The sequence below is a fragment of the Phyllobacterium sp. 22552 genome (assembly GCF_052044585.1).
Lineage (GTDB): Bacteria > Pseudomonadota > Alphaproteobacteria > Rhizobiales > Rhizobiaceae > Phyllobacterium > Phyllobacterium ifriqiyense.
This window is the reverse complement of sequence record NZ_JBQENG010000003.1, coordinates 573,439-618,763: the sequence shown is the minus strand read 5'-3', so window position 1 is coordinate 618,763 and position 45,325 is coordinate 573,439. Positions and strand designations below refer to the sequence as shown.

Here is a 45,325-nt window from a genome sequence, read left to right as displayed (position 1 = left end):
AGGCCAAAGCCTCCGCCAGCGTCTTGTTCATCTTGAAACTCGTGCCAATCCAGAAATCGCTCATTTCACTTTTCCCGAGTTTGCTCCATTGAACCCCGTGTCAATATAGGGCTCCCAGAACTGCACGGACTCGCGGATCATATCCACCACCATATGGTCGGTTGGTTCGCGCTCGCGAAACGATAGTTCAAGGCAGATTTCATTGTCCTTTCCACCACCGCGTCGAACTGTCTCCAGAAACTTCTCCGGTGTGATCCGGCCATCTTTATTATGGGCAGCGATAAACGGCCAATGACCACCCTTGTTCATTGAAGATTGCTTGATGTGGATGATCGGGGATTCCTTGGGGAAAGCTTCCGCCCAGGCATAGGGATCAATATCGGCAGGATTGCTCGATGTGACATCGCCATGATCGATATCAACCATGATCAGAAGGGGAATTGGCAAGTCTGATGCTTGCAAGCGATCATGAAGCTCACGGCAAGCCGCGATCGTGTGGCCAAATTCGCGCCCGACCGACATGGGCTCCCAAAAGAGATAGGTAAGGCCGGCAGCCTTTGCATGCACTGCCACATCCCGCCAGCAATCAATGGCGATTTTCATCAATTCTTCGCGGCGTACCGGGTCGTCATAATCCTTATGGGTAAAGATCGCGAACTGCGTGCCGAGCGACGCCGCGCCAAGATCAGCAGAGATATTCGCAAATGTCTTGAACCAGTCGACATAATATTGCCGGACATCCGCATCTGGATGACCAAAATGATTGAGACGCCCATAGGGCCCTGTCATACCCGACGTGACCTTCACACCCGTGCGCGAGAGCGCTTTCTGGAACTGCTTTACATGTTTGGAGATTGTCGGTTGCGGCCAAGATGGATTGATGAATTCGTGCGTCAGCTGCACATAACCGATGCGAATTTTTTCTGCGATTGTATCAATCAGATCATCGGCTTCAGCGAAGCGGTTCACCAAAGGATTGGTGTTGAGCGAGAGGGTGAAAGCCATTAGTCTCCTACCAGATAAAGCGGTCAATCGTGTAATCAGGCGATGCGCCATGTTCAGCAAAAAGGCTCTGCAACTGTTGCGTGTTTGAACCAGCCAATATGCCGGTCTTGACCAGCACGGATTTCAGTCCAGCCCCGGCGGCCCCGGCAATGTCATGCTCTATACTGTCACCGATGCAACAGACCCGCTCCGGGTTCGGATAACCGAGAAAGTCTATGGCAGCGGCATAAATATCGGCGAAAGGTTTGCCTATCCAGCGCACTGTGCCACCCAGTTCCTGATAAAGCTCCGCAATGCGGCCAGCGCCAAAGGCAGTGCCTTCAGCTGTCAGCATGATCTTATCCGGGTTGGTGCATAGACATGAAACGCCACGTCTTGCTGCCGGTTCCAGCAAGTTCCGGTAATAATCCAGATCATGGATATCCCCTTCACTGGCAGCGATCAGAACAATATCCGCGTTCTCGCCAGTTGCCGTGCGTTCCAGATCAAGGCCTCCCAGCGGCGACGTATCGCCATCACGGCTGATAAGCAGGCAGCGGCGGGCGGGCCCACCCTGTGCTTTTGTTGCTTCAGCGGCCAGCATCTGCCACGCCACCTCACCAGATGTGAGGAACCAGTCCCAACTTGCAGGGTCAAAGCCTATTTTTGCCAGACGCCGGTCATTTTCAGCGGAGCGCTTTCCCGAATTGGAAAGGATGATGATCCGAACGCCGGTCTGCTTCAGGGCGGCAAGCGTTGAATCCGCATTGGGATAGGGTCCGCGGCCATCGCGAAGCACACCAAACTGGTCGATGAGGAAAGCGTCAAAACGCCCTTGCAGATCACGTAGACCAGATAATTGTGTTGGCTGTGTCATAGAACACCCGCCGATTTTGCGCCCTGAATCGCAAGCCGTGCCGCACCCGCTGCCGCTTCTTCCGACAGGACGGGCGGCATGCGAACGCCAAGCTTGCGGGCTCGAATGGCGGACCAGACAACATTCTTCGCACCACCACCGACACTACGAACCGAGCGAAGCTCGGGTGCGCCAAGTCCCGCCAGGCGTCCATAAGCCATGTGCTCAATATTTGCGATGCCTTCAAAGATTGCTTTAAGGAACTGCGCATCACTGTCAGGACGCGGTTCCATACGCGGTTTCATCGCCGGATCATTGATGGGGAAACGCTCGCCATCACGCAGCAGCGGATAATAATCAAGGCCAGCGTCCGTTGCCGGGTCGATGGTGGCGGAGAGCCTTTCTATCTGCGCATTATCGAAATAATGCGCCAGCACATTGCCGCCCGTATTGGACGCGCCGCCAGCCAGCCACATATCGCCAATGCGGTGGCTATAGAGCCCGAACTCGGGCGCAAATAGAGGACGATCCGAGAGCACCTTGACCGTCAATGTTGTGCCAAGCGCGGTAACGCCATCGCCCGGCTGATTGGCTCCTGTCGCCAGAAAGGACGCACAACCATCCGTCGTTCCCGCGACGATGATCACCGAGGGAGGCAAGTCAAATGCGGCAGCAGCTTGCGCAGAGATGGTCGAAATCGGCAAACCCGCCGGCAGAACATGCGGCAGCATTTCCATATGGGTACGGGTACTACCTATCCAGAGCGGCCACCGCCGTTCGATAGGATCATAGCCCGTTTTCAACGCGTTGTTTTCATCGGAGACATTGTAAAGGCCGGTGAAATGCCCTGAAAGCCAGTCAGCCTGATGGATAATATGCGAAACACTGCGGATGGTTTGAAAATGCATAAGCTTGGCAAGGCCGGAAGTGGCTCCATGCGCTGCGCTGGATTCAGGCGCATTGGCAGCAATCGCGTCGAGAATAGCTCGGTCTGACACCGGATCATTATACATTAATGGCTCAGCCAGAGGCTCGCCGCTGGCATCGACCGGCAATACTGTGCCGGAAGTACCGTCTATACTAATAGCGCGGATCTGTTTGCGTTCAACCGACGCGAGCACCTGTGACAGCGCCGATTGGACAGCAGACCACCAAGCCGCAGGATCGCGGTGATTTGGCGAGAAGGCGTCCAGACGGGCTGAAGCGCTGGCAACAACGTCAAACGAGGCAGTCATCACCACAGCGCGCGCGCCGGACGTGCCTATATCAATGCCGATGAACAGTGCTTCACCTGTCATTGCAATGCCTGACCTGTACGATTGAGTGTTTGCCGGTATTTCTCCGCATCCCAGCCAAGGAGTTCGGCATTTTCCTCATCTGTCAGGTAATTCAGACGCGCGCCTTGCGGAATCCGGGAGGTAACGTCCGCAAGGCAGCGCGCCATGGCAAGAGCCCCTGATGTTGCTTCTTTCAACACCAGGACGCCCCTGCCGGGGAACAGGATCGCGGGCGGCAGCGCCATGCCCTCTTGCTGTTTCTCTTCGATGGTCAAAGCGGTATCCGTTGGCGAGGCGATCACCGAACCTTTCCCCAAAAAGATGACATGGTCCGGATAGAGACTGCCACCGGCCGCAATAAGGCAGCTGGTCAGATCAGTAGCCACGCGGTGAATCGATGCATCCTCGGGAAGTCTGTACTGACTATTGACTGCAAGGCGTTGCAGTGCGGCAATATCCGCGTCCGGTGCCTGACGCGGCGTGACAGACAAAAGGCGGGAGACCCGATAAAGCAGGACCTCCGCTTCATCGACTGTTTCGGCCGCAACCGCAAGACCATGATTGCCCAAAATGAGAACACATGTGTCTTCTTCCAGACGTTCGGCTATGGCACGGGCCAGCGGCAATCCCGGGCGGGCATAGGGCACGAAGGCATAAGGAATATCGTCCAGACGCGAGGCAACCAAGGCAGGGCCATCGGCCTGAACAGCCAAGGCAATAGTCTCGACGCAATGAACATGCACCACCACCTTTTGCGGCATAAGCGCATGGACGGTGGTTTCAATCGATGGGCGCAGGCCGGAGGGATTGCGTTCGGCAATCACATAATCCTGCGCTTTCTCGGCAGAAGGATCATAGCGGCCCAGCGCATCCAGCAAAGGGTCCAGCGCGACAGGCACCATAATATCGGTATTTCGCGCATTCATCAGCCAGAGGCCGGACGCCTTGATCCAGAGCGTGCCACCTTCTTTGATGGATGTGTTGCCGCCTGCCGCTTGTACCAGCGCCGGATCGGCACCAATACGGGCCGATAGGTCGAGCAGGGCTTCAAACTCCGCGCTTCTCATGCCGCCACCTGCTGGCTTGTCCACCAATTCGTGAAAACCACGCGCTCTTCCTCAGTCATGTGCAAGCCGTGTTTGGTGCGCCGCTCCAGAACATCCTCTGGCCAAAGCGCCCATTCCGTCGTGCGCAAGAACTGCGCTTCCCGCTCATACAAAAGCTTGCTGAACCGTGTGCCCAGATCTGAAACAGATCGCGCCGAGCCAAGCAGGTCATGCATGCGCGTGCCGTAAAGCCGGGCGTAGTGCTTGGCGAGATCAAAGGGCAGCCAGGGATATTTGGCTCGCATATCACCCAGAAACTGTTCGAAATCCGCATTCGCCATGTCGCCTCCCGGAAGCTGCGCCTTGGCAGTCCAGCCCGGGCGCATATTGGGGAAAAATGGCTTCAGGCGGTCAAGCGCATGTTCGGAAAGCTTGCGGAATGTTGTGATCTTGCCGCCGAACACCGAAAGAAGCGGTGCCTTGTTGTTGCCTGCATCGACTTCAAAAATATAGTCTCGGGTAACGGCGCTGGGGTTTTCCGCACTGTCATCATAGAGCGGACGCACACCGGAAAAGCTATGGACAATGTCGGCTGGCACCAATTGCTGCTTGAAATAGCGGTTTACGGATTTCAGTAGATAGTCGATTTCAGTGCTGTCGGCCGCCACGTCTTCCGGATGCCCTTCATAAGGAATATCGGTGGTGCCGATCAACGCCAGATCATTTTCATAGGGATTGATGAAGATAACCCGTTTGTCCGGGTTCTGGACCAGATAGGCCTGCCGTCCTTCCCAGAATTTCGGTACAACAATGTGGCTGCCCTTGACCAACCGGACACTGCGGCTGGAGTTCAAGCCTGCCACGCGCCGGATAATGTCATTGACCCATGGACCGGCGGTATTCACCACGCAGCGCGCCTTCACGGTTCTTTTGGTGCCCGAAGCCGTGTCGGTCATTTCAACGATCCAGATACCCTCTTCGCGGCGGATCGAGCTGCATGCGGTTCGCGTATGGATTTCAGCGCCGCGGCTAACGGCATCGAGCGCATTCAAAAGCACCAGCCGCGCATCATCTACCCAGCAATCGGAATATTCGAATGCCTTGCCATACTCGTCTTTCAACGGCGCACCTTCCGGGGCAGTCTTCAAATTAAGCGTGCGCGTTCCCGGCAAGCGTTTGCGCCCGCCAAGATGATCGTAAAGGAACAGGCCGAGACGCACGAGCCAGGCCGGACGATCCGCCGGATTATGTGGCAAGACAAAGCGCATTGGCCAGATAATATGCGGAGCGGATTCGAGCAGGACCTCGCGCTCGATCAGCGCCTCGCGCACCAGCCGGAATTCGTAATATTCGAGGTAACGCAGCCCACCATGGACAAGCTTGCCGGAGCGCGAACTTGTGCCTTGGGCGAGATCATCTTTTTCACAAAGGATGACTGACAGACCACGGCCTGCTGCGTCGCGCGCAATGCCCGCACCGTTGACACCGCCGCCGATAATGAACAGGTCGTAGATATCCGTGCCTTTGTTCAATGCTCTGCCCCCTGCGGTGAAGGCTTGTCCTGAAGTCCATAGCTCGCAAAGCCGCGACGGACACCTTCGATCTCTTCTGGAGGCAGAATGACGGCTCCGCCCAAAAGCAGCGCGTGGTAATATTGCTTGGCGATTGTTTCCAGCTCGACAGCCGCCCACATAGCCTTTTCAAGGCTGCTACCCGTTGCAATCATACCGTGATTGGCCATCAGGCAGGCAGTGCGATCTTTCAATGCCTTCAGCACATTATCGGACAGCTCTTTTGTGCCATAGCGGGCATAGTCACACAGCCTGATATCGTCGCCGCCAAATGCCGCAACCATATAGTGGCATGCCGGAATTGATTTATGGGCGATGGCAAGGATCGTTGAAAACGTCGCGTGGGTATGAACGACCGCATTGATTTCAGGCCGTGTGCGCAAAATATCAAGGTGAAAGCGCCATTCGGTGGAAGGTTTCTTTGGGCCTTGCCAAGAGCCATACTCGCCATCAAGCGGCATGGAGGCGATCATGTCCGGCGTCATCTCATCATAAGGAACGGCAGATGGCGTAATGAGCATGCGATTTTCAAAGCGCACACTGATATTGCCGGACGTGCCTTGATTTATGCCGACTGCATTCATCTGGCGGCAATGGTCGATAATCGATTGTCTGAGTTTTAATTCTTGCATCATGACGGCCTCAGCAGGGATTGACCGGAGGCAGGCCAGCTATATAGCGCCGTACCTCCTCTGCGGCCATTTCAGCCGCATAGGTGACCGTGCGCACGGAGGCGCCTGCAATATGCGGCGTGAGCGTTACATTGGGGAGTTGCAGCAGTGGCCAATCGGCAGGAACGGGCTCCACGGCAAATGTTTCGAGCATTGCACTGCCAAGATGGCCACTGGTGAGCGCTTCATACAGCGCATCATAATCAACCAGCGGGCCGCGCGCAGTATTCACAAAAATCGCCCCCTGCTTCATCTTGGCAAAGGTCTCGGCATTCATGATGCCTTTGGTTTCTTCCGTCACACGCGGGTGGAGGGTTACAACATCAGAACGGGAGAGCAGATCATCCAATGCAACATGTTCTACACCCGCATTGCGGTCATCAGCCGATAGCTGGACATAGGGATCGTGCACCAGAACTTTCGTGCCGAAAGCGCGCAACAGGCGAACGACCTTTGTGCCTATATTGCCATAACCGATAACGCCGACTGTCATTTCGGAAAGCTCGCGACCAGTCTTGTCAGCGCGGTACAACTCGCCGCGCCACTCACCCTTGCGCAGGGATTCATGGCCGCTGCGGATAAGCCGTGTTTCGGCTAATATTGCGCCAAGAGTAAATTCGGCAACGGCGCTGGCATTGCGACCTGGCGTATTGACGACAAGGACACCCGCATCGCGGGCCGCCTTCATATCGATATTGACCGGACCACCGCGGGAAACCGCGACAAACTTCAAATCCGGAAGACGCTCCAGCATACCCGCAGACATGGGAGCGAGCTGGGTGATGAAAAGCTCGGCATCGCCGATGAACTCGACAACCTCATCAGGATCACCCAGATATTCCTTCAGCCCGTCCATGCCCTTGACCGCGTAGCCATGTTCCATTGGAACATCCGGCCAGGGCTGTTGCAGCGTGCGAATATCGTGCTCGTCACCACATAGCTCCACGATCTTTTCCCGGAACACTTCCGGGAGCATGAACCTGTCGCCGATAATGGCTATTTTCTTGGTCATTGCGGTCTTCCTATTCGTCAATTGCTGCTGGCTAGCATGTGCCATGTCGGTTGCAGCGCCAGCCTTGACTGGCGATAGGCCGGGAAAGCCTTTTCATAAATCAGGGACAGTTCTTCATCGGCAGCTTCCGGCTGGCGCTGGAAAGGCGTTACCCAATCTTTGACGCAATCTGCCATTGAGCCATAAATACCAAGTGATACGGCTGCGATCATGGCCGCGCCTGCGGCTCCTGCCTCCTCACGCTCGCTGGTCTGTACCGAAGCACCGAGAGCCCCGCCCAAAATTTTGCGCAGCGAAGCACTGCGCGCCGCGCCGCCCGTTATTCGAACCCGCTTTGGCAAAGGTCCCATCGCCGTATAGCAATCACGAGCGGCCAGCGCCAAACCATCAAACACAGAGCGCACAAGATCGCCGAACCGATGGCTCGAAGAAAGACCTATGAAGGAAGCACGGGCTGTCGCGTCAACAAAGGGACCCCGCTCACCCGCATCGGAAATATAGGGGTGATAAATGACCGAAGCGGCTTTCGCATCGGCGAGCCAGGTCTCCACATAAGCGAGCAATTCCGTTTTCGACTTCTCAATCCCGACACTTTTGAAAAGGTCGCCGGCGACAGACAATACCCAATCGATATTGAGGGTTGCCGCCATATTGGACTGCATCTGCGCATATATTCCAGGGATCGGCATACACATTGTATACCCTGTCAGATCGCGGTTCAGCTGCACATCGTCGGGGCTGGTCGCAAGGCGCATATGCATGCCGGTCGACCCGATGATCGAGCATCCCGTATCTGTTCCCGGTTCATAAAGCCCAGCACCAAGCGCGGTGCACGCCACGTCCACATAGCCCAGAACGACAGGCGTGCCTTCCAGCAAGCCCGTGCTTCGTGCAGCCTCGCCCTCAAGCTTGTGATGGGTTGTAGAGCCATCGACGATTTCCGGCAGAAGATATTTGAGTTTCTCCAGCCCAAGAAAGTCAATCACGCTGTCCGAATAGCTGCGGGTACGAAAATCGCCAAAGGTGAACACGGCCTCCGACGGATCGGTGGCGCGCTTGCCGGTTAATTTGAAATAGAGCCAGTCCTTGCAATGGAACGCCGTGGTCGCACCGGCATAAAGCTCCGGAGCCTCATTCATCATCCAGCGCAATTGCGAACCCTGCTGGCAGGCGGCAAGCCCGCTGCCAGTATGGGTGAAGCGGCCAAGATCGCCGCGTTCCTTGCGCAGATTGTCAACTACATTACCGGCACGCGCATCAAGCCACAACCAGCCCTTGCCAACAGCCTCGCCATTCTTGTCGATCATCCATGTCCCATCGCCCTGTCCCGTTACCGAGACAGCCACAGTGCGACTGGCCAGATTTTCAACCTTCCCGGCAAGTTCAAGCAGCGTCTTGGCTGCATCGGCCCAAGTGCGTGCCAGATCCTGCACAACCCCTGCCCTGCCGATAGTCTCATAGCTATTGGGGGTAGAGGCAAATGCGATCTGACGACCGGCAAGATCGAAGGCCACGGATTTGATGACGGAGGTTCCCGCATCAATCCCTATGAGGATATCGCGTGTCATCACGCAAGCTCCTGACCGTGACTAATAGCGACGCCGGTTTCGCCGTTGAATACATGCAGGCTGGCCGGATCGAGACGAACCGCAATCGTATCGCCGATTGCCACATCCGTCCGATCATGCTCGACCAGTACCAACGATCCACCGGCAAAGTCTGCCGCAATATGGGTCTGGTCGCCCAGCCATTGATTGACCGAAACACGTGCATGAACGCCGCCTTCGCTACGGCGAACCGCATAGGGCCGAATGCCAACAACGACTTTTTGGTGTTTTTTCAACTCTTCGCGCACGGCTGGCGAAAAGTCAGAAGCGGCATATTCCAGCTTCACACCTTGATTAAGACCGAAAGTAATCCTGGTGTCACTGTTCGAGACCGTCGCCTCGAAGACATTCATGGGCGGCTCACCGACAAAGGTGCCGGTGAACAGATTGGCCGGTCGCTCCTTGATCATTTGCGGTGTATCGAACTGCTGCAACTCACCGCCTTCCATGACGGCAATACGATCTGCAAGCGCATTGGCTTCGGTCTGGTCGTGGGTCACGAGGATGGCGGTTAGTCCGCGCTCCTTGATATAGTGCTTGATGCGGCCACGCAGCACCGCCCGCAATTGCGGCTCCAGCTGTCCCATTGGTTCATCAAGCAAATGCAGATCGGCATCACGGATCAAGGCACGACCAAGGGAGGCGCGCTGCTGCTGACCACCGGAGATTGAACTTGGATAACGCCCAAGAATATCCTCGATCTCCAGAAGCTTGGCGATATAGGCGACCTTCTCTTCGACAACAGACTGCGAGAGCTTGGAAGACTTCAACGCGAAGGCGATATTCTCCTTCACTGTCAAAGGCGGATAGAGCGAATAGCCTTCAAAGGCCATGGCAACATTGCGCCGGACCGGGGCGAAGGTTTGAACCTCGCGGCCTTTCAGCGAAATGGTGCCGCGCGATACGGCTTCAAAACCGGCAACCATGCGCAATGTCGATGTCTTGCCGCAACCGGATGAGCCAAGGAGAGCGATAATCTCACCCTTTTTCACATCCATGCTGATGTTGCGGACCGCATGAACACCGTGGTCAATGGGGCCATAGAATTTGTCGACGTTTTTGATCAACAGAGCAGTATCACTCATGCTGCCACTCCCTGCTCTGTCGTGCCTGCCTTGCGGATCAATGCGCCGCTGGCCTTGTCGAAAAGAAATGTGGTTTTGCCGTCGATAAGGATAAAAGCGGGCCCCGATACGGGGCCTGGTGTTCCCGCAGGACGGGAAACCAAAAGCTCGCGCTTGCCGACTGTTACGACCAGCGTGACAGTCTTTTCATTCAGCGGGGTTTCAGCCTCGACCTCAATGGGAACGGCACCCTTCACCGTGTCCTTGGCAAAGGTAATTGATTCCGGCCGGATGCCAATGACGCAAGCTTGTCCCACAACATTATCCGGCATACCCGGCAGAGGGACGCGCACCTTGGAAATCTCAACATAAATGCCACCAGCATCCTTTTGCGGCACGACATCAAGGAGGTTGATCGTCGGGTCGCCGAACAGGCTGGCAATCCCGATATCGGCAGGCGCATTATAGATCTCCTCCGGCGTTCCGATCTGGCGAATTTTGCCATTGGCCATGACTGCAATGCGGTCACCAAGTGCCATGGCTTCTTTATAGTCCTGCGTCACATAGACAACTGTCGCGCCTTGCGAAGCGAGAAGACGCGGCAGTTCCAGCCGCATCTCAAAGCGGAGCTTCGCATCGACATTGCGCAAAGGGTCATCCAGCAATAGCAGCGGCGGCGAACCAGCTAAGGCTCGGGCCAGTGCAGTACGTTGCTTCTGCCCGTTGGAAAGCGCCTTGGGATGATGCGACAGCACATGGTCGATCTTGAGCAGTTTCGCCACTTTGCCGACGCCAGCCTTGATCGCTTCGGCGGAAGAGCGGGTTGCCGTCAGAGGACTGGCGATATTGTCGTGAGCGCTCATATGGGGGAATAGCGCGAAATTTTGAAACGCCATGCCAATGCCGCGATGCTCCGCATCGACATCGGTCATGTCTTCGCCGCCAATCAGGATTTTTCCCTCATCTGGATCGATCACACCGGCGACGAGACGCAGGAGGACGGTCTTTCCGGCCCCGGACGGGCCGAACAGGACCAGCGTCTCGCCATCTGCTACGTCAAGCGACAGGTCATCGAGAACCGTATTGGTCTTGTAGCGCTTGACGATATTCTTGAGTTGTAAAGTGGTCATAGGATTATCCCTTCACCGCGCCAAGCGAGAGCCCCTCGACGAGGTAGCGCTGTGCATAAAGAGCGAGCGCGAGCGTCGGAGTGACTGAAAGCACAATTGCCGCGGCGATCTGGCCGTACTGGATGCCGGAGGAGGTAACAAAGGCGAGAGCGCCAACTGTGACCGGCTGTTTATCGGCAGATGCCAGGACCAGCGCGAAGACGAAATTATTCCAGGCGAAAATAAAGGCGAGCAGGCCTGCTGCCGCAATGCCGGGACCAGCCAGAGGCAAGGCGATCTTGCGGAACGTGGCAAACCAGGAGTGTCCCGCTATGCGATAGGCATATTCAACATCAGCCGAGATATCTTCAAAATAACCGCGCACAATCCACAGGATCAATGGCAGGCAGATCAACTGATAAACCCAGATGAGACCGAAATAAGTATCCGACAGACCAAGCCATTGGAAATACTGCGTTAGCGGCAGCAATACCAGAAGCGGCGGCGCGAAGCGGAAAGACAGCAGCGTGAAAGCAATATCTTCCGAGCCACGGAACTTGTGGCGGGCAAAGGCATAGGCCGCAGGGACGCCAAGCACCAGAGACAGTGCAACCGAGGTGACCGAGAGAAAGACCGAATTGCCGAGATTGCGCATGAAGGCAATATCAAGTGTACCAGCGGAGGTCGTCAGCTTGCCTGTAATGAGCGCTGCATAATTGGACAGTGTTGGCGTGAACACAATGGATGGCGGTATCTGCAAAATGGTCTCGTTCGTCTGGAACGACATAAGGAATATCCAGAGGATCGGGAACATGAAGAAGATAACGACCAGCGACAGCGCAAGGAAGCGCAGGGATTTTTCGAGTGTGGATGTGGTTTCCATAATGTACTCCTCACGCCTCGCCGCGAGCGCGTTCGCGCAGCCGCAGCCAGTTCTTGATGAAGATATTGGAGAGCAGGTAGGTGATCGCCCAAAGGATGACCATCAGAGCCGCTGACCGTCCAACATTCGTCGACTGGAAGAAGTTCAGATAGGCTTCGACCTGGAACACCGTCAGCGCGTTGCCGGGGCCGCCCTGCGTCATCGCATAGATGATGTCGAACTGCTGAATAGAGTCGAGCAGGCGGAACAACGTTGCTGTCAGGATATAGGGCGTCAACATCGGCAATGTGATGCGAAAGAACACAAAGGTGCGCGGCACACCATCAAGCGCGGCAGCTTCGAAGGGTTGGGTCGGCAGCGAGCGCAGACCGGCCAAAAGCAGGATCATGATAAAGGGCGTATAGACCCAAATATCGACCAGAACGACAGTGAGAAGAGCCGTATCGGGCGATGAGGCCCAACGGAAATTATGCAGCCCGACCCAACTTGCCAGATAGCTGAGAATGCCGAAACCCGGATTGGTCATCAGCTTCCACATCAGCGCCGCAAGCGCCGGCGCAATCATCAGTGGCAGGAGAAGCATGATCGAAATGAAATTATTGACGCGGGAGCGCTTTTGCAAAAGCAAGGCAATACCAAGTCCGAGCAGAAGCTCCAACGTTACAGTGATACCGGCATAGAGCAGCGATATTTTCAGCGTGTTCCAGAAGCCCGGATCATTGAACAGAAAGTTATAATAGTTCTCGCCCCAGTTGAACTGGCGGCTCCATGGCTGGCTCAACCGGTAGCGCTGAAATGAATAAATGACGGCGGTGACGAACGGAATCAGAATGCCGATGCAGACGAGCAATGCAGGTAGGCTCAGGACATAGGGCAGCATCTTCCTGCTGATCCTGAACCTTGAAGCCGGCTTTCTGGGAATGGATGGTGAAGCCAATTTAAAGCTCCTTATTATTTAGGGCAATTACGCTTGTCGCGCACCGGAATACCCGGCACTTTTGGTGCCGGGTATTGGCGGGATGAAGATCAGCCGAGGCCTGCTTCCTTGAGCTGACGATCAATGCTCTGGGCAAGCTGGTCCAGACCCTCATCAATCGGCACTTCCTTGGCGACCATCTTCTGGAGCGTCGAGGCCCATTCGGTGGTAACGTCGAAGAAGAGCGGTTGCGGCGTGAACTTGATGCTTGCGCCAGCGGCCGATGCGTCGAACATTTCGACATAGCCCGGATATTTGCTGTTCAGCTTCTCGCGGAACATTTCATCCTTCCAGATCGATTGGCGAACCGGATCAACAAAGTCCATCTTGGTTGCGCCGAACAATGCATGCTCTGGACCTGAAGCCCATTGCAGGAAGTACCAGGTTGCGTCCTTGTCCTTGGAGAAATTGGACATGGCAAGCGACCAGATCCAGATATTCGGTGTCGATGCCTTGGCTTCCGGATTAGCCGTGAACGCCGCATAAGAAAGCTTCCCGGCCATCTTGTTATCGCCGCCATTCATGAAGTATCCGAGGCAATCAGCATCGAAAATCATGGCAGAAGCCCCGGCTCCAAGATCCGTACCTACCTGATACCAGGTATAGGTGGACCAATCCTTCGGACCGCTTTCCTGAATCATCTGCACCCACTTGGTGTGGTACGCTTTTGACTCGGCCGTGTTCATGGCTGCTGAAAGCTTGCCATCAGCAGAAACGTTCAGGTCCTTCTGGTTGAAGTTGGCATAGCCGGACAGGAAGCCCGGATGAATCGTTGCCCATGAGCGTGAACCGCGCACACCAATGCCGTAAATGCCGCCAATATCCTTTTGAAGCTTGGCAGAAGTTGCGATCATCTCATCAATATTGCCCGGAACCTCGACTCCGGCTTTCTTAAACATATCGCGGTTATAGGTGATGTTGTTCTGTTCGAACGCCCATGGAATACACCATTGTTTGGCGTCTTCCGAACCAAGTGCGCCGCCTGGAATCCCGTTCCATGCGCAGGAGTTTTTCACGCCGGGCAGGAAGTCGTTCCATGCATAGTTCGGATTGGTTTTCTCCGGATCGTTGATCCATTCCTTCAGATCGGTGATCCAGCCCGCAGGACCATAGGTCCACGTCATATAGGCACCGGTCATGAACGCATCATATTCGGTCGAACCCGATGACAGAGCTGCCGTTACCTTGTCGAAATAGACGTCTTCCGGAAATACATCATATTTGACGTCGATACCCGTCAGATCCTTGAAATTCTGAAGATTTGCGATCATCGCATCCGCATAGGGATGCTTGTTCAAAAGCAGCTTCAGAGACTTGCCGGAATGCTTCTTCCAGTCAAAATCGGCTGCCTGCGCATTGGTCGACATCATATTCATCAATGTGCCGGCGCTAGCCGCAGTAATGCCCATTGTGCCCAGCCCCTTTAACAGGCCGCGACGGTCAACCGATCCGCGCAGGAAAGCGCTGATAAGGTCTTTTTCCTTGTCATGCATTGGTCTTCTCCTCCTTTTTATCGGGTATTATGGACCGGATACCCCACCGGTATTTCCTCCTGGATGCGATTTCCCGCACCCTTTCCGACATACGTCAGATAACGTTGGCGACAAGCTGTTGTGCCGTTTTCTCGTCTGTTATCAGTCCGTTAAGGCACCGGCTTTCGAGCACTGCCCGAATGGCCCGCACCTTCATCCTGCCACCTGCAACGGCAATCAATCGCTGCTTTTTCAGGTCCTCCCGGCTCAATGTGAATGTGCGATCAGACAAGGTTGTCTGTATCGCCTGACCGGCATCATCGAAGAAATGGCCGAGAAGCTCTCCCGCTCCTCCCGCATTCTTAATGTCCTCAATCTCGCTTTTCTCGATCATGCCCGTTGAAACCAGCGAGGCTTCGCGCTCAGCAGTGCCGATACCGACCATTGAGAGATTGGCGCTTTTTGCCATGTCGAATATTTCGCGCACGCCGCGTTGACTGAACAAGACATCCATGTCTTCGACCGTATTGGCAAAGAACGGAACAGGCATGACATAGGCCTCTGCACCAATACGCTCTGCCAGCCTATGGATAACATCGTGCGGATTGGCGGAAAACTTTCGGGTCAAGCCGCCAAGCAGCGAGACGAAACGCACATTGTTGCTGGCTATGCGCGGCAGATAATCAACGCAGGCCGCAAGCGTCCGCCCATGCCCCATGCCAATAAGAAGTTCGCCATCACGCTCGATTTCACGCTTAAGAAATTGAGCTCCGGCAATGCCAAGAGCCTTTAGCGGCAGTTCCTCAGGATCAAAATCTGGAACTACTTCGCAGTAATCGAGCCCGTAACGGGTGGACAGCTTTTGCTCCAGCTCGACGCATTCTGAAACTTCGCCATCAATATAGACTTTTACCAACCCTTCCTGATTGGCCTTCATGATCAGACGATGGGCTTTGAGCGATGTTAGGCCGAGACGCTTTGCAACCTCGGACTGGGTCAAACCACCGGCGTAATGGAGCCAGGCAGCGCGCGCTGCCATGCTGGACTCTTCTTCGCGAAGAGAACTGCCACTCACCATTGCCATGTCTCCACCCTGAGCAATTTTGATATTTTTATCTCTTAGTGAAAATAATTTCACTTGCTGCAAAATTTGTCAAGCGAGAGAAATTGAGTTTGGACCTTCCGATAGTCGGGATCGGACTGGGCAACCTTCATGCAAGAGCGTTTTAGAAAGGAATAGCGAAGCGTTTCAGGGGCTTCCCGCAATGCACGCAACAATCGGGGCGCCTTTCACCCGGAACATAAATTTTTGGAAAGAGCGTTGGTGGATGCGCGGTGGCGCGGAAAACAGCCTGGCATATTGATGCGATGACCTTTACAAATCACCACTCTCCAAAAGCATAGCCTCTTTATTAATCTCAAATGCTTAAATTTAAGTCTCATTTATTCGACAAGAATATTTTCAAGTAAATCAATAGCAAATCTTCACTATACGAACTTCGTTGACCTTGAGTTGCCCCATAAACTAGGGAGTTAAAAGTATTATTATACATCGCTATTGGGGGAACTTATGCGAAATATTATATTTATCAGCTGCATCGCACTGATGTTGGCTGGGTGTCAGACTGCGCAGGAATCCGCTGTGGAAGCAAAGCAAACATGTGATTCCGCCGGATTGAAATCGGGTTCGAAAGCGCATCGGCGTTGCGTATCCGCAAGTTATGAGCAAAACCGCCGGCAATCCAACGAGGCCGGAAATGCCGCGGCTCTTGGGGCCGCAGTGGGCGTTCTCGGGGGCGTAGCGCTCGGAGTTGCAGCCGAGCGGAATCATTACCCAGGCTATTATCGGCGTTGTGGTCCCTGGGGTTGCTATTACTAAGAATACATCGAAAGCCGGTGCATCTTGCGCAAGCCAATTGGTTTGAATGACAAGTTGCACGGCTGACGAAATGAGATACTCAGCCTGCGTGCGATTGATAAGCAATCATGCGCAGGCGACCAGACCAGTTTTAAGGCTACAATTTTCAAGAAAACAATTTCCGCGACAAGCCGCCGCTGAATTGCGGCCTGCCATTTTTTTACATGGATGCCTCCGCAAGCGCGTACTTCAAAAGCATACAAACATCCACAGTAGTGAACTTGCACTAATGGCTTAACGCCAAGCCCCTTCCCTATACTTTGAATCAGTGAGCCGGGATGCGGTATAAGAGTTGTTTGCTCTGAATGCCGTTGCCCGGCTGACACATGTAGATTCGACAGACTTCGAGGGGCAGCATCTTGAGCACTACCAGACCGAAAACATTGAAACGCAATCTCCTGAGCACAACAACTTTGGCGCACATGCGCACAGGCATCGTTTCGGGACTGACCCTCTCGACACTTATATTGGGGGCAAGTTTCACTCCAGCGCAGGCGCAGACACAATGCGTGACGACAGGCACGGGCAGCAACGCGATTACCAACTGCACTTTGGCCTCGGGTGCTGATAATTGGACATCTGCAAACGGAACGAATGGCGCTATCAACGGCGATTTGCGCGTGGGCACTGTCAACGGCGTTCAAGCGGACTTGCTGATTTCGGGCGTCAAAGCTTACAGCAGAAATGGCTATATCGGCCAAGGCGGCAGCCGGGACAATCCATACTCCGGCGTTGTGACCGTTTCGGGACCCGGTGCAGAATGGAACCTTACGGGTGACCTCCTCTATATTGGCGGCTTGGGAAATACCTACGGCAAGGGCAAGTTGATTATTGAGAATGGCGGCAAGGTTGATGTCAATTCTTTACAATTGAGCAGCGCTATTTTCGATGGTTCGCAAGGCGTTCTGGTCGTTACGGGCGAAGGTTCAATTCTCAACGCCAACGAATTTACTGGCCTTGATGGATCTGACGCGATTACTGATCCGATCTCAGTTCTGGACAAGGGGAAGATCATCACCAATACTGTTTCTTTAAACAGGCAAGGTGGCGCCGCACTCGTCAGTGGTGCTGGCTCCCAATGGCTGAACAGCGGTCACATGGCAAACCGCAGCGGACTAAGGGTTGAAAACGGCGGCGAGGTCAAGACCAAGTCGTTGCTCCTTGAGTCAGTGAGCAAGGTGACAGGACAAGGGTCTCTCCTCCACGTCGATGAGACATTTGTTCAAGACGCAGATTTCGGTGAAGGTGGAACAATCATTTCCGATGGCGGGCGTCTTGAAGCTGCAAACATCTTGGTTGATGTGGGATCAATCGGCCTCGAAAGCGGTGGCCTTGTAACCACCAAGTCGATGAGGGTGACCGATCTGGGCTCTCTGTCTGTCGCCGGTGACGGCTCGTTGCTCGATATTGACGGCAAACTGACAGCCGAGGGATTTGTCACTGTTTCGGATGGAGGGCTCGTAAAAACCACAAGCGGGATGAGCCTCAATAGCATTCTCTTTATCGGCGGCGGCGTCAAAAAAGATCAAAACGGAAATACCGTGCTAGCCGATGCAAAAGCCGCTGGCCGGATAGATTCAGAAACGGCCATCAAATTCGTGAATGACCCGCTTTCCAATAACAAGCTGGTCTTCAACCATACAAACAGCGGATACATGTTCTCCAACACGCTGACCGGTGGCGGTCAGATTGACGCCTATTCGGGCGAAACAATTGTGACAGGTGATCTTTCGCAGTTTTATACCGGAAATGGCGGTGATGGCACCATCAATGTGGATGGCAAGAACGCGAAACTTGTCATCAAGAGCAATATGGACACTACCAATCTTGACCAGGATGTGGGAGAGCAAAGCCAATCAAAATTCGCTGTTAAAAGTGGCACGTTGATTGTCGATGGCATTGCGGGGCGCACCTATAAAACGACCTCTGGCGCGGACGAATTCACGCGTTACAGCAATGACATTCAGGTTTGGGGTGCCCAGTCCAACAATGAAAATGCCGATCGTGATCCTACCCTTTTCGGACGACTTGGGGGTTCGGGTACGGTTGGTTCCGTCACACTGGAAACGAACGCACGAATTGCTCCAGGCAACAACTCGGCTGGAACACTGACTGTCATGGGTGCGCTGGAGTTTCAGGACGGCTCGGTCTATGAGGCCGATGTCGCAGGCAACGGCTCAAGCGATAAGATCGTCGTCAAGGATATTGGTCCAAATGCGGTTATCGGGCTTTTCCGGCCCAGCGGCGTAGCTCAAATCGGAAATAATGTGAATGTCGAGGTCAATGCCCTCGATTCTGCAACGAGTTACCAGAACGGCCAGACCTATACGATACTGACGGCAGAGAAAGGCATTGATGGGCAATTTGCTCAAGCCGTGTCGAAATCAGCATTTCTGGACGTGTCACTGGATCAAAAGGCAAACCAGGTTGATCTGAAGATCGCAGTCAAGAGCACCGGCCCGGGACCAGGCAATCCGGGTGAACCGGGCAATCCAGGTGGCCCAGGCGACCCGGGAGGCCCCACCGAACCCAAGCCGGGTGAACCTGGACCGGGAAAACCAACACAGCCAGGTCCGATCAACCATATATTCCAGACAGTCGCGCAGACAGACAATCAGTACAACACGGCAGGAGCCTTGGGCAGCCTTGCCCAAAGCGGTCCATCACTAGCGCTATTCAATCGGATAGCGTCTTTGAGTGCCGACAACGCCCGTGTTGCTTACAATCAATTGTCTGGCGAGGTGCATGCCTCAACCAAGACGGCGTTGATCAATGACAGCCACCAACTGCGCAATGCCATCAATGACCGTATCCGCGCAGCCTTTGGCGATGTGGCTGCAGTGGATGTGCCCGTCATGGGTTATGGCCCGGACGCCAAGGCGCTTGCACCGGCAGATGTGCCGGTAATGGCTGCGTGGGGGCAGGCATTTGGTGCATGGAGCGAAACAAAGTCAAATGGCAATGCGTCAAAGCTCGACCAGTCGACCGGCGGTTTTGTTACCGGCTTTGATGCTGCTCTTGCTGAAAGCTGGCGTCTGGGTGTGATGGCAGGATACAGCCGTTCAAGCTTCGATATGGACGGCCGAGGCTCGTCCGGCGACAGCGATAATTATCATGTCGGTGTCTATGGCGGTGGTCATTGGGGTGCCGTGTCCTTGCGGTCCGGCCTTGGCTATAGCTGGCACTCGATCGAAACGTCTCGCACGGCAGCTTTCTCCGGCTTCGAAGAACATCTGAGCGCTGATTATGATGCGGCTACATTCCAGGCCTTTGGTGAACTGGGCTACCGGATCGACACAAAAAGGGTCGCGTTTGAGCCCTTTGCCAATCTGGCACATGTCCGCGTGAAGACCGATGGCTTCAGCGAAACAGGCGGCATTGCCGGACTGAGGGCGCACAGCGAGACAACCGACACGACCTTCACTACATTGGGTCTACGGGCGTCGGCTCCCTTTTCGCTGGGAGCAACGGATGTCGAGATACGCGGCACGCTCGGCTGGCAGCACGCCTTCGGCGATATCACACCATCCTCGACACTTGCCTTTGCTACCGGCAATGCCTTCTCGACAGCAGGCGTACCGATTGCCGAGGATACGGCTCTTGTCGAGGCAGGCGTTGACTTCAAGCTCAGCCACCGGGCCACGCTGGGCGTGAGCTATACCGGCCAGTTCGGCTCCGGCCTCACCCAGAATGCCGTCGATGCGAAACTCGGCGTAAAATTCTGATGCGTCTGCAGCATCTGACTTTCGGAGTGGCGGCGAGTATACTCGCTGCCACTCCGCTTCATGCCCAGACAGACGCAACCAAGCCAGCAGCCGCCCCTTCCTCTCTTGCGGAAACCTATGAAGACTGGAGCGTGAATTGCGAGGTTCGGGAGGCCAAACGCCATTGCATCCTGTTTCAACAACAAATGCACAAGAACGGCCAACGGGTTCTGACACTCGAATTCACGCCCGAAGGCGAAACCGGGCTGAAGGGCAATCTCGCCCTGCCCTTCGGCCTTTATCTTGAGAAAGGTGTCTCGTTCCGTATTGATGATAGCCCAGCGGGAAAGCCATCGCGGTTCCGCACCTGTATGCCGGGAGGCTGCATTGTCCCGCTGACATTCACCGGCGCCACCGCCAATGTGTTGCGTAAAGGAAAGGTTTTGAACCTCGGCGTTTTTGCCAGCGATACAGAAAAGGACCTCACCTTCGCGGTATCGCTCAAAGGCTTCGAAACCGCCCTCAAACGAACAGTCGAGCTTCAGCGGCAATAGCAGGTTTGTCCAAGGTTTATCCGGACTTGCGGCTATGCTCGACTGTCGAAACCTCCAATAACTGCCTTGGCGGCTGCTGCCGATCTAGAGCTTACATTCAAAACCCGCAAAAGCGCCGATACATGAATGCTTACGGTGTAGGGAGAAATGTCCAGTTTCCGGCCAATTTCTTTGTTGGTTTTTCCCTCTGCAATCAACCGCAAGACTTCGCGTTGCCGTGCTGTGAGAAAAGAAAAGTCAGATCGATGGCTGCTGGGAGATGATGTTACCGACGATGATCGTTTGATAACAAACTCTCCGTCTTCGATGCTGCGTATCGCGGCGCTTACTTCGTCAGGCATCACGGCTTTGCTGATAAAGCCATTCGCGCCCATGTCGGCAATTCGGTCGATTATTGCTGCATCATCCAGCATTGACAGAAGGATTATGGAAGAATCCCTGAATTCCTGCCGTAAATCCGCGATTGATCTGGCAGGATCGAGACCAGGAAAAACCCACTCAAGAATAAATGTGCTTGGCGCTGGTCCGGTGCGGGCCAAGGCCAACATTTCACCCAGGCTGCCCGCTTCCTGCACTTCAGCAAATGGATAAAGGCGTTGGACAATGCGGCGCAACCCTTCGCGAAACAGTGGATGATCATCCGCTATAATCGTTCGACTTTTTTCTGGTCGTTCCGTCACATTTATTCCACAGGCGTTATGGGCTTCGATCAAGAATTGAAATGCCCCCGATAATAACGGCGCGGGGAAGCACCATACACAAACGGCTACCGCAAAACCCAACGGGGAAGAATCGCCTTTCTACCAACGACGCCGCTACCGGACGAAGCGCTTGGCTTTTCTATGAACGGCTGCTTTTGATCGACGAGCGGTTCTCGACACGAGGGACGCATTGGAAGATAAAGAGCATATGGGGCAAGTGAGCGAAGCAAAATTGGCGGATGGTGGGTTCTATGGTGCCAAGGTGCGCAGTGCCACGGTTTGGCTCGGCATTTTTTACTGGTCAACCGAGTTTATCATCAGCAGCATATTGTGGGGAATTCTCGGCGTCGACCCCCTCGAATCTGCTATAGGAAAACTCATTTTGATGCTGTTCAGCATCGCAATGACATTCGCGATTTCCTTCATCATTTACCGGCTGCACAATGTGCATCTGGCGGTCAAAATCATGACCTGTTTCACGTTGTCCCTCCTTGCCGCCGTGATCAACGCCTACATCGATTTTGCGATATATTATGTCTACATGTTGCCTCAAACGGTTACATTCAACTGGACGAATTTCGGTTACACCCTGGTTTATGGCATGTCTGTTTTCCTGGGCTGGTCCTGCCTCTTCGTCGCCTTGCTCTACAGCTTCGAGATAAGGGAAAACGAGCGGCGTCTGGCTGCATCGCGTGAGGAAGCCCTGTCAGCTCAGATGCGGGCCTTGCGATACCAGGTAAACCCGCATTTCCTTTTCAACACGCTCAATTCGATTGCGGGTCTGGTTGAAGAAGGAAATACGGTGGGAGCAGGCCGCATGGTTTTATCCCTCTCATCGTTCTTGCGCACCACCCTGGAGCTTGATCCCCTCAACGATGTAAGACTGGCGGACGAGCTGACATTGCAAACCGGCTATTTAAATATTGAAGGGGAGCGCTTTTCGGATCGCATGAAGGTGCGTGTCGATGTGGCACGGGAATTGGAGAATGCGCTCGTCCCGAGCCTCATCCTGCAGCCGCTCATCGAAAATGCCGTCAAGCATGGCGTCAGCGACAAGCCTGGAATGGTCGAGATTTTGATCAGCGCCGGTCGCGTTGGCGAGGTTCTGAACCTTTCCGTCGAGAATGATGTTTCTGATGCACCAAATCCGCGCCGTACGCACGGTATGGGAATAGGGTTGAAAAACGTTGCCCATCGCATGGAAACCCGCTTTCCGGGTGCAGGCTCGTGCGTGGCGGGATATATCACCCCGAGCCGCTTCAAGGCCTCCCTGACCATGCCTTTGAGGCTCGCATGAAGGACCTTTCGGTACTCATCGTTGACGACGAACCATTGGCGCGCCGGAGGTTGGTTCGCATGCTCGATGCCCTGCCGGGATTTCGGACAATAGGAGAAGCAGGCGACGTCCGTCAGGCCTATGACCATGCCCGTGAGTTAATGCCCGACATCATGCTACTCGATATTCAGATGCCGGGTGGCAGCGGGTTCGATGTGCTTGAACAACTGGGAACAGATGTGCCCGTTATTATCTTCGTGACGGCATTTGATCATCACGCTCTTCGCGCTTTCGACGCAAGCGCGGTCGACTATGTGACCAAGCCCATAGAACCATCCCGGTTGCATTCTGCCATGGTTCGCGCTCGCCTTGCCGTCGAGGCACGCAATAGTGTCGAACGTGTCGAAGAACTTCAGGAAACAATTCTTGCCCTGCGCCTGGCCTTGCGCAAAGACGAGGCGCGGCAGACCGATCTTTGGCTCAAGCATCAAGGCGATGCCATTCGGCTGCCGCTGGAAAAGATAAATTGGATCGAAGCCGACCGGGACTATGTACGGATACACACCACGGATCGATATTTTCTACACCATGAAAGCCTTGCATCAATGGAACGGCGGCTTGACGCTTCCGAGTTCATGCGCATTCATCGCGGCGCAATCGTGCGTCGGAACTGCATTGCCAAACTGAAGCAAGCGCCCTTCTCGGCATTGATTGCGGTTTTGGTCGACGGTAGCGAAATTCGGGTCGGTCGGACATACTCAAGAACCGTCCGCATGTTCGCAGGCCTTGAGACGAGACTTGCCTAATAGGATGCCGAGAAGGTCTGATCCCCCAGCCGATCTTGTGAAGATCGGCAAGACAAAGGCCGCTCAATTGTTTAACACGTCCCGAGCCGGCGGTCGGACCCTCTGGATATCTCGAGATCATCGAAATGACGCGCGTCGGCTTTCCTGACATCCAGTGGACTCTAGAGGAAACGATCGCCGAAGGCGACAATGTTGCGGCTCGCTTCACCTATGCTGGGACAACATCGCTGTTAACACGCTGCTCGATCCCGCTCTACTCTTCAGTACGCGCCTTCACTCCCATTCGATTGTGCCTGGGGGCTTCGATGTCACGTCATAAACGACGCGGTTAATGCCTTTAACCTCATTGATAATCCGAGTCGCCGCCTGGCCGAGGAAGTTCATATCGTAGTGATAGAAATCCGCCGTCATGCCATCGACCGATGTCACCGCGCGCAGGGCGCAGACAAATTCGTAGGTGCGTCCATCACCCATGACACCAACAGTCTGCACGGGCAGGAGAACAGCGAAAGCCTGCCAGATCACATCATAGAGTCCGGCCTTGCGGATTTCGTCGAGATAGACGGCATCTGCTTCACGCAGGATTTCAAGCTTCTCGCGGGTAATGCCGCCCGGGCAACGGATTGCCAGACCTGGACCCGGGAAAGGATGACGGCCAATGAAATGATCCGGCAGGCCAAGCTCCTTACCGAGCACACGCACTTCATCCTTGAAAAGTTCGCGCAGAGGCTCGACGAGCTTCATATTCATGCGTTCAGGCAAGCCGCCAACATTGTGATGCGACTTGATCGTCACCGAAGGACCGCCGGTGAAGGAAACGCTTTCAATCACATCTGGATAGAGCGTGCCTTGCGCAAGGAAATCGGCGCCGCCAAGTTTCTTGGCTTCTTCCTCGAAGACTTCAATGAAGAGCCGGCCGATCGTCTTGCGTTTCTTTTCCGGATCACTTTCGCCCTCGAGCGCGTCAATGAAACGATCCTGTGCATTCACAAGAATAAGCGGCAGATTATAGTGCTCGCGGAACATGCTGACGACATCTGCCGCCTCGCCCTTACGCATCAGACCATGGTCAACAAGGATGCATGTAAGCTGATCGCCAACCGCTTCGTGGATGAGCAAAGCCGCTACGGACGAATCAACCCCGCCTGATAGGGCGCAGATGACTTTCTTGTCACCAACCTGTTTGCGAATGAGATCGACCGCCTTTTCGCGGTAGGCCGACATGGACCAATCACCCTCAATTCCTGCAATACGATGGACAAAGTTCTGGAGGAGCTTTGCGCCATCAGGCGTATGCACGACTTCAGGATGAAACTGCACGGCGTAATATTTTCTGGCTTCGTCTGCGATGGCGGCGAAAGGCGCGCCAGTCGAGGTGCCGACAACCTTGAAGCCTTCAGGAATCGAGACGACACGATCGCCATGGCTCATCCAAACCTGATGACGCGTGCCCTTGGCCCATATACCGTCGAATAGCGCGCATTCTTCTTGGATATCAAGAAAAGCGCGGCCGAATTCGCGATGATGCCCGCTTTCAACCTTGCCGCCAAGCTGTGCGCACATGGTCTGTTCGCCGTAGCAGATGCCAAGAACCGGGACATTGGAATCGAATACATCCTGCGGCGCGCGCGGGCTGCCAATATCGACAGTTGAATGCGGGCTGCCGGAAAGAATGACCGCTTTTGGCTTGATGCGGTGGAACGCTTCCTGAGCTGATTGGAAGGGAACGATCTCGGAATAGACACCGGCTTCGCGAACGCGACGCGCAATCAGCTGTGTTACCTGGCTGCCGAAATCGACGATGAGGACTGTATCGGGATGAGTGGGAGTGTTCATGGCGGGCCTTTAAAGCAAATGTCGGTTAGGCGCAATGGGTTGTCAAAGCTTACTGACAAACTGATTCCGATTGTTAACAGGGTGGATTAATAGCACTGGTGTTTCTTTTGCATCCATTACGAGAGGCAACTGGAAGCCAGTTTCTCCGACGAAGATATTTTAGATTTCCCAACGAAAGAACTTCTCAATGCAATGAAGCAATGGGTTTCAGAAAGGAAGCCTGTTGAAATGTTGCATTATAAATTGATTGATCCATCCTCAATTGCATCAGCCATGGTCTCAACAGCCACTGCCAGTTTCTCATCGATTACGTGCAGATACTCAGTCCAATCCCCGAGATGCTGAAGCTCCTCTGCGCCATCGGAAATTCCACGCAGACCGATCAAAGGGAGATTGAAGCGATGGCAGGCACGAAGGATGGAGAACGTCTCCATTTCCACCATATCCGCGTCAACTAGATCATAGGCTTTGCCCGAGACGATGTTGGCACCACTGGACAGTGTCGCTTCCTTTATACCCGGAATGCGATAATCGAGTGGGAGCTTCACCGGCAGGTCAAGAAATGGCGTGGCACCCTTGATAAACCCTAGCGGCGAGGCATCCATGTCCCGATAGGACACACTGGTCGCCTGATAGATTTCGGTCTGTTCAAGAATGCGGGATCCGGCAGAACCCAACGATACGACCAAATCCGGCAAGGACGATGTGGCCCCCAAATGTGCGAGAACGGACGAAACGCTGACGGCCGATTCCACGGGGCCGACGCCAGTGATCAGCGGCGTAAAAAGTTTTTGCAAGTGATGGCCATATTCGGCAGTTGCTGCCATGGCAAACAAAACACGTTTGCCAGCAATCGGGGTGACATAATCAAACATTTCAGCCTGCCGGGTTCAGCCAATAAAGGGAAGCGTTAAGCAGGGTCGCGAAGGCCACCCATGCCAGATAAGGGAGAAACAAAATTGCCGATGTGCGCTCTGTTCTCCAGCTCACTTTGATGAAGCCTATAATTGAAATCAGCAGAAGCACGATGACGACCAGTGCAAGACCCATTTGCTGGAGCCCGAAAAAACTCGGCGACCAAAGAAAATTGAATAGAAGTTGTGCCCACCAGAATTGCTGGGGGGATGCCAGACCACGATCCCATACACGCCAGCCAGCAAGAGCGATAATGACGTAAAGAACTGTCCAGACGGGGGCAAAAAGCCAGTTCGGCGGATTGAATGATGGCTTGACCAGACTGGCATACCATTCACCCGGAAGGGTTATGTAACCAATTGCAAGCCCACCACCAACGACTAAAACCAAAAACAGCAAAAGCACCATGGAACGAGACATAGGAATATTCCTGTGAATGACTTGCGCCGGTTGTAGCCTTATTTTTCCCGCCTGAGAACCGAAATGAAGAAGCCATCGGTTGATGTTGAAAACGGAGAGAGGATCGTGGTTCCATCTTTAAACAATGGTTTGAGGTCCTTGTCTTCAGACACAGCCTGGCTCCAGATCGGCTGGCTGTCGATGACGCCGTATTCGGGGTTTGTCGCTAGAAATGCCGAAACCTGATTGCCGTTTTCGGGAGCGAAAAGCGAACAGGTAATGTAGACCAAACGTCCACCCGGCTTCACATAAGCCTTGGCGGCATCCAACACCTGGCGCTGCTCAACTTCGCGCCGCTCCAGCTGTTGCTCGCTCAATCGCCATTTTGCATCCGGCCTGCGCCGCCATGTTCCTGAACCGGTGCATGGCGCGTCAACGAGAACCAGATCCATCTGGCCTTCCAGCGGAACGAGATCGCTTATATTGGCATGGGCCTGTGCGTTGCGTACCCCTGCCCGCTTGAGGCGGTCAAATATAGGTGCCAAACGCGCGCGTTCCGCATCATAGGCGTGGATCTGTCCCTTATTATTCATCTCGGCAGCCAGGGCAAGCGTCTTGCCGCCTGCACCGGCGCAGTAGTCCAGCACCTGTTCGCCCGGCTTAGCATTGCTGAGCTTGGCTGCAATCTGCGAGCCCAAGTCCTGCACCTCGAACAATCCGCGCTGGAAGGCTGGCTCAGCCTGTACGTTTGGATGACGACCCATGGCGCGTAAAGGCGGCACACGAATAGCCGTTTCCAGCAGCGGCGCGGGATTAGCTCCAGCGCGTGCCAGTTCTTTCAGCACCTTTTCGCGGTCAGCCTTCAACGTATTGACGCGAAGATCAACAGGAGGCCGGTCGCTCAATGCTGCGGCTTCTTCCACCCATTTATCGCCGAAGATCGCCTGAAAATGCCCCACGCACCATTCCGGCACATCGGCGCGAATATGGTCTGGCGCAGATTTCAGATCACGCGACTCCCACATGGTCAATTGATCTGCATCGAGAGGTTCTGGAGCAAACTTGTCGCCTTCAAGCGCGGCATTGATATCTTCAATATTCAGTTCGGCATCAGACAGCAGAACACCAAAAGCAATATGGCGTGCCGCATCGCTATCCATGCGCCAACCGAGCGACAATTTCCGGCGCAGCGCATCATAGACAATATTACCAATGACAGCACGGTCACCAGCCCCGGCGAAACGATGCGACAACCCCCAATCCTTCAAAGCATCCGAGGCGGGACGCTTGCGATTTTCAATATCTTCGAGAACTTCGATTGCCGCCTGCAGGCGTCCGCCAAGTCGCATATGAATTCCTTGTAAGCCTTTAGAGCTTTTCCAACTCTTTCACTGTCGCATACATGGCTGCGACAATAAAAGAAAGCCGGGGCTTGCGCCCCGGCTTTCTATTGTTCGTTGTTCGCGTCGGCCTATTCGGCAGCGACGTCTTTTTCCTCGTTGGAGATAGCATTGGCCTCATAGCCATGTGCCTCTTTCAAAGCGGCACGCACACCGGCTTCATAATCCGGGTGAACACGGGCGAAATGCACCAACTGGCGCTCGATGATCTCGCTTGGAACGCCGCCCATTGCCGCAGCAATGTTAGAGAAGAGTCGCGAGCGCTGACCAGCATCGAAGAGGTTGAACAATGCGGTTACCTGACCGTAATCATCATTGCCGATGCGGTGGTTGAAGCGGTCCGCATCGCCCGAAAGCTTGAGCGGCGGCTCTTTGGCCGAAGGCTGTTCTACTGCGCCGGAAAAGCTGTTGGGCTCATAATAAGCATCCACATTGCCGGTTTTCTGGCCGAAGAAATTCATCTGGCCATCCTTGTGATAGTGATGGACAGGGCATTTCGGCTGGTTAACCGGAAGCGCTTCATAATGCGTGCCAAGACGATAGCGATGGGCGTCAGCATAGGAGAAAACACGTGCCTGCAACATCTTGTCAGGTGAGTGGCCGATGCCCGGAACAACGTTTGATGGCGAGAAAGCAGCCTGTTCGATTTCGGCGAAATAATTGTCCGCATTGCGGTTGAGTTCCATCACACCAATTTCAATCGGCGGAAATTCACCATGCGGCCAGACCTTGGTCAGATCAAATGGATTATAGCTCGTACGTTCGGCTTCAGCTTCGGTCATGACCTGAACCTGAACAGTCCATTTGGGAAATTCACCGCGCTCAATACCGCCGAAGAGTTCTTCCTGATAGGTTTCACGAGATTTGCCGATAAGGGTTTCAGCTTCCGCATTGGTGTAAAACTTGTGGCCTTGCTGGGTCTTGAAGTGGAATTTGACCCAGAAACGTTCACCGGCATCGTTCCAGAAAGAATAGGTATGGGAGCCGTAGCCATTCATATACATCGGCGCGACTGGCAGGCCGCGATCCGACATGAGAATTGTTACCTGATGCAGACTTTCGGGTGAAAGCGACCAGAAGTCCCACATGGCAGTGGCAGAACGCAGGTTGGTGCGTGGATGACGCTTCTGCGTGTGAATGAAATCCGGGAACTTCAGTGGATCGCGAACGAAGAATACCGGCGTATTATTGCCGACGAGATCCCAATTGCCTTCGCTTGTATAGAACTTCAACGCAAAACCGCGCACATCACGCTCAGCATCGGCAGCGCCAAGCTCACCGGCAACAGTCGAGAAACGCAGAAGCAATGGAGTTTCTGCACCGGGCTGCAGAGCCTTGGCTTTGGTGTAACGCGAAATATCGCCGGTGATCTTCAATGTACCAAATGCGCCCCAACCTTTGGCATGAACCACGCGCTCAGGAATGCGCTCGCGATTCTGATGCGCGAGCTTTTCAAGCAGCTGATAATCATCAAGCAGTATCGGACCACGCTCACCTGCAGTTCTGGAATTCTGATTGTCCGATACCGGTGCACCGGCGGTTGTCGTCAATGTTGGACGGTCAGCCATGGGGCTTCTCCCTTGATTGTCTCGAGCTTTGAAATGATCGGCGCAGCTTTAGCTGACCTCTGATTCCAGAATAGAACTATTCCAATCATAGTTTCCAATTGTATTTAGAATTATTATTGATAGGATTTACCTATCATGTTCTCTGTACGGCAAATGCGCTATTTTGATATCCTCGCCACCACGCTGCACTTTCGCAAGGCAGCAGAGGCGGCGCGTATATCGCAGCCTGCTCTCTCAGCCCAAATAGCGGAAATGGAGACGCGACTTGGTACGACATTGTTTGAGCGGACGCGTCGCTCGGTTGTTTTGACAGATATGGGTCGCAAATTGCTGCCTAAAATCCAGAGCATTCTTGATGAAATCCGCTCATTGGAAGATCTGGCATTGGAAAAGCGCGGCACTTTGCTGGGTCGCCTGCGTCTCGGAATCATTCCAACCATAGCGCCCTACCTGCTGCCGATACTCATTCCGCACCTGCACGACAACTATCCGGATCTTTCCATTGAACTGCGCGAAGCTTTAACCTCGAAGCTGGTGGAGGATTTGCGGCTTGGTGATCTCGATGTCCTGATCGCCGCGCTGCCTATCGATGGCGAGGGCACAGTCTCGATGCCGCTTTTCCGTGATCGTTTTCTGATCGCCACATCGAGCAACGACACGGATATTCTTTCATCGCCCATGACGCAGGAGAATGTTGCTGTTGAGCGTCTGCTGCTGCTGGAAGAAGGCCACTGCCTGCGCGATCAGGCCTTGGCTGTATGTACCAGCGTCAAGCAAAGACAACTCGTCAATTATGGCGCGACCAGTCTGGCGACATTATTGCAGATGGTCAGCCACGGCATGGGTCTCACATTGATTCCGGAAATAGCCGTTCGGACCGAGGCTGGCCGCAATAATGTAAGGATTTCATCTTTTGCCGCTCCTGAACCCGCCCGTGAAATAGGGTTAATCTGGCGAAAGCAGAGCAAACGACGCGAAGATTTTGAGGCGCTTGCGGCTGTCATCATGGATTGCGGCCGCAAATTGACCGTTTCAGAAAAAGAATTGGCTGATTTGGTGGCTTAAACTTAAACCACTGGTGGCAGCAGAAGGTGCATGGCCAGCATGATCCAAAGAACGCCATTGAGAATAAAGCCCAATACGAAAATCGGCTGCCGATAACGAAGCCGGTTCGTCGTGACGTGAATAAACGTATGAGCCAACCGCGCGCCGACAAAGAGCCAGGCGATGACCACAGCGAGATATGATACGCCGTTGACCACATAGAGTGACAGGCAAACGACATAGAACAACAGTGGCACTTCGTAGAGATTGCCCAGGTTGCGGATCGTCGTTGCGCTGATTTCCGGCTCGCTCGTTGGAATGATGAACTCTTGAATCTTGGCCTGACCGCTCATGACCGCCCGCCGGCGCCGAAGAAAAAGCAGTAAATAAACGCAATAGATCAGAAAGGTCAAAGTGATCATGGGCCAGAAAATTTGTGTCTGTGACATGGCGTTCTCCTGCTATCCGGAATGTTTCCAATAAAGGAGACTGCGGAAATTCTCCATCGTCCCTATGCATAATTTACTGACGGTGCTTATGTGCGGGAATTGACCATATGCAAGCCCGGTATCGATCTCATTTCCGCCAAAAGATATTCGACGAACAGCTTGATCTTGCGTGGCAGGAAACGCCCGCTGGCATATACGGCATGGATGTCCATCGGCGCATATCCATAATCCGGCAATATGCGAACCAACTTTCCACCATTGATCAAGGGTTGAACAAGCGGCAGCTGTGCGGCACCAATACCAAGGCCTGCGCAGAGAGCGTCATTGAGCACAAATGCGTTATTGGCGAGGAAAACAGACCTGATTGCCGCATCGACCGAACCATCTGGCCCTATCAAAGGCACCATTTCTCCCGGCGGGGACCAAATGAAACGGACAAACCCGTGCTTGACGAGATCATCCGGCGTGACCGGGCTGCCATGTGTGGTGATGTAGTCTGGAGAGGCGACCAGAACCCTGTCAAATGAGCCGAGTTTACGTGCAATCAAGTCAGATGATTTCATTGCGCCGAACCGGATAGCCACGTCGACATTATCGGTGATCAGATCGGCAATGCGGTCGTCGAGGACCAGTTCAGACCGCAAATCCGGATGCTGCTGCTGGAAATTGATTACAAAGCGAGCGAGGTACATTTGGCCAAAGCCGACGGGCGCGTGGATGCGCAAACTACCTCGTAACGCAGTGGAATAGGCGGTGGCGCCCTCTTCCGCTTCATCCACCGCATGCAATATTTCAAGGGCGCGCCGATAGTAGGTTTCGCCTCCCTCAGTCACGACAAGCTGACGCGTCGAACGATGAAAAAGGCTGATACCCAGATGACGTTCAAGAGCAGCGATCTGCTGGCTGACGGCGGGCTGTGTCAGGCCAAGCTCACGTGCAGCGGCAGACAGAGTTCCAAGCTCTGCGACGCGCACGAAAGTTTTCATCGCCGATAACCGATCCATCACTCACCTCAAAGTTTCTCTTATGAATCATATCATTATTGACGCTCTACACAAACAATTATGCATGGATGATATTCCCTCCAGTAAAATGGAGCGGTTCAAATGACGGAAAAAACGAAGAAGGCAGTTGTTGTCGGTGCCAATGGCATTATCGGCAGCAATCTTATTGCGTATCTAGTCGAGCTTGGCGATTGGGATATTGTTGGTCTGTCACGGCGAGGCGGTGAGACGGTAGGGAAAGTCAGTCATATCGCCGTCGATCTTCTTAATGCGGCAGAAGCAAAAGCCAAGCTTTCCCATCTGACCAATATCACTCACATATTTTATGCGGCCTACCAGGATCGTCCAAGCTGGGCCGAGCTGGTCGCGCCCAATCTGGCAATGCTGGTCAATGTGGTGAATGCAATCGAGCCGATTGCGCCTAGCCTTGAGCATATCAGTCTCATGCAAGGCTATAAGGTCTATGGTGCACATCTGGGCCCGTTCAAAACGCCGGCACGCGAAACCGACGCCAATCACATGCCGCCGGAATTCAACATCGACCAGCAGGATTTCCTTGAAGCCTTGCAAAAGGGCAAAAGCTGGAACTGGTCGGCATTGCGCCCTTCTGTGGTTATCGGCTTTGCTCTGGGTAATCCCATGAATCTGGCGTCGGTCATTGCTGTCTATGCGTCCATGTCGAAGGAGCTTGGTATTCCATTGCGTTTTCCAGGAAAGCCCGGCGCATATCACAGCCTCCTGGAAATGACCGATGCAGGGCTTCTGGCACGCGCGACTGTATTCATTGCGACTAATCCGCAATGCGGCAATCAGGCCTTCAACATCAATAATGGCGATTTATTCCGTTGGAGCGAATTATGGCCCAGAATTGCGCAATATTTCGGCTTGGATGTTGCCCCACCTTTGCCCATGTCACTTAATGTCATCATGGCTGACAAAGCGAAACTGTGGGAGCAGATGGTGGAAAAGCACGGTCTTGCGCCAACGCCCTATTCCGACGTCTCCGCGTGGGGCTTTGGCGATTTCGTTTTCGGCTGGGATTATGATTTCTTTGCCGACGGGACAAAACTGCGGCGCGCCGGCTTTCATGAGTATATCCACACGGAGGAAATGTTTCTGCGTGTCTTCGATGATCTGAAGGCACGCAAAATTATCCCATAAGATCAGGCGGCGTCTTCAGCTGCCTTTAATACGGCTGCGCGCTTGCGGCGCGCAGTATGGTTCTGTGCCACGACCGGTGCGGTTTCTTCGCCTTTCTGCACGTGGACAGTTGGGACAGGCAGTTCAATGTTGTTTTCCTTGAAAGCCTTGCGCACGGCGATGAAGAATTTGCGCTTCATTGCGAAGGCTCCGCCAGGTTTTGTCGTCATCTTCATACGCAGCACTATGCCGTACTCGCCAAATTCCTGAATACCCTGCATTTTGATTGGTTCAATGACCCAAGGGGCAAATTCTGGATCAGTTGCAAGCTCAGCTCCCACACGTTTGATCAACTTTCGCGCAGCTTCAATATCTGTGTCAAAGCCTACGGTGATATTGAACTTGTCCATCGTCCAATCGCGGCTCTGGTTCTGCACTGCTCCCAACTCGCCGAAGGGTATGGTGAAAACCGGACCACGATGGTGGCGAAGCTTGATCGAGCGGAGGCTGAAACTTTCAACCGTGCCCATATATTTCCCGCTGCTGATGTATTCCCCAATGCGAAAAGCATCATCCAGAAGGTAGAAAACACCTGAAATAACATCCTTCACGACCGTCTGGGCACCAAAGCCGATAGCAACACCGACGACGCCTGCACCGGCAATCAACGGTCCGATCTGAATACCAATCGAAGAGAGGATCATCAGGATTGCCATGATCAGAAGAGAAGCGAACAGAATATTGGAAATGATCGGCAACAGAGTACGCAACCGTGCCTGCTGCGGATCGATCTCGGCATGTTCTTCCTGTGCGTGATGATGGACACCAAGCTTGCGCTCGATCAATGCCTTTATGATGCTCCAGCCGAAGTCTGCAGCAAGAGCGATGACCAGCGTATTGACAATACCGCGAACAATCAGCGTCGTTGTCGGGTTTTGGAGGTTCTGCATGCTGGACATGCCGACGCCCCACATGCGGGCCGTAATGAATATGGCAAGCAAGATCAACGCGACGCGAATGCCGCGATCAACGACCGCAAGCGTAACGGCGGGAACAGTTGCGCCCCCTGCTTCGGCTGTTGCAGGCCGCAATATGAAATGGACCGCCTTGTGCGCTATGATGACGAGCAGCGGGATCACGAATGCAAGCGCGACAACCGAGAAAAGCACCCAGGCTCCCGTCAGCTGGAGCAACCAAAGTCCGATAAAATAGACCGTCATCAGCCATGTCGCGGCAACATGACTGACCAACTGCTTTTTGCCCTCCGCAACCGAAGCGCGCGGACGGCGCCATATAGCAACCAGCCCAAGACACAACAGGACAAAACTTGCCGGTATGGCCAGTGCGACAATCCCGTCTGAGGTCAGACCCAAAAGCGGCAGCAGCGAGAAGGTTGCATCCACAAACAGGAACCAGCCGGCAATGATGACAAGCCAATGGCTCCAGTGATCGGCCGTTTCGTCTGATATTGGCAATGCCCGCACTTCCTCCGAATGTGCGACCTGCATGCTGGATGTGATCAATCCTGCCTTGCAGAACACATTGACAGCCCATGTGCCGGTTGCAGCGGTCAAGTAAGCAAGCACGATCTCACGCAATAATGGCGGCCACTCGAAAATCATGAATGCGCCTGTGCTGCCGACGCTGAAGGCAAGGATCATGAGGCCGGAGTATAGAAAACGGGCGCTGATTTTCTTCGCCCTGCCCTGCGGCGTATCTTTCGATAAGCTGATGAGCCATCGACGATATCGCACTGTCAGGCGGTAAACCAGTCTCTGCAATGCGATACCGGCAGCAATAAAAATACCTACCAGCAGGAATACACCCAAGAGACCGCGGTCGCTCAGCTCGGACATAATTGTGGAACGCGCCTGCATGAACTGTCTCGGCAGGTCCGGGATTGTTCTGGCGGTGCGTTCAATATGCTGTTTCACCGTGTCGAGAGAAGACGAGACCATGGATTTTGTCATGGTCGCGGATTCTGGTGTCACTGTACCGGTAGCCACAGGAGGTGCCGGTTTTGCCAGCTCCTTTTCCAGCCATGTCTTCACTTCGGGGTCGGACAGCAGCTGGATAAACTGGTCAACTTTCGTCGGTGTGGTCGGCTCGGCAGCTGGTGCACTCTGAGCAAAAACTGGTGACGTCAATAAGAACAGCACCGCAAAAACACTAATCAGTACTTTCAGCAATGAAGAAGGTAAAACGGTCATGGGCTGCCATCAACGCAAAGAGTGACACGCCTGCATGGATTGGTTATGGCCAACCCCAGCAGTATTATGAATTATCTAGCACAATCCGGCAGGTCTTGTCTGTCAACAAAGAAGGTTGCGGCATTTCAAGTATAGGGCTCGCCTGTTCTTCGTGGCTCGTCGTAATTGAGAAAGAATTCATCAAGCTGCGGCGGCGGAACGTTTGTCCCGGCCAGCATGGCATGGGCCTGCCCGCGGTGGTGAATCTGGTGCACGAACAGATGCGACAGGACGAGAGAAATCGGTTCGCGAGATGTGTCTCCGGTTCTCCATGTGATGGATATAACCCGGGCAAGGTCAGCAGCGCTCAACCCGTCACAAAAATCGATAAGCGACTTATCAAATTCCTCCTGTGCCTTCTTCAAGTCGCTGGCAGCAGGAAATGGTACGTCGCCTTCCAAACCAATATTCGCCCGACCAACGCCGATCATATCAGCCATATATATGTGATCGACGATCAGGTTATGATTAAGGGTCAGCTGTATCGAGGGAAAGAAACTGGTGCGCTCTTGAGCAAATTCGGCAGGTGATAACTGCTCACAGGCAGTCAGCAATCGATGATTTGACCAGGCGCTGTTGCGCGCCATGGCCGAAAAATGGGCTTGGAGGGAGATGTCAGACATCGCCCTCACCTTTCAGATGATCAGTTGCCGCCAGGATAGTTCGGGCTTTCACGGGTGATGGTGACATCATGGGTGTGGCTCTCGCGCAGACCAGCATTGGTAATACGGACGAATGTAGCCTTTTCGCGGAATTCTTCCAGATTTTTTGCACCCACATAACCCATGGAAGCGCGCAGGCCGCCAGCAAGCTGATGCAGAACGCCAGAAACCGGGCCCTTATAGGCGACCTGACCCTCAATGCCTTCTGGAACAAGCTTTAGCTCATCGCGCACTTCCGCCTGGAAATAGCGATCTGCCGAGCCGCGTGCCATTGCGCCGACGGAGCCCATGCCGCGATAGGCTTTGAATGAACGGCCCTGATACAAATAGACTTCACCGGGGCTTTCTTCGGTGCCAGCAAGCGCAGAGCCGGCCATGGCAGCAGATGCGCCGGCAGCCAGCGCCTTGGCGAAATCGCCCGAATACTTGATACCGCCATCGGCAATAACTGGAATATCGGCTTTCTGTGCAGCCTCCACCGCCGACATGATGGCGGAAAGCTGCGGCACACCAACACCGGCCACGATACGCGTGGTGCAGATTGAGCCGGGTCCAATACCAACCTTGACCGCATCGGCGCCCGCATCGATCAGAGCCTGTGTTCCGGCAGCGGTGGCGACGTTACCGGCAATGATCCGCACGGCATTTGACATTTTCTTGGCGCGGGTAACCGCATCAAGCACACGCTGGGAATGACCGTGCGCTGTGTCGATGACAAGAATATCGACACCTGCGGCGATGAGGCGTTCGGCGCGTTCAAAACCATCTTCGCCAACACTGGAAGCAGCGGCAACGCGCAAACGGCCCTGCGCATCCTTTGCTGCATTCGGGTTAAGCTGCGACTTTTCCATATCCTTGACGGTAATCAGGCCGACACAGTGGCCTTTATTGTCTACGACCAGCAGCTTCTCAATGCGGTGTTGATGAAGCAATCGCTTGGCTTCTTCGTGCTGAACATTGTTCTCGCGAACAGTAATCAGGTTCTCGCGCGTCATAAGCTCATAGATTTTCTGCGCCGGATCCGATGCGAAACGCACATCGCGATTGGTCAGGATACCGACGAGGCGGCCAGGCTTGCGGCTACCCTCACCCGCATTCTCGACAACCGGAATGCCGGAAATGCCATGGGCACGCATCAACGCCTGCGCATCGGCGAGCGTTGCATCCGGGCCGATGGTGACCGGATTTACGACCATACCGGATTCGAACTTCTTGACCTGCCGGACTTCTTCGGCCTGCAATTCCGGTGTCAGATTGCGATGGATGACACCCATGCCCCCAGCCTGCGCCATAGCGATTGCAAGGCGCGACTCGGTGACAGTATCCATGGCGGCAGACAAGAGAGGCAGGTTCAGCTCAATGTCAGCTGCGATACGGGTGCGGATATCCGTCTGGCCAGGCATAACTTCGGAATGACCGGGTTGCAGCAGGACATCATCAAATGTCAGTGCAAGTGCGCCTGTTGCGGATTCAACGATTTTTGCCATTACCAATTCCTAACATACGGCTAATACGACTAAAGGACGCGCCACGTGAAGTGGAGCGTCGATCAAGGTCTATTCAAGTGAATTGGCACGGGCTGGTAACATGCTTATATCAGTTTGAAAAGCCGTAAACGCAACTGCTGGCCCTTTACGCCCTGTTCAGACACATAATCTTGCAATTGCCAAAGCAGAAATGCCCGTCACCCAACGTCGAATTGATAGGTCGCAGGCACGAAGCGATAGCCCGTTTCCAGCTTTTCCGCATAACCAACACTCGGGAAAGGCATGTGGTAGCCGATGAATGGTACTTTATCAGCGGCAATCTTATCGAAAACCTTCTTACGGGTCTCTGCGGCCATTGCCTTGTCGCCGTCAAAGCTCACTTCCCATTCAGGACGTTGCAGCGACGCCACATAGTGATTGGCGGTATCGGCTGTCAAAACCAGGCGCTTGCCTGCCGACTCTACATGAAAAATCATGTGACCCGGCGTGTGGCCATAGGCTGCTTCACTGGTAATACCCGGCACAACCTCATCGCCAGCCTTGATAAAGGTAAATTTGTCGGCAAGCGGCTTGACCTTGGCATTGACCGCTTTCGCGTTATTTTCAGCGGGCGTTCCTGTGCGTGCGGCATCTGTCCAGAAATCATATTCGATCTGGCCGCCTACATAACGCGCATTGGCAAAAGCCGGTTTATCGCCATTCATCAGCCCACCAATATGATCTCCGTGCATATGGGTGATGAGAACGACGGTGACCGCATCCGGCGTATATCCGGCTGCTTTCATGTTGTTTTCCAACTGGCCCAGACCATTTTCACGCCCGCCAACGCCAAAACCGGTATCAACCAACACGACGTCAGAACCGGTATTGATCAAGACAGGGGTGAAGCCATTGACGAACTTGGTCTCCGGCAGAAAATTATTGCGCATAAGCTCTGCAACTGTTTCCTGGGTTTGATTGGCTCCGAAAGTCGGATGAGGCCCGTCTCCCGGGCGCAAACCGTCAAGCAAGGTGGTTATTTCAAAGTCACCAAGTTTGAAACGCTTGAAGCCGGGGGATTGTATATCCGAATGCGGCACGGCAGCTTCAGCGGTGCCCATAATACTGGCTGATGCCAGTCCTCCAGCCATCGCAGTGGAAGCCAGAAACAGATCGCGGCGCGAAATCTCAAATGTCGACATGGATCAATCTCCTTGAGGTGCGAATGCTTTTCAGGTTGTAGCGCGGAAAGACCAAAAACAAAGACATGCGTAGATCACTTCTGTTTGATCGCGGCTTGAGCACCAGCAATGCCGGTGCTATCGCATCGCTCATGAGCTGTTGTCCGGCGCCGGACCCGCTTTCTCAATGCTTTGAGAACTGGATTAGATTTTGAACCGTGTCATTCCACTCGTCCTCGCCGTCGCCCTCTTCATGGAGCAGATGGACTCGACTGTTATTTCGACATCCCTGCCAGCCATCGCGGCGGACATTGGGACGAGCCCCATTGCACTGAAGCTGGCATTGACCGCCTATCTCGTCTCGCTTGCGGTTTTCATCCCCGTAAGCGGGTGGATGGCAGACAGGTTCGGTGCAAAAAACGTGTTTCGTGCCGCGATCGTGGTGTTTGTTCTCGGTTCCATCGCCTGCGCGGTATCAAATTCGCTGCTGGCCTTTGTCGTATCGCGTTTTCTTCAAGGCGTCGGCGGCGCAATGATGACACCGGTGGGGCGTCTCGTTCTTGTGCGATCAACGCCGCGCAATGAGCTTGTGGGGGCAATGGCGTGGCTGACCATGCCTGCGCTGATCGGACCGCTATTGGGCCCGCCCGTCGGAGGTTTTCTCACGACCTATTTCAGCTGGCACTGGATCTTCCTGATCAACGTGCCGATTGGAATAATCGGGATCTGGTTTGCCACACGCTACCTGCCTTCCGTGGAAACACTGGTACGGCGGCCGCTTGATGTTATCGGTTTCTTTTTGAGCGGAATCGCCGCTTCCGGTGTCGTATTTGGGTTGTCGGTTGTCAGCCTGCCTGCGCTGCCCTCATGGGTAGGGCTGACAACACTTGCCGTTGGACTTGTATCTACCGTTCTTTATCTTTTTCACGCGCGCAACAAGCCAGAGCCTTTGCTGGCGCTCGATCTTTTCAAAAACCAGGTGTTCCGGGCATCCATCGTTGGTGGCAGCCTGTTTCGTATTGGCGTCGGCGCTGTCCCTTTCCTGCTGCCGCTCATGTTTCAGATCGGCTTCGGCATGACGCCCTTCCAGTCAGGCATGATTACATTCGTGTCAGCTTTGGGAGCGATGAGCATGAAGCTTGTGACAAAATGGTTCTACGCCAAGACCGGTTTTCGCAACTCGCTCATGTATGGGTCCGTCGTCGCGGCGGTCTTTATCGCGGTCAACGGGCTTTTCACGCCGGCAACGCCCTATTGGCTGATGATCCTATTATTGCTCGCCGGCGGTTTTTTCCGTTCGCTGTTTTTCACCGGAACAAATGCGCTGGCCTATGCGGATATTCCCAATGAACAGACCAGTCAGGCCACTCCAATCAGTTCTGTCGCACAGCAAATTTCGATAGCCCTGGGTGTTGCTGTCGCTGGCGGCATTCTTGAAGTGTCTACAAAGTTGCATGGAGGGCCGCTGCAACTATCAGACTTTCATACGGCATTCTTTATCGTTGCCGCGGTTTCCGGACTTGCTTGCCTGTCATTTCGCGGCTTGAAAGCGGACGCCGGGGCGGAGGTTTCCGGCCATCGGCCACGAATCAAGGTTGTTTCGCCTGCCGAATAGCAATCAGACGTCTCTGCCCTTGAAGTCTCGGGCCAAAAGATAAAGTTCGACCGACTCTGCACGGGAAGCTGGCGGCTTGACATGATGCACGGATTTGAAGTGCTTCTTGAGAAGTGTCAGTACCTCATTTTCCGTGCCGCCCTGGAAGGTCTTGGTCAGGAAGTGGCCACCCGGGCGCAGAACAGACACCGCAAAATCGGCGGCAACTTCGCATAGGTGCGTTGTACGGATATGATCGGTACGGCGATGGCCCGTTGTTGGAGCTGCCATATCAGACATCACGATATCAGGCTCCCCACCCAAAGCTTCAATCAGTTTTTCCGGTGCAGCGTCGTCGAGAAAATCCATCTCAAGCAAGGTAACACCCGGCAGCGGATCAATATGCAGATAGTCAATGCCAACGACTGTCGGCTGATGTGCGGGCGATTCCACGATGGAAGCAGCTATCTGGCTCCATCCGCCCGGAGCAGCGCCGAGATCGATAATGCGCTGACCCTTTTTCAAGATCTTGTAACGATCATTGATTTCGATGAGTTTATAGGCGGCGCGGGACCGATAGCCATCCGCCTTTGATCGCTGGACGTAGGGATCATTAATATGGCGCTCAAGCCAACGGCGCGAGGATTCCTTGATCGTCCCGGCCTTCTTCTTGATCTTGGTGTGCAGCCCGCGCGTGCCTGTGCCGCCGCGTCCGCCTGTTGTCGTCTTAGCCATCTGGGACCCTGTTTTCCGCGCTATATCAATCGCGCCTAATCTTGCTTATGCGCTGGGACGAAGCCAGCGGTTGCGCCACGCGCCATCGCGCGACATGAGTTCGGTTAAAATACCTTCGCGAAGGCCACGATCCGCAACGCGTAATTTCTGGCTGGGCCACACATTGCGGATGGCATCTAGAATTGCGCAACCGGCAAGTACAAGATCAGCACGATCAGCACCAATGCAAGGATTTGCGACACGCTCGTCAAAACTCCACGACAATAGTCTGCTCGTCATTTCAGTCACATCGTCATTTTGCATCCAGATGCCATCAATACGGCGGCGATCATAGCGCTCCAGTCCGAGATGAATACCAGCCAGCGTCGTTACGGTGCCGGACGTTCCAAGCAAATGGAAATTCTGGCTTTTTACCAGATCGCCAAGCTTGTGACGCTCTGTAAATTCATTGATGAGTTCAGCAACGTGATCGACCATGACCGCGAAATTATCCGTCGTCACGTCGCGGCCGCCAAAGCGCTCCGCCAGTGTTACCACGCCAACCGGCAGCGAGGTCCAGGCTATGATGTGCTCCGCCAACCGGGGTGAGCGACGCTCGGAAACGTCAATCAATGCGATTTCGGAAGATCCGCCACCAATGTCGAACAGGACCACCGCGTCAGTCTCCCGCTCGACCAATGTGCCGCAACCGGAAACAGCGAGCCGGGCTTCAGTCTGGCGATTGATGATTTCGAGATCGAGTCCCGTTTCATCCTTTACCCGCGCCAAAAACTCTTCACCATTTGAAGCTTGTCGGCAGGCTTCGGTTGCAATCAGGCGCGCACGCCGCACATCATGGCTATCAAGCTTGTCCCGGCAAACTTTCAATGCCTCAATGGCACGATTCATTGCGTTCTCGTTCAGCCGGCCTGTGGCGCCAAGCCCTTCGCCCAGACGAACGATGCGGGAAAACGCATCCACGACCCGAAACTGGCCGGGGCGCGTGGGAGAAGCAACGAGCAACCGGCAATTATTCGTACCCAGATCCAGCGCGGCATAGAGCGCGGCTCCTGAGTGCCGGTTGTCTTTACGGACCGCATCTTGAATTACAGGCTGTGCCGCTGCCGATGGCTGAACTTGCAAGGTGACGACGCTGGCTTCAGCGCTCTGCACAGGGCCTTTATTGCCTGCGCGCCCACGACGGCGAAAGCGATTTGGCCGTCGCTTTTTAGCTGGTTTGGCGGCTGCGGCCGCTGGACTGACAGCGGCGGGCGCAGATGCAGCCGTCGATACGGCATTCTCCGCCAAAACAGGAGCCTGCTTTGACTTGCCACGCCGTCTGCGGCGCGCACGTTTCTTGGGGTTCGGGTCGAAGCGCCGTTCTTCGGAACCGGAAAGGCTACCCTGTACCTCTTGCACGGGATTACCATGTTGTCCGGACCCGTTCTTGGCAGAATCACTTGCACCATTTGGCACATTGATTCCACCAGACGCCCCATGCGGCGCCAATGAGGCACCCAGTTCGGGGTCTTTCACTCTTTTATCCTTTGAGCACCGCGCGAACCATCGAAGGACGCAAAGCAAGGCGCTTTTCAATTAATGTTGGAGATAATGTAACACGGATTGGCGAATATCCAAGAGACGTTTTACCGCCTAACTGTCGAGAAGGCTCGCATCGCACCTTTTGGCTCGTTCAGCCAGCCAGTTTTTCAATCTCGCCCTCGGTATTTTCTACTGCCTTCCACCCCGTGGATTGCAACAGCATTGAACTGGCAACAAGGTCGCCGTTCAACGTGGCCCAACGATCGCGCTGCCCCGTGATACGTGCCGCAATATCCATGATCCAGACAGGACATGTGAACAATGAGGGGTTTCTTTTGACACCCCGACGCAGGGCGACAAGTATCTGCGCAACTGTGACCGGGCTACTATCGGCGACGATGAAGGTTCCGCCATCGGTTTTTGGTTGATTGAGGCAATGAATTACAGCGTCACAAAGTGACGAACGATGAACAAGAGACCTTTTGCCGGCGAGGGATTTGAATGGAAGCGGGATCGGCAATGCCGCAAGTTTTATCAAAGCCGCCAGATTGCCCTTTACACCGGCACCGTAAACCAGGACTGGCCGCAATATCGTATAGTTTCGCCGGGGCATGAATTTGGCTATGTCGATTTCTGCGTGTCGTTTCGCCCGCCCGTAATCGTCAGTGGGCTGTGGATCATCTGATTCAAGCACGACACCCTGAGCAATATTGGCGCATTGCGCCCTTATTGACGACATGAAAATGAACTTGCCTGTAATGGCTTTATCCGCGGCCTTCGCCAGTCTGGCTGGAAGAACATGGTTTACTGCATTGTATATTTCAGCGCCATTTTCCAGCCTTGTATGCGCAATGGCTGCCAGATGAACCACATGATCGACGCCATCCAGAATAGTCTCGAAAGCGGCGTCGGGCTCATCATGAACTGGCAAACGAACAGTTTTTACTCCGGCAACGACACCCGTTGCTCCGTCTCTCACAGCGGCAACCACCCGATATCCCGATGCCAGCAAAAGCGGAACAAGCTCAGTTCCGACAAAGCCCGTGGACCCGGTAACAAGAACAGTAGCCGAAGCCATGTGATTCATCCCTTTCAAGAACTCCTATTAAGAGCAAAATAGAACGAGCAATAGAAGTCAGTAATTTTAACTCATGTTCCAATACCTCACCGGAACAAATGATTTTCAATCACGTTGTACGAGGCCAAATATCAAAAGGCAGTGCTTTTGATCCTGAAGATTGACAGATGTTCTGATTGATAATTCGCGCATAAGTTGTATTAGACCATTGTCACAATTTTGAGACGAATCCCATGCTTGATAATGACCAGCAGCCAGTACAATTAACTGGATTATTGTTCTTGGCTGCAATCGCTGTGATATTTTTAATCATTGTATGGCTAATTGGTTCGACTTTTGTTCGGTCTGAAACTCCTCCGGCTCCGCAAAGCTGGAACAAGTCTGGCGTAGTGGGCGTTATCATAGGCTGAACGCTCCGCATCGGGTTAAGCGCATGCTCCCGGCGCGGCTAGGCAGGAGATCGAAAATGTACTCACGAACAGCCAATTTTTGGTTCAATTTTGCAATATTTGCTGTGTTTATTGCACTGCTGCTTATGCTCAATCCGTAAGAATATTCCAAAATTGAGCAAATAAGAGCGGCAGGGCTGCCGCAATCAAAAACTGAGCCCGTGACACGCCCGAATTAAACCTCTAAGCTTCTGTATTGTAAATCGTCTTTTGGCCAGGCTTGGCTTTTCGCGGCGTCAGAGGTTTCGGCCGCCAATTCATTCCAAACGACTGATTCCGTGAAGTATCCTGGTATAACCGGTAGGAGGCACCATGGCCAAGGGTCAGCAACGCAGCAACAAAGAAACGCGCAAGCCAAAAAAGGAAAAGGTCGCAGCGAAAGCAGAAGTTCCTTTTAGCTCGATGATGAAAAAAGCAGAGGCAACCACGCCTAAGGGCAAGCCGAAAGCTTGAATCAATATGTGCCGGCCAACATGGCAAACCATGTCCCGGCACGTTCTCATTTTGTGGAACAAAAAGAGAACAAAATCCTTTTCAAATATGTTCGGTTGTGGCAGTATTTTTGGAAAGGAGATTCCTATGAACGCCATCTTGAGACAACCAGAAGATGAAATTGATGAAGCTCTCGCTTATCATCAGGGTGATGCAAGGGCGACCGTGGCTGCTCTTTTAGCCGAGCGCGACTTTCTTTTGCGCGAAATCGAATATGCAGCTTTGGCAATGTCATATGGTTTCGCCCGGGGATGGCGGCCGTCCGGTCAAAAGATTGTAAGATAGACTTGGCAGCCGTCGCGTGTCATTATTGTAAGCTAACAATGTGAGACACGATGAAACATAGTCCAAAACAATTGCCCGAAGTCGGTGTGCGCCCGAAGCGGGTGCTCAGCCCCTCAGAGCAGAAAAGTCTGGCTACCACAGCTGCCGCCTCCGCCATCATCAATGATGAGACCAATAAGTGGGAGAGCAAGACAGCCCGGCTAAAAGCGCTTCGTCTTGCGAAAGAAGCTGCCGACGAAGCCGAACTTGCGGCGCAACCGCCAAAAGCAGCGCCTAAATCCAAAGCCAAGGCGAAAGTCTCCCGGGCGACAAAAGCCAAGTAGTTACTGCCTGCCAGAGCACCTCAAGGCCGAGACTGAAGGAGCTATTTG

General features: G+C 54.0%; 39 protein-coding genes and 1 pseudogene. 11 read left to right on the top strand and 29 right to left on the bottom strand.

Annotation, left to right across the window (positions count from 1 at the left end; all coding sequences use genetic code 11):
• Nucleotides 1-60 precede the first annotated feature (60 nt).
• From ACTJI9_RS10135 to ACTJI9_RS10070, 14 genes are all read right to left on the bottom strand, one after another.
• Nucleotides 61-1,005, bottom strand: coding sequence for a sugar phosphate isomerase/epimerase family protein (locus ACTJI9_RS10135; protein WP_440807685.1), 945 nt, complete (start codon nucleotides 1,003-1,005; stop codon nucleotides 61-63).
• A 7-nt stretch (nucleotides 1,006-1,012) separates the two neighbouring features.
• Complete coding sequence (locus tag ACTJI9_RS10130) at nucleotides 1,013-1,861, bottom strand: TIGR01459 family HAD-type hydrolase (protein ID WP_440807683.1); 849 nt, start codon at nucleotides 1,859-1,861, stop codon at nucleotides 1,013-1,015.
• The gene (locus tag ACTJI9_RS10125) at nucleotides 1,858-3,138 is read right to left on the bottom strand and encodes an FGGY-family carbohydrate kinase (protein ID WP_440807681.1); all 1,281 of its coding nucleotides are present in this window, start codon (nucleotides 3,136-3,138) and stop codon (nucleotides 1,858-1,860) included. Before ACTJI9_RS10125 ends, ACTJI9_RS10130 begins: the two co-directional genes overlap by 4 nt.
• Nucleotides 3,135-4,184 carry a class II aldolase/adducin family protein gene (locus ACTJI9_RS10120; RefSeq protein ID WP_440807679.1) on the bottom strand — a complete coding sequence of 350 codons (1,050 nt, stop codon included), beginning with the start codon at nucleotides 4,182-4,184 and terminating at the stop codon, nucleotides 3,135-3,137. The genes ACTJI9_RS10125 and ACTJI9_RS10120 overlap by 4 nt, the downstream gene beginning before the upstream one ends.
• Entirely contained in the window at nucleotides 4,181-5,695 is a 1,515-nt protein-coding gene (locus ACTJI9_RS10115; protein WP_440807676.1) for a glycerol-3-phosphate dehydrogenase, read from the bottom strand. Before ACTJI9_RS10115 ends, ACTJI9_RS10120 begins: the two co-directional genes overlap by 4 nt.
• Nucleotides 5,692-6,366 (bottom strand): class II aldolase/adducin family protein, encoded by a 675-nt coding sequence (locus ACTJI9_RS10110; protein WP_440807729.1) that lies wholly within the window; start codon nucleotides 6,364-6,366, stop codon nucleotides 5,692-5,694. Before ACTJI9_RS10110 ends, ACTJI9_RS10115 begins: the two co-directional genes overlap by 4 nt.
• A 10-nt stretch (nucleotides 6,367-6,376) precedes the next feature.
• Nucleotides 6,377-7,417 (bottom strand): 2-hydroxyacid dehydrogenase, encoded by a 1,041-nt coding sequence (locus ACTJI9_RS10105; protein WP_115055138.1) that lies wholly within the window; start codon nucleotides 7,415-7,417, stop codon nucleotides 6,377-6,379.
• Nucleotides 7,418-7,434: 17 nt separating this feature from the next.
• Nucleotides 7,435-8,985 carry an FGGY-family carbohydrate kinase gene (locus ACTJI9_RS10100; protein ID WP_440807673.1) on the bottom strand — a complete coding sequence of 517 codons (1,551 nt, stop codon included), beginning with the start codon at nucleotides 8,983-8,985 and terminating at the stop codon, nucleotides 7,435-7,437.
• A complete protein-coding gene (locus ACTJI9_RS10095) occupies nucleotides 8,985-10,109 on the bottom strand; it encodes an ATP-binding cassette domain-containing protein (RefSeq protein WP_115055140.1) in 1,125 nt (374 codons plus the stop codon). The genes ACTJI9_RS10100 and ACTJI9_RS10095 overlap by 1 nt, the downstream gene beginning before the upstream one ends.
• Nucleotides 10,106-11,218 (bottom strand): ABC transporter ATP-binding protein, encoded by a 1,113-nt coding sequence (locus ACTJI9_RS10090; RefSeq protein WP_115055141.1) that lies wholly within the window; start codon nucleotides 11,216-11,218, stop codon nucleotides 10,106-10,108. The genes ACTJI9_RS10095 and ACTJI9_RS10090 overlap by 4 nt, the downstream gene beginning before the upstream one ends.
• 4 nt (nucleotides 11,219-11,222) lie before the next feature.
• On the bottom strand, nucleotides 11,223-12,080 hold the full coding sequence (locus tag ACTJI9_RS10085) for a carbohydrate ABC transporter permease (protein WP_307283147.1): 858 nt from the start codon (nucleotides 12,078-12,080) through the stop codon (nucleotides 11,223-11,225).
• 10 nt (nucleotides 12,081-12,090) lie between these two features.
• Complete coding sequence (locus ACTJI9_RS10080) at nucleotides 12,091-12,960, bottom strand: carbohydrate ABC transporter permease (protein WP_115055143.1); 870 nt, start codon at nucleotides 12,958-12,960, stop codon at nucleotides 12,091-12,093.
• 146 nt (nucleotides 12,961-13,106) lie between these two features.
• Nucleotides 13,107-14,549 (bottom strand): extracellular solute-binding protein, encoded by a 1,443-nt coding sequence (locus ACTJI9_RS10075; RefSeq protein WP_115055144.1) that lies wholly within the window; start codon nucleotides 14,547-14,549, stop codon nucleotides 13,107-13,109.
• A 94-nt stretch (nucleotides 14,550-14,643) separates the two neighbouring features.
• Nucleotides 14,644-15,606: a sugar-binding transcriptional regulator gene (locus ACTJI9_RS10070; protein ID WP_370878857.1), complete on the bottom strand. Its 963-nt coding sequence runs from the start codon at nucleotides 15,604-15,606 to the stop codon at nucleotides 14,644-14,646.
• Nucleotides 15,607-16,805: 1,199 nt separating this feature from the next.
• Here ACTJI9_RS10070 and ACTJI9_RS10065 point away from each other — a divergent pair.
• Together ACTJI9_RS10065 and ACTJI9_RS10060 are read left to right on the top strand one after the other, a co-directional pair.
• The gene (locus ACTJI9_RS10065; RefSeq protein WP_440807668.1) at nucleotides 16,806-20,171 is read left to right on the top strand and encodes an autotransporter domain-containing protein; all 3,366 of its coding nucleotides are present in this window, start codon (nucleotides 16,806-16,808) and stop codon (nucleotides 20,169-20,171) included.
• Entirely contained in the window at nucleotides 20,171-20,704 is a 534-nt protein-coding gene (locus ACTJI9_RS10060; protein ID WP_115055148.1) for an invasion associated locus B family protein, read from the top strand. The genes ACTJI9_RS10065 and ACTJI9_RS10060 overlap by 1 nt, the downstream gene beginning before the upstream one ends.
• Nucleotides 20,705-20,736: 32 nt before the next feature.
• Here the strand turns inward: ACTJI9_RS10060 and ACTJI9_RS10055 are convergent, their stop codons facing one another.
• On the bottom strand, nucleotides 20,737-21,384 hold the full coding sequence (locus tag ACTJI9_RS10055) for a response regulator transcription factor (protein WP_307283136.1): 648 nt from the start codon (nucleotides 21,382-21,384) through the stop codon (nucleotides 20,737-20,739).
• A gap of 211 nt (nucleotides 21,385-21,595) precedes the next feature.
• Between ACTJI9_RS10055 and ACTJI9_RS10050 the strand changes: the two genes are divergently transcribed.
• The 3 genes and pseudogenes from ACTJI9_RS10050 to ACTJI9_RS10040 all read left to right on the top strand — a co-directional run.
• Nucleotides 21,596-22,702 (top strand): sensor histidine kinase, encoded by a 1,107-nt coding sequence (locus ACTJI9_RS10050; RefSeq protein ID WP_337353662.1) that lies wholly within the window; start codon nucleotides 21,596-21,598, stop codon nucleotides 22,700-22,702.
• Nucleotides 22,699-23,487, top strand: coding sequence for a LytR/AlgR family response regulator transcription factor (locus tag ACTJI9_RS10045; RefSeq protein ID WP_440807663.1), 789 nt, complete (start codon nucleotides 22,699-22,701; stop codon nucleotides 23,485-23,487). Before ACTJI9_RS10050 ends, ACTJI9_RS10045 begins: the two co-directional genes overlap by 4 nt.
• 86 nt (nucleotides 23,488-23,573) lie before the next feature.
• Nucleotides 23,574-23,819 (top strand): annotated as a pseudogene (locus tag ACTJI9_RS10040) (ester cyclase); the annotation flags it as partial.
• Here ACTJI9_RS10040 and guaA read toward each other — a convergent pair.
• The 5 genes from guaA to katA all read right to left on the bottom strand — a co-directional run bounded on the left by guaA (nucleotide 23,761) and on the right by katA (nucleotide 29,605).
• Nucleotides 23,761-25,323: a glutamine-hydrolyzing GMP synthase gene (gene guaA / locus ACTJI9_RS10035; RefSeq protein ID WP_115055165.1), complete on the bottom strand. Its 1,563-nt coding sequence runs from the start codon at nucleotides 25,321-25,323 to the stop codon at nucleotides 23,761-23,763. The pseudogene ACTJI9_RS10040 and the gene guaA overlap by 59 nt on opposite strands.
• A gap of 236 nt (nucleotides 25,324-25,559) precedes the next feature.
• Entirely contained in the window at nucleotides 25,560-26,198 is a 639-nt protein-coding gene (locus ACTJI9_RS10030) for a 5'-methylthioadenosine/S-adenosylhomocysteine nucleosidase (RefSeq protein ID WP_440807660.1), read from the bottom strand.
• 1 nt (nucleotide 26,199) lies between these two features.
• Nucleotides 26,200-26,658: a TspO/MBR family protein gene (locus tag ACTJI9_RS10025; protein ID WP_115055167.1), complete on the bottom strand. Its 459-nt coding sequence runs from the start codon at nucleotides 26,656-26,658 to the stop codon at nucleotides 26,200-26,202.
• A 38-nt stretch (nucleotides 26,659-26,696) separates the two neighbouring features.
• The gene (locus ACTJI9_RS10020; protein ID WP_440807657.1) at nucleotides 26,697-27,986 is read right to left on the bottom strand and encodes an RsmB/NOP family class I SAM-dependent RNA methyltransferase; all 1,290 of its coding nucleotides are present in this window, start codon (nucleotides 27,984-27,986) and stop codon (nucleotides 26,697-26,699) included.
• Nucleotides 27,987-28,108: 122 nt separating this feature from the next.
• Complete coding sequence (gene katA, locus ACTJI9_RS10015) at nucleotides 28,109-29,605, bottom strand: catalase KatA (RefSeq protein ID WP_440807655.1); 1,497 nt, start codon at nucleotides 29,603-29,605, stop codon at nucleotides 28,109-28,111.
• A 135-nt stretch (nucleotides 29,606-29,740) separates the two neighbouring features.
• On the opposite strand from katA, the gene ACTJI9_RS10010 reads away from it, so the two are divergent.
• Entirely contained in the window at nucleotides 29,741-30,670 is a 930-nt protein-coding gene (locus ACTJI9_RS10010; RefSeq protein WP_115055170.1) for a hydrogen peroxide-inducible genes activator, read from the top strand.
• 2 nt (nucleotides 30,671-30,672) lie between these two features.
• Here ACTJI9_RS10010 and ACTJI9_RS10005 read toward each other — a convergent pair whose 3' ends face one another.
• Nucleotides 30,673-31,098 carry an MAPEG family protein gene (locus tag ACTJI9_RS10005; protein WP_115055171.1) on the bottom strand — a complete coding sequence of 142 codons (426 nt, stop codon included), beginning with the start codon at nucleotides 31,096-31,098 and terminating at the stop codon, nucleotides 30,673-30,675.
• An 86-nt stretch (nucleotides 31,099-31,184) separates the two neighbouring features.
• Nucleotides 31,185-32,102: a LysR substrate-binding domain-containing protein gene (locus ACTJI9_RS10000; RefSeq protein WP_115055172.1), complete on the bottom strand. Its 918-nt coding sequence runs from the start codon at nucleotides 32,100-32,102 to the stop codon at nucleotides 31,185-31,187.
• Between the two features lie 102 nt (nucleotides 32,103-32,204).
• Between ACTJI9_RS10000 and ACTJI9_RS09995 the strand changes: the two genes are divergently transcribed.
• Nucleotides 32,205-33,263 carry an SDR family oxidoreductase gene (locus ACTJI9_RS09995; RefSeq protein WP_440807650.1) on the top strand — a complete coding sequence of 353 codons (1,059 nt, stop codon included), beginning with the start codon at nucleotides 32,205-32,207 and terminating at the stop codon, nucleotides 33,261-33,263.
• Nucleotides 33,264-33,265: 2 nt separating this feature from the next.
• Here the strand turns inward: ACTJI9_RS09995 and ACTJI9_RS09990 are convergent, their stop codons facing one another.
• The 4 genes from ACTJI9_RS09990 to ACTJI9_RS09975 form a co-directional block, all read right to left on the bottom strand.
• Nucleotides 33,266-35,452 carry a mechanosensitive ion channel domain-containing protein gene (locus ACTJI9_RS09990; RefSeq protein ID WP_440807647.1) on the bottom strand — a complete coding sequence of 729 codons (2,187 nt, stop codon included), beginning with the start codon at nucleotides 35,450-35,452 and terminating at the stop codon, nucleotides 33,266-33,268.
• 125 nt (nucleotides 35,453-35,577) lie between these two features.
• Complete coding sequence (locus ACTJI9_RS09985) at nucleotides 35,578-36,114, bottom strand: DinB family protein (RefSeq protein WP_307283102.1); 537 nt, start codon at nucleotides 36,112-36,114, stop codon at nucleotides 35,578-35,580.
• 20 nt (nucleotides 36,115-36,134) lie between these two features.
• Nucleotides 36,135-37,640: an IMP dehydrogenase gene (guaB, locus tag ACTJI9_RS09980; RefSeq protein ID WP_115055176.1), complete on the bottom strand. Its 1,506-nt coding sequence runs from the start codon at nucleotides 37,638-37,640 to the stop codon at nucleotides 36,135-36,137.
• A gap of 197 nt (nucleotides 37,641-37,837) precedes the next feature.
• Nucleotides 37,838-38,821, bottom strand: a complete 984-nt coding sequence (locus ACTJI9_RS09975) for an MBL fold metallo-hydrolase (RefSeq protein WP_115055177.1) — start codon at nucleotides 38,819-38,821, stop codon at nucleotides 37,838-37,840.
• Between the two features lie 190 nt (nucleotides 38,822-39,011).
• Between ACTJI9_RS09975 and ACTJI9_RS09970 the strand changes: the two genes are divergently transcribed.
• Nucleotides 39,012-40,415 (top strand): DHA2 family efflux MFS transporter permease subunit, encoded by a 1,404-nt coding sequence (locus tag ACTJI9_RS09970; RefSeq protein ID WP_115055178.1) that lies wholly within the window; start codon nucleotides 39,012-39,014, stop codon nucleotides 40,413-40,415.
• A 3-nt stretch (nucleotides 40,416-40,418) separates the two neighbouring features.
• On the opposite strand, the gene ACTJI9_RS09965 is transcribed toward ACTJI9_RS09970, so the two are convergent.
• The 3 genes from ACTJI9_RS09965 to ACTJI9_RS09955 all read right to left on the bottom strand — a co-directional run bounded on the left by ACTJI9_RS09965 (nucleotide 40,419) and on the right by ACTJI9_RS09955 (nucleotide 43,728).
• Nucleotides 40,419-41,129 carry an RlmE family RNA methyltransferase gene (locus tag ACTJI9_RS09965; RefSeq protein ID WP_115055179.1) on the bottom strand — a complete coding sequence of 237 codons (711 nt, stop codon included), beginning with the start codon at nucleotides 41,127-41,129 and terminating at the stop codon, nucleotides 40,419-40,421.
• Between the two features lie 45 nt (nucleotides 41,130-41,174).
• Nucleotides 41,175-42,644, bottom strand: a complete 1,470-nt coding sequence (locus ACTJI9_RS09960; RefSeq protein WP_115055180.1) for a Ppx/GppA phosphatase family protein — start codon at nucleotides 42,642-42,644, stop codon at nucleotides 41,175-41,177.
• A 157-nt stretch (nucleotides 42,645-42,801) separates the two neighbouring features.
• Nucleotides 42,802-43,728, bottom strand: coding sequence for an NAD-dependent epimerase/dehydratase family protein (locus ACTJI9_RS09955; RefSeq protein WP_440807640.1), 927 nt, complete (start codon nucleotides 43,726-43,728; stop codon nucleotides 42,802-42,804).
• Between the two features lie 761 nt (nucleotides 43,729-44,489).
• Here ACTJI9_RS09955 and ACTJI9_RS09950 point away from each other — a divergent pair.
• The 3 genes from ACTJI9_RS09950 to ACTJI9_RS09940 all read left to right on the top strand — a co-directional run bounded on the left by ACTJI9_RS09950 (nucleotide 44,490) and on the right by ACTJI9_RS09940 (nucleotide 45,277).
• Nucleotides 44,490-44,630 (top strand): hypothetical protein, encoded by a 141-nt coding sequence (locus ACTJI9_RS09950; RefSeq protein WP_307283087.1) that lies wholly within the window; start codon nucleotides 44,490-44,492, stop codon nucleotides 44,628-44,630.
• A gap of 126 nt (nucleotides 44,631-44,756) precedes the next feature.
• A complete protein-coding gene (locus ACTJI9_RS09945; protein WP_115055266.1) occupies nucleotides 44,757-44,954 on the top strand; it encodes a hypothetical protein in 198 nt (65 codons plus the stop codon).
• A gap of 50 nt (nucleotides 44,955-45,004) precedes the next feature.
• Nucleotides 45,005-45,277 carry a hypothetical protein gene (locus ACTJI9_RS09940; protein WP_115055182.1) on the top strand — a complete coding sequence of 91 codons (273 nt, stop codon included), beginning with the start codon at nucleotides 45,005-45,007 and terminating at the stop codon, nucleotides 45,275-45,277.
• The last annotated feature ends 48 nt before the right edge of the window (nucleotides 45,278-45,325 follow it).

What these genes read in the sequence shown, in the direction of transcription:
- ACTJI9_RS10125 (WP_440807681.1), bottom strand. Translation starts at nt 3,138, where the DNA reads ATGACAGGTGAAGCACTGTTCATCGGCATTGATATAGGCACGTCCGGC.
- ACTJI9_RS10085 (WP_307283147.1), bottom strand. Translation starts at nt 12,080, where the DNA reads ATGGAAACCACATCCACACTCGAAAAATCCCTGCGCTTCCTTGCGCTG.
- ACTJI9_RS09985 (WP_307283102.1), bottom strand. Translation starts at nt 36,114, where the DNA reads ATGTCTGACATCTCCCTCCAAGCCCATTTTTCGGCCATGGCGCGCAAC.
- ACTJI9_RS09995 (WP_440807650.1), top strand. Translation starts at nt 32,205, where the DNA reads ATGACGGAAAAAACGAAGAAGGCAGTTGTTGTCGGTGCCAATGGCATT.
- ACTJI9_RS10005 (WP_115055171.1), bottom strand. Translation starts at nt 31,098, where the DNA reads ATGTCACAGACACAAATTTTCTGGCCCATGATCACTTTGACCTTTCTG.
- ACTJI9_RS10030 (WP_440807660.1), bottom strand. Translation starts at nt 26,198, where the DNA reads ATGTTTGATTATGTCACCCCGATTGCTGGCAAACGTGTTTTGTTTGCC.
- ACTJI9_RS10060 (WP_115055148.1), top strand. Translation starts at nt 20,171, where the DNA reads ATGCGTCTGCAGCATCTGACTTTCGGAGTGGCGGCGAGTATACTCGCT.
- ACTJI9_RS10105 (WP_115055138.1), bottom strand. Translation starts at nt 7,417, where the DNA reads ATGACCAAGAAAATAGCCATTATCGGCGACAGGTTCATGCTCCCGGAA.
- ACTJI9_RS10130 (WP_440807683.1), bottom strand. Translation starts at nt 1,861, where the DNA reads ATGACACAGCCAACACAATTATCTGGTCTACGTGATCTGCAAGGGCGT.
- ACTJI9_RS09940 (WP_115055182.1), top strand. Translation starts at nt 45,005, where the DNA reads ATGAAACATAGTCCAAAACAATTGCCCGAAGTCGGTGTGCGCCCGAAG.
- ACTJI9_RS10135 (WP_440807685.1), bottom strand. Translation starts at nt 1,005, where the DNA reads ATGGCTTTCACCCTCTCGCTCAACACCAATCCTTTGGTGAACCGCTTC.
- ACTJI9_RS10025 (WP_115055167.1), bottom strand. Translation starts at nt 26,658, where the DNA reads ATGTCTCGTTCCATGGTGCTTTTGCTGTTTTTGGTTTTAGTCGTTGGT.
- guaA (WP_115055165.1), bottom strand. Translation starts at nt 25,323, where the DNA reads ATGAACACTCCCACTCATCCCGATACAGTCCTCATCGTCGATTTCGGC.
- ACTJI9_RS09950 (WP_307283087.1), top strand. Translation starts at nt 44,490, where the DNA reads ATGGCCAAGGGTCAGCAACGCAGCAACAAAGAAACGCGCAAGCCAAAA.
- ACTJI9_RS10010 (WP_115055170.1), top strand. Translation starts at nt 29,741, where the DNA reads ATGTTCTCTGTACGGCAAATGCGCTATTTTGATATCCTCGCCACCACG.
- ACTJI9_RS09990 (WP_440807647.1), bottom strand. Translation starts at nt 35,452, where the DNA reads ATGACCGTTTTACCTTCTTCATTGCTGAAAGTACTGATTAGTGTTTTT.
- ACTJI9_RS10120 (WP_440807679.1), bottom strand. Translation starts at nt 4,184, where the DNA reads ATGAGAAGCGCGGAGTTTGAAGCCCTGCTCGACCTATCGGCCCGTATT.
- ACTJI9_RS10020 (WP_440807657.1), bottom strand. Translation starts at nt 27,986, where the DNA reads ATGCGACTTGGCGGACGCCTGCAGGCGGCAATCGAAGTTCTCGAAGAT.
- ACTJI9_RS10045 (WP_440807663.1), top strand. Translation starts at nt 22,699, where the DNA reads ATGAAGGACCTTTCGGTACTCATCGTTGACGACGAACCATTGGCGCGC.
- ACTJI9_RS10080 (WP_115055143.1), bottom strand. Translation starts at nt 12,960, where the DNA reads ATGCTGCCCTATGTCCTGAGCCTACCTGCATTGCTCGTCTGCATCGGC.
- ACTJI9_RS10070 (WP_370878857.1), bottom strand. Translation starts at nt 15,606, where the DNA reads ATGGTGAGTGGCAGTTCTCTTCGCGAAGAAGAGTCCAGCATGGCAGCG.
- ACTJI9_RS10100 (WP_440807673.1), bottom strand. Translation starts at nt 8,985, where the DNA reads ATGACACGCGATATCCTCATAGGGATTGATGCGGGAACCTCCGTCATC.
- ACTJI9_RS09975 (WP_115055177.1), bottom strand. Translation starts at nt 38,821, where the DNA reads ATGTCGACATTTGAGATTTCGCGCCGCGATCTGTTTCTGGCTTCCACT.
- ACTJI9_RS10090 (WP_115055141.1), bottom strand. Translation starts at nt 11,218, where the DNA reads ATGACCACTTTACAACTCAAGAATATCGTCAAGCGCTACAAGACCAAT.
- guaB (WP_115055176.1), bottom strand. Translation starts at nt 37,640, where the DNA reads ATGGCAAAAATCGTTGAATCCGCAACAGGCGCACTTGCACTGACATTT.
- ACTJI9_RS10095 (WP_115055140.1), bottom strand. Translation starts at nt 10,109, where the DNA reads ATGAGTGATACTGCTCTGTTGATCAAAAACGTCGACAAATTCTATGGC.
- ACTJI9_RS09965 (WP_115055179.1), bottom strand. Translation starts at nt 41,129, where the DNA reads ATGGCTAAGACGACAACAGGCGGACGCGGCGGCACAGGCACGCGCGGG.
- ACTJI9_RS10075 (WP_115055144.1), bottom strand. Translation starts at nt 14,549, where the DNA reads ATGCATGACAAGGAAAAAGACCTTATCAGCGCTTTCCTGCGCGGATCG.
- ACTJI9_RS10000 (WP_115055172.1), bottom strand. Translation starts at nt 32,102, where the DNA reads ATGGATCGGTTATCGGCGATGAAAACTTTCGTGCGCGTCGCAGAGCTT.
- ACTJI9_RS10110 (WP_440807729.1), bottom strand. Translation starts at nt 6,366, where the DNA reads ATGCAAGAATTAAAACTCAGACAATCGATTATCGACCATTGCCGCCAG.
- katA (WP_440807655.1), bottom strand. Translation starts at nt 29,605, where the DNA reads ATGGCTGACCGTCCAACATTGACGACAACCGCCGGTGCACCGGTATCG.
- ACTJI9_RS09955 (WP_440807640.1), bottom strand. Translation starts at nt 43,728, where the DNA reads ATGGCTTCGGCTACTGTTCTTGTTACCGGGTCCACGGGCTTTGTCGGA.
- ACTJI9_RS09945 (WP_115055266.1), top strand. Translation starts at nt 44,757, where the DNA reads ATGAACGCCATCTTGAGACAACCAGAAGATGAAATTGATGAAGCTCTC.